Source organism: Actinoplanes rectilineatus (assembly GCF_000962825.1).
GTDB lineage: Bacteria > Actinomycetota > Actinomycetes > Mycobacteriales > Micromonosporaceae > Actinoplanes > Actinoplanes rectilineatus.
This window is the reverse complement of sequence record NZ_JZKF01000078.1, coordinates 1-42,529: the sequence shown is the minus strand read 5'-3', so window position 1 is coordinate 42,529 and position 42,529 is coordinate 1. Positions and strand designations below refer to the sequence as shown.

At 67.5% G+C, this 42,529-nt stretch carries 41 protein-coding genes; 18 read left to right on the top strand and 23 right to left on the bottom strand.

Annotated elements, in window-relative coordinates; all coding sequences use genetic code 11:
* Nucleotides 1-133: 133 nt before the first annotated feature.
* From WH85_RS36810 to WH85_RS36800, 3 genes are read right to left on the bottom strand one after another with little or no spacing between them, the layout of a single operon-like run.
* Nucleotides 134-928 carry a sugar phosphate isomerase/epimerase family protein gene (locus WH85_RS36810; RefSeq protein WP_045746747.1) on the bottom strand — a complete coding sequence of 265 codons (795 nt, stop codon included), beginning with the start codon at nucleotides 926-928 and terminating at the stop codon, nucleotides 134-136.
* Nucleotides 925-2,067 carry a dihydrodipicolinate synthase family protein gene (locus WH85_RS36805; RefSeq protein WP_045746746.1) on the bottom strand — a complete coding sequence of 381 codons (1,143 nt, stop codon included), beginning with the start codon at nucleotides 2,065-2,067 and terminating at the stop codon, nucleotides 925-927. The genes WH85_RS36810 and WH85_RS36805 overlap by 4 nt, the downstream gene beginning before the upstream one ends.
* Nucleotide 2,068: 1 nt before the next feature.
* Complete coding sequence (locus WH85_RS36800) at nucleotides 2,069-3,220, bottom strand: Gfo/Idh/MocA family protein (RefSeq protein WP_045746745.1); 1,152 nt, start codon at nucleotides 3,218-3,220, stop codon at nucleotides 2,069-2,071.
* Between the two features lie 221 nt (nucleotides 3,221-3,441).
* Between WH85_RS36800 and WH85_RS36795 the strand changes: the two genes are divergently transcribed.
* Nucleotides 3,442-5,109: a pectate lyase family protein gene (locus WH85_RS36795; protein WP_211275562.1), complete on the top strand. Its 1,668-nt coding sequence runs from the start codon at nucleotides 3,442-3,444 to the stop codon at nucleotides 5,107-5,109.
* Between the two features lie 8 nt (nucleotides 5,110-5,117).
* Here WH85_RS36795 and WH85_RS36790 read toward each other — a convergent pair whose 3' ends face one another.
* Nucleotides 5,118-6,215 carry a threonine aldolase family protein gene (locus WH85_RS36790; protein WP_045746744.1) on the bottom strand — a complete coding sequence of 366 codons (1,098 nt, stop codon included), beginning with the start codon at nucleotides 6,213-6,215 and terminating at the stop codon, nucleotides 5,118-5,120.
* Nucleotides 6,216-6,286: 71 nt separating this feature from the next.
* Here WH85_RS36790 and WH85_RS36785 point away from each other — a divergent pair, with 71 nt between their 5' ends.
* Nucleotides 6,287-9,631, top strand: coding sequence for a DUF4132 domain-containing protein (locus WH85_RS36785; protein ID WP_045746743.1), 3,345 nt, complete (start codon nucleotides 6,287-6,289; stop codon nucleotides 9,629-9,631).
* Between the two features lie 3 nt (nucleotides 9,632-9,634).
* On the opposite strand, the gene WH85_RS36780 is transcribed toward WH85_RS36785, so the two are convergent.
* Together WH85_RS36780 and WH85_RS36775 are read right to left on the bottom strand one after the other, a co-directional pair.
* Nucleotides 9,635-10,573 (bottom strand): sulfotransferase, encoded by a 939-nt coding sequence (locus WH85_RS36780; protein ID WP_045746742.1) that lies wholly within the window; start codon nucleotides 10,571-10,573, stop codon nucleotides 9,635-9,637.
* Nucleotides 10,574-10,643: 70 nt separating this feature from the next.
* The gene (locus WH85_RS36775) at nucleotides 10,644-10,976 is read right to left on the bottom strand and encodes an ArsR/SmtB family transcription factor (protein ID WP_045746741.1); all 333 of its coding nucleotides are present in this window, start codon (nucleotides 10,974-10,976) and stop codon (nucleotides 10,644-10,646) included.
* Nucleotides 10,977-11,249: 273 nt separating this feature from the next.
* On the opposite strand from WH85_RS36775, the gene WH85_RS36770 reads away from it, so the two are divergent.
* On the top strand, nucleotides 11,250-11,621 hold the full coding sequence (locus WH85_RS36770; RefSeq protein ID WP_045746740.1) for a hypothetical protein: 372 nt from the start codon (nucleotides 11,250-11,252) through the stop codon (nucleotides 11,619-11,621).
* A gap of 116 nt (nucleotides 11,622-11,737) precedes the next feature.
* Nucleotides 11,738-12,466, top strand: a complete 729-nt coding sequence (locus tag WH85_RS36765) for a YqjF family protein (RefSeq protein WP_045746739.1) — start codon at nucleotides 11,738-11,740, stop codon at nucleotides 12,464-12,466.
* On the opposite strand, the gene WH85_RS36760 is transcribed toward WH85_RS36765, so the two are convergent.
* The 4 genes from WH85_RS36760 to WH85_RS36745 all read right to left on the bottom strand — a co-directional run bounded on the left by WH85_RS36760 (nucleotide 12,456) and on the right by WH85_RS36745 (nucleotide 16,575).
* A complete protein-coding gene (locus WH85_RS36760; RefSeq protein WP_045746738.1) occupies nucleotides 12,456-13,016 on the bottom strand; it encodes a GNAT family N-acetyltransferase in 561 nt (186 codons plus the stop codon). The genes WH85_RS36765 and WH85_RS36760 overlap by 11 nt on opposite strands.
* 80 nt (nucleotides 13,017-13,096) lie before the next feature.
* Nucleotides 13,097-13,699 carry a biotin transporter BioY gene (locus WH85_RS36755; protein ID WP_045746737.1) on the bottom strand — a complete coding sequence of 201 codons (603 nt, stop codon included), beginning with the start codon at nucleotides 13,697-13,699 and terminating at the stop codon, nucleotides 13,097-13,099.
* A gap of 183 nt (nucleotides 13,700-13,882) precedes the next feature.
* The gene (locus WH85_RS36750; protein WP_052721061.1) at nucleotides 13,883-15,838 is read right to left on the bottom strand and encodes a M4 family metallopeptidase; all 1,956 of its coding nucleotides are present in this window, start codon (nucleotides 15,836-15,838) and stop codon (nucleotides 13,883-13,885) included.
* A gap of 155 nt (nucleotides 15,839-15,993) precedes the next feature.
* Entirely contained in the window at nucleotides 15,994-16,575 is a 582-nt protein-coding gene (locus WH85_RS36745; RefSeq protein ID WP_045746735.1) for a hypothetical protein, read from the bottom strand.
* A gap of 36 nt (nucleotides 16,576-16,611) precedes the next feature.
* Between WH85_RS36745 and WH85_RS36740 the strand changes: the two genes are divergently transcribed.
* The 5 genes from WH85_RS36740 to WH85_RS36720 all read left to right on the top strand — a co-directional run bounded on the left by WH85_RS36740 (nucleotide 16,612) and on the right by WH85_RS36720 (nucleotide 21,377).
* Nucleotides 16,612-17,298, top strand: coding sequence for a response regulator transcription factor (locus WH85_RS36740; RefSeq protein WP_045746734.1), 687 nt, complete (start codon nucleotides 16,612-16,614; stop codon nucleotides 17,296-17,298).
* The gene (locus WH85_RS36735; protein WP_045746733.1) at nucleotides 17,295-18,587 is read left to right on the top strand and encodes a HAMP domain-containing protein; all 1,293 of its coding nucleotides are present in this window, start codon (nucleotides 17,295-17,297) and stop codon (nucleotides 18,585-18,587) included. Before WH85_RS36740 ends, WH85_RS36735 begins: the two co-directional genes overlap by 4 nt.
* A 90-nt stretch (nucleotides 18,588-18,677) precedes the next feature.
* Nucleotides 18,678-19,496: a lytic polysaccharide monooxygenase gene (locus WH85_RS36730; RefSeq protein WP_045746732.1), complete on the top strand. Its 819-nt coding sequence runs from the start codon at nucleotides 18,678-18,680 to the stop codon at nucleotides 19,494-19,496.
* Nucleotides 19,481-20,092, top strand: a complete 612-nt coding sequence (locus tag WH85_RS36725; RefSeq protein ID WP_245674246.1) for a DUF305 domain-containing protein — start codon at nucleotides 19,481-19,483, stop codon at nucleotides 20,090-20,092. The genes WH85_RS36730 and WH85_RS36725 overlap by 16 nt, the downstream gene beginning before the upstream one ends.
* Nucleotides 20,093-20,336: 244 nt before the next feature.
* Nucleotides 20,337-21,377 carry a NaeI family type II restriction endonuclease gene (locus WH85_RS36720; RefSeq protein WP_052721059.1) on the top strand — a complete coding sequence of 347 codons (1,041 nt, stop codon included), beginning with the start codon at nucleotides 20,337-20,339 and terminating at the stop codon, nucleotides 21,375-21,377.
* A 61-nt stretch (nucleotides 21,378-21,438) separates the two neighbouring features.
* Here WH85_RS36720 and WH85_RS49345 read toward each other — a convergent pair whose 3' ends face one another.
* Entirely contained in the window at nucleotides 21,439-22,830 is a 1,392-nt protein-coding gene (locus WH85_RS49345) for a DNA cytosine methyltransferase (protein ID WP_245674245.1), read from the bottom strand.
* 681 nt (nucleotides 22,831-23,511) lie between these two features.
* Here WH85_RS49345 and WH85_RS36715 point away from each other — a divergent pair.
* A complete protein-coding gene (locus tag WH85_RS36715) occupies nucleotides 23,512-24,810 on the top strand; it encodes a DNA cytosine methyltransferase (RefSeq protein WP_045746731.1) in 1,299 nt (432 codons plus the stop codon).
* Between the two features lie 109 nt (nucleotides 24,811-24,919).
* Nucleotides 24,920-25,375 carry a very short patch repair endonuclease gene (locus WH85_RS36710; RefSeq protein WP_045746750.1) on the top strand — a complete coding sequence of 152 codons (456 nt, stop codon included), beginning with the start codon at nucleotides 24,920-24,922 and terminating at the stop codon, nucleotides 25,373-25,375.
* Here the strand turns inward: WH85_RS36710 and WH85_RS49340 are convergent.
* The gene (locus WH85_RS49340) at nucleotides 25,362-26,273 is read right to left on the bottom strand and encodes a NaeI family type II restriction endonuclease (protein ID WP_083449530.1); all 912 of its coding nucleotides are present in this window, start codon (nucleotides 26,271-26,273) and stop codon (nucleotides 25,362-25,364) included. The two genes, WH85_RS36710 and WH85_RS49340, sit on opposite strands and share 14 nt — an antisense overlap.
* On the bottom strand, nucleotides 26,270-26,962 hold the full coding sequence (locus tag WH85_RS36700) for a hypothetical protein (RefSeq protein WP_045746729.1): 693 nt from the start codon (nucleotides 26,960-26,962) through the stop codon (nucleotides 26,270-26,272). Before WH85_RS36700 ends, WH85_RS49340 begins: the two co-directional genes overlap by 4 nt.
* Before the next feature lie 339 nt (nucleotides 26,963-27,301).
* On the opposite strand from WH85_RS36700, the gene WH85_RS36695 reads away from it, so the two are divergent.
* The 4 genes from WH85_RS36695 (at nucleotide 27,302) to WH85_RS36680 (ending at nucleotide 32,187) form a co-directional block, all read left to right on the top strand.
* Complete coding sequence (locus tag WH85_RS36695) at nucleotides 27,302-27,976, top strand: hypothetical protein (RefSeq protein ID WP_045746728.1); 675 nt, start codon at nucleotides 27,302-27,304, stop codon at nucleotides 27,974-27,976.
* A gap of 76 nt (nucleotides 27,977-28,052) precedes the next feature.
* Nucleotides 28,053-29,456 carry a ParB/RepB/Spo0J family partition protein gene (locus tag WH85_RS36690; protein WP_045746749.1) on the top strand — a complete coding sequence of 468 codons (1,404 nt, stop codon included), beginning with the start codon at nucleotides 28,053-28,055 and terminating at the stop codon, nucleotides 29,454-29,456.
* The gene (locus WH85_RS36685; RefSeq protein WP_045746727.1) at nucleotides 29,453-31,282 is read left to right on the top strand and encodes a DEAD/DEAH box helicase; all 1,830 of its coding nucleotides are present in this window, start codon (nucleotides 29,453-29,455) and stop codon (nucleotides 31,280-31,282) included. Before WH85_RS36690 ends, WH85_RS36685 begins: the two co-directional genes overlap by 4 nt.
* 65 nt (nucleotides 31,283-31,347) lie before the next feature.
* Complete coding sequence (locus tag WH85_RS36680; protein WP_045746726.1) at nucleotides 31,348-32,187, top strand: phosphoribosylaminoimidazolesuccinocarboxamide synthase; 840 nt, start codon at nucleotides 31,348-31,350, stop codon at nucleotides 32,185-32,187.
* A gap of 6 nt (nucleotides 32,188-32,193) precedes the next feature.
* Here WH85_RS36680 and WH85_RS51035 read toward each other — a convergent pair whose 3' ends face one another.
* The 5 genes from WH85_RS51035 to WH85_RS36660 form a co-directional block, all read right to left on the bottom strand.
* A complete protein-coding gene (locus WH85_RS51035) occupies nucleotides 32,194-32,337 on the bottom strand; it encodes a hypothetical protein (protein WP_157411446.1) in 144 nt (47 codons plus the stop codon).
* Between the two features lie 62 nt (nucleotides 32,338-32,399).
* A complete protein-coding gene (locus WH85_RS36675) occupies nucleotides 32,400-33,020 on the bottom strand; it encodes a malonic semialdehyde reductase (RefSeq protein WP_211275561.1) in 621 nt (206 codons plus the stop codon).
* Between the two features lie 75 nt (nucleotides 33,021-33,095).
* Nucleotides 33,096-33,422, bottom strand: a complete 327-nt coding sequence (locus WH85_RS36670) for a winged helix-turn-helix transcriptional regulator (RefSeq protein ID WP_045746724.1) — start codon at nucleotides 33,420-33,422, stop codon at nucleotides 33,096-33,098.
* A gap of 179 nt (nucleotides 33,423-33,601) precedes the next feature.
* Nucleotides 33,602-33,787: a hypothetical protein gene (locus tag WH85_RS36665; protein WP_045746723.1), complete on the bottom strand. Its 186-nt coding sequence runs from the start codon at nucleotides 33,785-33,787 to the stop codon at nucleotides 33,602-33,604.
* Nucleotides 33,784-34,086, bottom strand: a complete 303-nt coding sequence (locus WH85_RS36660) for a hypothetical protein (protein ID WP_045746722.1) — start codon at nucleotides 34,084-34,086, stop codon at nucleotides 33,784-33,786. The genes WH85_RS36665 and WH85_RS36660 overlap by 4 nt, the downstream gene beginning before the upstream one ends.
* A gap of 289 nt (nucleotides 34,087-34,375) precedes the next feature.
* Here WH85_RS36660 and WH85_RS36655 point away from each other — a divergent pair, with 289 nt between their 5' ends.
* Nucleotides 34,376-35,266, top strand: coding sequence for a helix-turn-helix domain-containing protein (locus WH85_RS36655; protein ID WP_045746721.1), 891 nt, complete (start codon nucleotides 34,376-34,378; stop codon nucleotides 35,264-35,266).
* 58 nt (nucleotides 35,267-35,324) lie between these two features.
* Here the strand turns inward: WH85_RS36655 and WH85_RS36650 are convergent, their stop codons facing one another.
* Complete coding sequence (locus WH85_RS36650; RefSeq protein ID WP_045746720.1) at nucleotides 35,325-35,561, bottom strand: DUF397 domain-containing protein; 237 nt, start codon at nucleotides 35,559-35,561, stop codon at nucleotides 35,325-35,327.
* A gap of 572 nt (nucleotides 35,562-36,133) precedes the next feature.
* On the opposite strand from WH85_RS36650, the gene WH85_RS36640 reads away from it, so the two are divergent.
* Nucleotides 36,134-36,439, top strand: coding sequence for a hypothetical protein (locus WH85_RS36640; RefSeq protein WP_045746718.1), 306 nt, complete (start codon nucleotides 36,134-36,136; stop codon nucleotides 36,437-36,439).
* Between the two features lie 518 nt (nucleotides 36,440-36,957).
* On the opposite strand, the gene WH85_RS36635 is transcribed toward WH85_RS36640, so the two are convergent.
* The 4 genes from WH85_RS36635 to WH85_RS36620 all read right to left on the bottom strand — a co-directional run bounded on the left by WH85_RS36635 (nucleotide 36,958) and on the right by WH85_RS36620 (nucleotide 41,681).
* Nucleotides 36,958-37,764 (bottom strand): SAM-dependent methyltransferase, encoded by an 807-nt coding sequence (locus tag WH85_RS36635; RefSeq protein ID WP_045746717.1) that lies wholly within the window; start codon nucleotides 37,762-37,764, stop codon nucleotides 36,958-36,960.
* A 75-nt stretch (nucleotides 37,765-37,839) separates the two neighbouring features.
* A complete protein-coding gene (locus WH85_RS36630) occupies nucleotides 37,840-39,441 on the bottom strand; it encodes a tetratricopeptide repeat-containing diguanylate cyclase (protein WP_045746716.1) in 1,602 nt (533 codons plus the stop codon).
* A 207-nt stretch (nucleotides 39,442-39,648) separates the two neighbouring features.
* Nucleotides 39,649-41,226, bottom strand: a complete 1,578-nt coding sequence (locus WH85_RS36625) for an MDR family MFS transporter (protein WP_045746715.1) — start codon at nucleotides 41,224-41,226, stop codon at nucleotides 39,649-39,651.
* Entirely contained in the window at nucleotides 41,223-41,681 is a 459-nt protein-coding gene (locus WH85_RS36620) for a MarR family winged helix-turn-helix transcriptional regulator (RefSeq protein ID WP_052721058.1), read from the bottom strand. The genes WH85_RS36625 and WH85_RS36620 overlap by 4 nt, the downstream gene beginning before the upstream one ends.
* Before the next feature lie 104 nt (nucleotides 41,682-41,785).
* On the opposite strand from WH85_RS36620, the gene WH85_RS36615 reads away from it, so the two are divergent.
* Nucleotides 41,786-42,394: a TetR/AcrR family transcriptional regulator gene (locus tag WH85_RS36615; RefSeq protein WP_045746714.1), complete on the top strand. Its 609-nt coding sequence runs from the start codon at nucleotides 41,786-41,788 to the stop codon at nucleotides 42,392-42,394.
* Nucleotides 42,395-42,529: the final 135 nt, after the last annotated feature.

Sequence of the window (42,529 nt, the reverse complement as noted above, 5' to 3'; positions counted from 1 at the left end):
CCGGTTCACGGGCGCTGAGGGCCGGTTCACGGGCGCTGAGGGCCGGTTCACGGGCGCTGAGGGCCGGTTCACGGGCGCTGAGGGCCGGTTCACGGGCGCCGTTGACCGTGAACCGGAGTTCTGTGAGAACCGACTAGAAGCAGCCCTGGTAGCCGTCGATGGTGGCGGCCAGGACCTCGCGGCCGGGGCGCTCCCACAGGGCGTCGTTCATGACCTCGACCTCGATCGGGCCGGTGTAGCCGGCCTTCGCCACCGCGTCGTGGAACGGGCGCATGTCGATGACGCCGTCGCCGGGCAGGGCCCGGCCGGTCAGGACGCCGGCCGGCAGCGGGGTTGCCCAGTCGGCCAGCTGGTAGATCGCGATGCGGTCGCCGGCCCGGGCGATCTTGTCGAGGACGGTGTCGTCCCACCACAGGTGGTAGGTGTCGACGGTGACGCCGACCTGGCCGACGGGGTGCTGTTCGGCGATGGCCAGGGCCTGGTCCCAGGTGCTGATCACGCAGCGGTCGGCGGCGTACATCGGGTGCAGGGGTTCGACGGCCAGGGTGACGCCGGCGGCCGCCGCGTGCGGGACGAGCCGGCCGATCGCGTCGGCGACGTGCTGCCGGGCGCCGGCCAGGTCCTTCGAGCCTCCGGGCAGGCCGCCGGAGACCAGGACCAGGACTTTCGTGTCCAGGGCGTGTGCCTCGTCGATCGCCCGGCGGTTGTCGTCGAACCAGTCGGGGGCCTGGAAGAAGCCGCTGCGGCAGAGCGACGTGACGGTCAGGCCGGCGTCGCGGACCAGGCCGGCGGAGCGGTCCAGACCGTATTCGGCGACCGGTTCGCGCCACAGCGCCACCTTGTCGACGCCGGCTTCGACGCAGCCGGCGACCATGTCCTCGAGGTCCCAGAACTTCGCGGTGATCTGGTTGAAGGAGAAGCGTTTCATCCGGCCGTCACCTCGAAGAAGCGGTTCGCCCGGTGGGCCGCCAGGTCGGTGTCGGGCAGCAGGTTCGCGGCGTCCGCCAGCTCGATCAGTTCGGCGAAGTGCGGCACCGACCGGCCGGACTGCAGGCCGCCGACCATCGTGAAGTGGTTCTGGTGGCCGGCCAGCCAGGCCAGGAAGACGATGCCGGTCTTGTAGTAGAACGTCGGCTTGCTGAAGATGTGCCGGGACAGCGGCACCGTGGGCGCGAAGATCCGATCGTATTCGGCCAGATCACCGCGATCGAGGGCGTTCAGCGCGGCCGCGGCCGCCGGGGCGATCGCGGCGAAGATGCCGAGCAGCGCGTCCGAGTGGCCCTGGTCGTCGCCGCGGATCAGCGACGGATAGTTGAAGTCGTCGCCGGTGTAGAGGCGGACGCCGTCCGGCAGACGGCGGCGCAGACGGATCTCGTGGTCCGCGTCGAGCAGCGACACCTTGACGCCGTCGACCTTCGCCGGGTTGGCGGCGATCAGCTCCAGCAGCGTCTCGGTGGCCTTGTCCACATCGGGCGAACCCCAGTAGCCCTCGAGCGCCGGGTCGAAGGCGGTGCCCAGCCAGTGCAGCACGACCGGCTGATCCGATTCGGCCAGCAGGTCCTGGTAGATGTCGAGGTAGTCGGCCGCGTCCCGGGCGGTCGCCGCCAGGTGGCGGCTGCACATCAACACCGGCTTGGCGCCGGCTTCTGCCACGTCACTCAGCTGTTGCTTGTACGCTCCGCGAACCTGCTCCAGAGTCGCGGCCCCGACCGGCAGCTGGTCGGTGGCGACCCCGGCGACGATCAGTCCGCCGGCCGCTTTCGCCTCGGCGGCGCTGCGCCGGATCAGTTCCCGGGTCGCGGTGTAGTCCAGGCCCATCCCGCGCTGGGCGGTGTCCATCGCCTCGGCCACGCCCAGTCCGTGTGACCAGAGGTGGTGGCGGAACGCCAGAGTGGTCTCCCAGTCCAGCACCGCCGGCGCACCGGGCGCGTTCTCGGCCGTGGGGTCGGCGACGACGTGCGCGGCCGCGTACGCGATCCGGGTCTGTGCTCTGGTTGTGGGTTTCTCCCACGCGTTGTGCGAGGTGAGGGTGAGGGTCCGCCCGCCGGGCAGATCGACGGTCGCCATCTCAGGCGTTCTCGATCTCGATGCGACGGCCGTCGCGCGCCGACTGCAGGCCGGCTTCGGCCAGGCGCACGCCGCGGGCTCCGGAGGCGAAGTCCCAGTGGAACGGCTCGTCGGCGACCACGTGCCGCAGGAAGGCCTCCCACTGCACCTTGAAGCCGTTGTCGAACTCGTCGTTGTCCGGCACCTCGGACCATTCGTCGCGGAACGACTTGCCGGTGAGCGGCAGGTCCGGGTTCCACACCGGTTTCGGCGTGGTGGCCCGGTGCTGGATCTTGCAGCCACGCAGGCCGGCCACGGCGCTGCCATGGGTGCCGTCGACCTGGAACTCGACCAGTTCGTCGCGGTTGACCCGGACCGCCCAGGACGAGTTCAGCTGGGCGACGATGCCGCCCTCCAGCTCGAAGATCGCGTAGGCGGCGTCGTCGGCGTCGGCCGTGTACTTCTCGCCGCGCTCGTCGACCCGCTCGGTGATGTGTGTGGAGGTGGTCGCCTGCACGCTGCGGACCGCGCCGAACAGTTCCTCGAGCACGTAGTTCCAGTGCGGGAACATGTCCATCACGATGCCGCCGCCGTCGGCGAGCCGGTAGTTCCAGGACGGGCGCTGGGCGACCTGCCAGTCGCCCTCGAACACCCAGTAGCCGAACTCGCCGCGCACCGACAGGATCCGGCCGAAGAAGCCGCCGTCGATGAGGCGCTTGAGTTTGCGCAGGCCGGGCAGGAACAGCTTGTCCTGCACGACGCCGTTGCGCACGCCCGCGGAGGCGGCCAGCTCGGCCAGTTCCCGCGACGCGGCGGAGCTCTCGGCGAGCGGCTTCTCGGTGTAGACGTGCTTGCCGGCGGCGATCGCCTGACGGATCGCCTTCTCCCGCTGCGCGGTCACCTGCGAGTCGAAGTAGATCTCCACGTCCGGGCGGGCGAGCGCCTCGGCCAGGTCGGTGGTCCACTCGGTGAGGCCGTGCTGCGCCGCGATGGCGGCCAGCTTGTCGGGGTCGCGGCCGACCAGGATCGGCTCGGGCCAGATGTGCCCGCCGCCGGGCAGGGGGACACCGCCCTCCTCCCGGATGGCGAGCAGGGAACGGACCAGGTGCTGCCGGTATCCCATCCGACCGGTCACGCCGTTGATGACGATGCCGATCGATCTGCGTGCTGCCATGCGGACTCCTCCTCGCTGCCTGTCGCCTTACCGGGCAGTCACTCCGTACTGTCCTCGGGAAAGCGCTTTCCTGCTGCTGGCAGCGTAGGCATCCGACCCCCTGTCGGACAAGGGGGCGTTTGGCACTCCGCAGCAGGTGACCGGCGTCACAGCATACTGCGGGCAACCTCTCCGGCCTGGTGATCCACATGTGGGTGTCCGTTCCGGCGAAAGGAAACCCCATGGAAGACGCACCGAAGAAGAGCGGCCGTAAGAGGAAGGTCGTCCTCGCGACCGGAATGGCGGCCGTGGTCGCCGGCATGGGTGGCCTCGCGGCGACCTCGTTCGCCGACACCCCTGCGGTCCCCTCCTTCTCGGACGACTTCTCCGACGGCGACACCGCGGGCTGGGAGAAGTCCGGCGGCACCTGGTCGATCGCCGGCGACGGCGACAAGTCTCTCCAGCAGGCCAAGACCGGGGCCACCCTGTCCCGGCAGTTCGCCGGATCGGCCGACTGGACCGACTACACGGTCCAGGCCGCGATCGAGCCGCGGTCGATCGCCGCCGACGGGTACGCCGGAATCGTCGCCCGGGCCACCAGCTCCACCACCTTCTACCGGCTGGCGGTGACCGGTGCGAACAAGGTCCGCCTGGAGTCGGTCAAGTCCGGCACCGCGACCGTGCTGGGTGAGGCGGCGCTGACCGTCACGTCCGGCAAGGAGTACACGCTGGGCCTGACCGTCAAGGGCGACAAGCTCACCGGCTCGGTCAACGGGGCGTCGATCCTGAGCGGGACGGCCTCCACGTCCGCGAAGGGGCGGATCGGGCTCCAGACGTACAGCGGAACCGCGCAGTTCGACGACGTGGTGGTCTCGGCCTCATCGTCCGCCACGGCCTCTCCCACCGCCTCGGCCGCAGCCTCCGCCACTGCCACTGCCACTGCCTCGGCCCCTGCTTCGGCCTCCGCCTCCGCCTCCGCCTCGGCTTCTCCGTCCGCCTCGGCTTCCACGCCCGCCACCTCGGCCGGCACTTTCGAGAACAGCCCGATCGGATTCGGCGCGGGCACGACCGGCGGCGCCGGCGGCACCACCGTGAAGATCACCTCGCTGGACCAGCTGGTCACCGAGGCGGCGTCCGACGGCAAGAAGATCCTGCAGATCTCCACGGTCCTCAAGGGTGACGGCAGCGACCAGGTCGTCGTCTCCTCCGACAAGACCATCGTGGGTGTCGGCTCCAACGCCGGACTGACCGGAGCGGGCATCTTCATCAAGAAGGCCAGCAACGTCGTCGTCCGCAACCTGAAGATCTCGTTCGCGGTGGCGCCGGTCGACCTGATCGCCGTTCAGAAGTCGGACCACATCTGGATCGACCACAACGAGCTCTTCAACGACACCAGCCACGACAAGGACTTCTACGACGGCATGCTCGACCTGACGCACGCCACCGACCTCGTCACGGTCTCCTGGAACTACCTGCACGACCACTCGAAGGGCTCGCTGCTCGGCCACAGCGACAACAACGCCGCCGAGGACACCGGCAAGCTGCGGATCACCTACAGCCACAACTGGTTCGACAACGTGGCCTCCCGGCTGCCGCGCCTGCGCTTCGGCACCGTGCACCTGTACAACAACCTGTTCACCAACGCCAAGACCAGCGGCATCCACTGCCTGATGAACTCGCAGTGCCTGGTGGAGAACAACGTGTTCGTCGACGTGAAGCTGCCGGTCTGGACCACGCAGGACTCCGACGAGGACGGCGCCGCGGTCATCTCCGGCAACGACTTCGGCGGTGCGGAGCCGGTGATCACCAAGACCGGCACGTTCACCAAGGCGCCCTACACGGTGACCCTGGACGCGACCGGGACCGTCGCCGCCACCGTCAAGGCGGGCGCGGGCGCCGGCAAGCTCTGACCCGTCCCCTAGCGGGCGACCCTTTCCAGGAACAGGACGGCGGCCTCGGCGACATCGGCCGCCGTCCAGTCCAGGGAATGCTCGGTGACGGTGACCTCGGTCATCGCGTACCCCGGGACCTCGGTGTCCCGCCAGCCACCGGCGAACCAGATCCGCTCCTGCTCGGCCAGGGCCAGCACGGCATCGTCGAGAGCCCGGGCCGGGTACGGCAGGAAGAGCCGGAACTGGTGGGTGTGCGGCGGTGACGGGAACACCCGGGCGCCCGGCACCTCGGCGAGCGCCGCCGCCACGATCCGGGCGTGCCGCACGTAGTCCGGCAAACGGGGCAGCTCCCGGTCCAGCCCGGCCTGCGCGGCCAGGACGGCCGGCCACTGCTGGAAGACGTCCCCGCCGTACCGGTGCCGCCAGTCACGGGCGTAGGCGGCCAGCGCGGTGCTGCCGGCCAGCGCCGCGCCACTGATCCCGTCGACGCTCTTGTAGAACGACACGTACACGCTGTCGGCCAGCGCGGCGATCTCCGGCAGGGTGTGCCCCAGGTACGGCGCGGACTCCCAGAGCCGGGCGCCGTCGAAGTGCACCCGGGCACCGGCAGACCGGATCTCCGCGCACAACGCGACCAGCTCCGGCCAGGTCGGCAGCACGAAACCGGCGTCCCGCAACGGAAGCTCGACGACGACCGTCCCGACCGGCTCGCCCAGTTCGGCGATCTCGGCCGCGGTCGGGTTGCGGGGTTCGGTGGTCGGGTGGACGGCGCGCAGGCCGGAGAGGGTCGCGTACGCATGCCCCTCGTGCATCTCCTGATGCCCCAGCGGATGCAGGGCGATCGACGGAACCCCGCCGTGATCGGCCGCGTACCGGACCGCGACCTGCTGCGCCATCGTGCCGGTCGGGAAGAGGACCGCTGCCTCCATGCCGAGCAGCGCGGCGACCCGTTCCTCCAGGATGGACACCGGCCCGTTGCCGTAGCGGTCGGGCAGTCCGTCGAGGTCGCCGCCGCGGGCCAGATCGGTGAGGCGCTCACGCATCGTCGCCGGGCGTACCCCGGAGAGGATCCGCTCGCACGAACGCATGGCCAGCATGCGACGTTCACGGGGGTTCTCGGTCATCGCTCGATTCTGTCGTACCCTCCGGCTAATCTTCGCGCCACCTGATGACGCCGGACGACGAGGTGAGAGCAGTGCCGACTTTCCCCGACTTCGTGTTCCCGGCCGCCTGGCGGCGGTTCCGTTACGCACGTCGTGGCAGTGCCGGCGCCGGCTCGTTCACTCCCGACCCACAGGCCCGCTCGCTCGTCGACGCCGAGCTGGATCGGACGCCCGGGCGGGTCCGCGCGGTCCTGGAGTCCGGCACCACCCCCGAGGATCTGCGGGCGGCCGGGCTGGCGTGGCTCGCCGGCGATCCAGCCGCACCACCGACCGGCGCCGCCGCGGTCGCCGCGTCCCTCAACCGTCACTGGCACCGGCGCGGCGAGGCCGGCGTCTTCGCCGATCTGTGGATCGCCGAGCGGGGCACCCGGTTCGCCGCGGAGGCGGCCGTCCAGCTGATGGCGCTGATCCTCGACGACCGGGCCAACCGGTTCGTCCTGACCGGCAACGACAGCCCGGGGGTCCGCGGCATGCACCCCGGCGAGCGGCGGCCGAGCGGCTACCAGCTGGACCTGCCGGTGGAGGTTCTGCTGCGGGTCCGGTCGGCGCTCGCCGCCCTGCCCGAGGAGGAGTTCACCGCGATCGTTGCGGTCCTCGAGCCCTACCGCGCCGGCCACGCCTACCAGCGGGCCGGCACCTCGGTGCTGGTTCCCGGCCGCACCGACTGGGTCGAGCAGGACGTGCTGTCCACGGTCGGTGACACCGACGACTACCGCGCGTCCGCCCTGATCACCGCGGTGAGCACGGTCGACCATGCCCGGATGTTGGCGCCGCTGGCCGGCACCTGGGACGTCCTCGGTTCGATGCCCATGCTGACCACCCTGGTCGACGGAATCGGGCCGGCCGCGGCACCGGCCCTGTTCACCTGGTTCGACCAGCAGACCCACTACGTCGAGGTGCAGCGCCGGCTGCTCACCGTGCTGGTCCAGCTGCCCGGCGACGAGGTGCTGACCGGGCTGGCGGACCGCGTCGGCGTCCGGCACGTGGCACCCGCGCTGCTCGACGCGGCCGGCCGGTTCCCGGCCCCGGCCCTGCGTGTCCTCGCCGAGAAGGCCGGACACCGCCCGGTCGCCGACCTGCTCCACGGATTCGTCCGCACCCACGCTGCGCTGGCCGCCGAGGTGCTGCCGGAGCTGAGCGAGGCCGCCGCCGACCGGGTGCGCGGCATCCTCGACGACGCGGCGGGCATGCGGGTCGCGCCGGTCTCCGCGGTGCCGCCGCTGCTCGTCGACCCGCCCTGGCTACACCCCGGCAAACCCGCCAAACCAGTCGTGATCACCGGCCTGACCTGCGACGATCCGCCCACCGTGCGGTGGCTGCCGGGCGAGCGGGAGGCCTGGCTGCAGACGCCGGTCCGCCGGTTCGACCCGCCCGGCCGCAGCTGGAAGCAGGTCGCCGACCGTGTCGCCGCAGGCCGGGCCTCCTGGTTCGAGGCGTTCCAATTCTTCACCGAGGCCCCGGAGGAACTGGCCCGGCCACTGGTGTCGGGCTGGCGCTCCGAGGAGACCTGGTACACCGAGCCGTGGATGCGGGTGATCGCGGCCCGCCTCGGCGCCGACGCCCTGCCGCCGATCCTCGCCCTGGTCACCGGCGGGGCGACCGACGTGCCGCCGGTGCTGATGCCGTTCGCGTCGCCCGGGATCGCGGTGCTGGCCGCCGACTGGCTGGCCCGCCTGAAGACGTTGCGGCGCACCGCGCTGGAGTGGCTGCTGCGGCATCCGGCGGAGGCGGCCCGGGCGCTGGTGCCACCGGCGCTGGGCAAGGCCGGCACCGCCCGCCGCCAGGCCGAACAGGCACTGCTCGCCCTCCACACCAACGGGCAGACCGCTGCGGTTCGGGCGGCCGCCTCGTCATATGGGACAGCGGCCGCGGACGCCGTCGAAACACTGTTCGCCACCGATCCGCTGTCCGTCCTACCGGTGAAACCACCGGCCGTCCCGGCGTGGGCGCTGCCCGACCTGCTGCCACCGGTCCACCTGCGCGACGGATCCGGGGTGCTGCCCGCCGCATCGGTGGCGCACCTCGTCACGATCCTGTCGGTGTCGCGGCTCGACGACCCGTACCCCGGGGTGAAGATCGTCCGCGAAGCGTGCGAACCGGCGAGCCTCGCGGAATTCGCGTGGGGCGTGTTCCACCGCTGGACGTCGACCGGCGGCACCGCCAAGGAGAACTGGGCGCTCGACGCGCTCGGCCTGTTCGGCGACGACGAGACGGTCCGGCGCCTGACCCCGCTGATCCTGGCCTGGCCCGGTGAGGGCGGGCACGCCCGTGCGGTGGCCGGCGTCAACGTGCTGGCGGCCATCGGCACCGACGTGGCCCTCATGCACCTGCACGGCATCGCGCAGCGCGCCAAGTTCAAGGGGCTGCGCAGCGCCGCCGAGCAGCGGATGGCCGAGGTCGCAGCCGGGCTCGGCCTCAGCTCGGAGGAGCTCGCCGATCGTCTCGTCCCCGACCTGGGGCTCGACGCCGACGGCAGCCTGCGCCTCGACTACGGTCCGCGGCAGTTCGTGGTGGGCTTCGACGAGCAGCTCCGGCCGTTCGTGCTGGACAGCACCGGCAAGAGACTCAAGGCCCTGCCGAAACCGGGCGCCCGGGACGACGCGGAGCTGGCGCCGGCCGCCTACCAGGCGTTCAGCACGCTGAAGAAAGACGTGCGGACGATCGCCACCGACCTGGTCCGGCGGCTGGAGCAGGCGATGGTCGGCTCCCGGCGCTGGACCGGCGAGGACTTCCAGCGGCTCTTCGTCGGGCATCCGCTGGTCCGGCACGTCGTCCGGCGGCTCGTCTGGGGCGTCTTCGACGAGGCCGGCACGCCGGCGGGGTCCTTCCGGGTCGCGGAGGACTCCTCGTTCGCCACCGTCGAGGACGAGCCGGCGACGATCCCGGCGGGCACGCTCGTGGGGGTGCCACACCCGCTGCACCTGGGCGACAGCCTGGCGGCGTGGTCGGAGGTCTTCGCCGACTACGAGATCCTGCAGCCGTTCCCGCAGCTCGGGCGGCCGGTGTTCGCGCTGACCGCGGACGAGGCGGCCGGCACCGACCTGGTCCGGTTCGAGCAGCTCACCGTGCCGGCCACCAGCGTGCTGAGTCTGGAACGGCGCGGATGGCAGCGGGAGAGCCCTCAGGACGCGGGGATCCAGGGGCGGATCGAGCTGACCATCGCGCCGGGACTCGAGGTCGGCGTCGACCTGGAGCCGGGGATCGTGGTCGGCGATGTCACGCACTTCCCCGAACAGAAACTCACCGACGTCTACCTGCACGACGGCACCGGGTCGGGCCGGGGCGCCGACGGGCGCGGCCGGGTGCCGTTGTCGGCGCTGTCCGCGGTGGCGGCGTCCGAGCTGCTCCGGGATCTGACCGAGCTGACCACGGCCTGACCGTCATGCCGCCGTCTGTTCCCTGAGACGGCCGGTCACCGCCGGGTAGCCGTATCGGTGCAGCATCGGCCACGCCAGTGCGGTGACCGTCAGGCGCGGCCCGATCGGCTGGTCCCGGCGCCACCGGTCGTCGGGGCGCAGTTCCACCGGGCCGCTGCGGAAGCGGCCCGGGTTGCCGGAGACGGTGTGGTTGGCGGCCAGCAGCACCGTCGTGTCGTCGAGGAACGGGTCGGTGCCGCCGTGCACACCGGTGAAATCGAGCAGGCCCGCCACCGTCGCGCGCGGGGCGGCGGCGAAGTCCTCGTAGCGCAGCAGGCGGTAACGGCCCGGGTAGGTGCGGGCCAGCCGTCCCGCGTACGCGTTCCAGACCAGCCAGTGCAGGGTGCTGTCGGCCGGCCGGTGCCGGCTCATCGTGGTGGGTTTGCGCCGGTCCGGCTGCGGGGTGGTGCTCATCCACGAATACGTCACCGCCCGTGGATCGCGGACCATGTGCAGCAGGTACGGCTCGATGTCGCGCATCTGCGGCAGCAGCGCGGCACCGGACGGGACCTTGGACGAGTCGACGATCAGTTCGGCGCCGGTGACCTCGGCGATCGCGTGGTAGAGGCGGGTGAGCACGCGCCGGTACTCGTCGGCCTCGTCGGAGAGCGGGCCGCTCAGCAGGGCACCGGTGTGGCGTACCCGGGTGACCCGTTGCTGCAGGTCGGTCAGGTGCCGCGGGTCGGGCTGCCGGTCGCCCCATGCCACGTGCAGGATCTCCCGCCACAGGGCGCAGCGGGTGAACTGGTCGCCGCAGCCGCATTTGCGTTTCTGCATCAGCCCGCGCCGCCACAGGTAGAACAGTTCGCCGGTGGAGAAGACGGTCTGGTGCGAGTTGAGGATATTGTCGACGATGGTCGTCCCGCTGCGACCCCATCCGGCGATGTACAGGACCTTCACCATGATCGGGAGTCTTCTGCCGGATGCTGAGTGCCGCCTCGGCGAATGCTGTCCGCAGTATTAGAGACGGTTGTCAGCGTCGCTGCGCGCGGAGTTCCACCAGTAGTCCGTCGCGGTCGGTGAGGACCGCGCCGAGGATGCGCCGGCCCGCGGCGAGCAGGTCGGCGACGTCCGGGGTGCTGAGCGCGTACATCACCAGGGCGCCGTCGCGGAACGAGGCCACGATGCCGGCCCGGCGCAGGACGGCGAGCTGCTGCGACAGGTTCGACGCTTCGACGTCGATTTCGGCGAGGAGGTCGCGCACCGGTTTCGGGCCGTCCTGGAGCAGTTCCAGCACCCGGATGCGGACCGGATGGCCCAGGGTGCGGAACATCTCGGCCTTCGCCTGGTACAGCGGCACTGACACAGCGTTCCCTCCGCCTCGTACGCCGATGGACCGATGAACGGGTGGGTCCTCTACCAACCAACGGCGTCGGGTCGGTGCGGTTACGCGTACACCCACGGTCGGCTCTTGAAAGATCTCGCAGTTGCCGACTTGCAGAAGTCTGCAAGCTGAGCACCGCATGTAACGAAACTCCCACGGTCGGTTATCCGCAAGCCGGACATCGTGTGCGACCGCATCCCGGCCCGGTCGTCCACTCTCGGCGGTATCGGATCGATGGACGTGGGAGGAACCGGGATGCCGGACATGGATGTGGCCTTGAAGGACGCGATGCAGATCGACGGTGCGATCGGCGCCGCCCTGGTCGACCGGGGCAGCGGGATGGCGCTGGGGATCGCGGGCGGCAGCAAGATCTTCGACCTGACCGTGGCCGCCGCCGCGAACACCGAGGTGATCCGCGCGAAGATCCGCACGATGGAGATGCTCGGCCTGCGGGAGAGCGTCGAGGACATCCTGGTCACGCTCGATACGCAATATCACCTGCTGCGTCCCCTGACCGGGCGTTCCGGGCAGGGACTGTTCCTCTATCTGGCGCTGAACAAGGACCGGGCCAACCTGGCACTGGCCCGGCACCAGCTCAAGCGGATCGAGGAGAACCTCGACATCTGACCTTTGCCGCGGCATGGTGCGGAGGAACACCGGGGACGGGTCGTCCGGTTGGTGGGCATCGGGCGACCACCACGGCGGTGGTGCCGGGCTGCCAGAATGGGCTCGAGGTGATCACCATGCTCGCGCCGCCGATGCCCCGGGTCCGGACCGCCATGATGATCCAGCAGTGGCGGCAGCTGACGTTCCTGCACTGGCGTTATCCCGCCGAGGCGGTGCGCCGGCTGCTTCCGGCCGGCCTGACTCCGGACACGGCCGGCAGCGACGTCTGGGTGGGCCTGATCCCGTTCATGATGCGCGAGGTGCGACCGCCCTGGCTGCCCGAGCTGCCGTGGTTGTCGGCCTTCGCGGAGACGAATCTGCGCACGTACGTGCGGGGGCCGGACGGTGAACCCGGCATCTACTTCTTCTCGCTCGACGCGGCCCGGCTGCCGGCCGTGATCGCGGCCCGGGCCGGACTCAACCTGCCCTACCGCTGGAGTGCGATGTCGCTGCGCACCGACGGCGACGTGATCGACTATCGCGGTGTCCGGCGGGCCGAGCCGCGCGGTGCGTCGTATCGGATCCGGGTGCGCACCGGCGCGGAGTTCCCGGAGGCGGAACTCGGCGAGCTCGACCATTTCCTGACCACCCGCGGGCGTCTCTACACCACCGTCGGCGGCAGGCTGATCACCGTCGAGGTCTGGCATCCGGATTGGCCGCTGCACCGGGCCGAACTGCTCGAACTCCGGCAGGATCTCACCGCGGCGGCCGGCCTGCCGGATCCGGCAGGTGCGCCGCTGGTCCATTACTCACCCGGGGTGCGCACCCGCATCGGCCTGCCGCGCCGGGCCCGCGTCAGCCGGTGAACTCGCGGGACAGCATCGCGAACTGCAGTTCGGTGGTCCACTCGCCCTTGAACATCTCGTTCTCCACCAGGCGGGCCTCCTGGCGCATGCCGAGCCGCCGGGCCACCGCCGCCGAGGGGCCGTTGCGTTCGTCGAGCCGGGCCGTGATGCGCCGTAGGCCCATCTGCTCGAACCCGAGCCGGAGCATCGCCCGGGTTGCCTCGGTCGCATAGCCGTGCCCGGCGAACCGGGGGTGCAGCAGGTAGCCGATCTCGCCGCTCAGGTGTTCCCGGCTGGTGTAGAAGAGCACCACGTCGCCGACCAGCTCACCGGTCTGCCGCAGCTCGATGCCGAGGCAGAGGCCCTGCCCCTCGCCGGTCAGCGCGGTGGCCCGCCAGGTCGAGGCGAGACGGTCCGCGATCACGTCCGGGGTCATCGGCTCGAAGGGGACGAACCGGCAGACGTCCGGCATGCTGCGGTAGGCGTGCAGTGCCGGGGCATCCGCGGCGGTCAACGGGCGCAGGGCGAGCCGCTCGGTGTGGACGGGATAGGCGGGACGCAGCTCGGGCATGCGGTGATCCTGCCATCCCGAGCCGCGTTCGCACAGGTGTTCGAGTTATCCACAGGCTGTGTCCCCAGCCTGTGCACAACTCAGCGGCGCTCGGCCTCGCCGCCGCGCCGGCTCACCAACATCCAGGCACCGGGCAGCAGGGCCGCCGCCAGCGCCGTCTTCAGAACATCACCGATGAGGTACGGGGTGAGCCCCTTCATCACGGCCGTCGGCAGGTCCATGCCCGTTGCGAAGGCGAGCCACGGCACCCCGATCAGATAGATCAGCGCGCTGCCCGCCGTCATCAAGCCGATCGTGTGCCAGGGCCGACGGTCCGCCCCGAGTGCGGCGAGTTGCCCGGTCAACGCCGCGGCCAGCACGAACGCGACAAGGTAACCACCCGTCGCGGCGGGCCATCCGGCCTCGGCACCGGCGAACCAGGGGACACCGAGGACGCCGGCCACGGCGTACAGCAGCATCCCCGCCGCACCGCGGGTCGCGCCGAGCGTGGCCCCGGCCAGCAGCACCGCGAAGGTCTGCCCGGTGATCGGCACCGGCGAACCCGGAACCGGGATGACGATCTGGGCGGCGACGCCGACCATCACTGCCGCACCGGCGGTCAGGACCACGTCCCGCACCACCGACCGGCCCCACACGTCGGCCAGAACTCCGGGCGCTGTCGCCCCGTAGACGCCGTATGCCACCGTGAACCTCCTCTGTGCACTGTTTTCCCTGTATGCGTGCACGTGCACGAACCTTATGGCCGAGCGGCCCCGGACGGCAGAGTCCATGATCGAACCGTGATGTGTCGGTCGTCGCAATGCGGCCGGGGGCGCCGCGCGAGCCCGCGCGACGCCCCCGCTCTCCACCTGATCAGAGCTTTTCGATCAGAGCGTGAGGGTCCAGCTGTTGATCGTTCCGGTGTCGCCCGAGTAGACGTCCTGCACCTTGAGGCGCCACGTGCCGTTGGCGGCCTCGCTGGACAGGTTGGCCGTGTAGGTCGCGACCACGTTGTCGGTGCTGTCGCTGCTCGACGAGGCCTTCAGGGCGTACGTCGAACCGTCCGGCGCGACCAGGTCGATCTTCACGTCACCGCGGTAGGTGTGGGTGATGTTGACCGCGACCGTCGAGGTCGACGACGCGCTGCGGGCACAGCCGCTGATCACGATGTCGCTGTACACCGCCGAGCCGGCGTCCGGGATGGACACCGCGGTGCCGTTGGTGACCGCCGCGCAGGTGCTCGGCGAGGTGGTGGTCGACGGCGAGGTCGACGCGGTCGGCGAGCTGGTCGACGCGGTGCAGGTCGGGTCGGCGGTCTGGGCCGGCACGCTCACCGCGTCCCAGGCGGCCTTGACCGTGTTGAAGACCGTGCAGTCGCTCGGGTACAGGTTCTTCGCCGCGGTCAGCGTCCAGGTGCGGTACTTCAGGTACGACGAGCTGGACGTCTTGATCAGCATCGCGTTGTACATGACCTTGATGGCGGTCTGGATGCCGACGCCGGTGATCGCGCCGGAGCCGGTGCACCGGGTGCTGGCCGGCTGCCCGTTCGTCGGGTTGGTGCCCTCGGCGAGCAGGTAGAACCAGTGGTTGCCGGGACCGGCCGCCGCGTGCACCTCGTCGCTCGGCGTGCTGCTGGAGTAGCAGTTGTCGTCGCCGGCCAGTGACGGGTTGTACATGTACCGGATCGGGCCGCTGCCGACCAGGTTGACCTCCTCGCCGACCTGGTAGTCGGGGGCGTCGTTGGGGTTGTTCGCGTACCACTCGGTGGCCGCGCCGATGGTGTCGGCGACGAACTCCTGGGTGTTGCCGTTCGAGATGCCGCCCGGCGTGGTGTCGTCGATGCCGTGACCCAGTTCGTGACCCACCACGTCGGCGGAGGCGATCCACTGCGACGAGGTGTTGTAGCCGATCTGGATCTGGGTGCCGTCGTAGTACGCGTTCTGGTCGGCCAGCCCGACTCGAATCGGCCAGCCACCACCGCTGCCGTTGAAGCCGTTACGCCCGAGCCAGCTGCTCAGCATCGCCTTCTGCTTCTGGGCGACGTAGAACGCGTCGACACAGCCGGTCTCCCGGTTGGTGCCGGTGCCGTTGCCCCACACGTTGTCGGTACCGCTGAAGATCGCGTTGCCGGTCGCGTTCTGGCAGCTCAGCGTGGTCATCGACGGGTCGCGCATGGTGTAGGTCGAACCGGAGAGCGTGGTGTCCAGGCTGACCGCGCCGTTGATCCACCCGGTTCCGGTGCCGGCCACGTCGGTGACGTGCTCGTACGTGCGCAGCACCGAACCGTCGGCCGCGTCCACGTCGACGGTCAGCCGGCTGACGCCCTCGGCGCCGGTGCCGTTGATGGTCGACTCCCAGGCCAGCGTCGGGTCACCGGTCGTGGTGACCACGACAAGTTTGGTGCCCTCGACGTTCTTGACCGTCTTGAGCTCGGCCTTGGCGATCGCGACCGAGTCGGCGGCGGACAGCTTCGGGGTGACCGAGAGGGCGCCGATCGGCTCGTCCTGGGCCACCGACGTGTACTTCGCCTGGCCGTAGTTGTCGGTGACCACGACGAAGTCGCCACCGATGACCGGCAGACCCTTGTAGGTACGGTCGAAGGGCACGTACTGCAGGTTCTCCGAGGTGATCACCTGGTGCTGGACGAACGCCTCGCCGTCACTGGCCTGCAGCGCCGCCGGGCGGTCGGCCACGAGCGCCGACGCCGCGTCGGCGGCCGCGACACGTGCTGCGGCCGGGTCGAGCGGCTTCTTGGCGGTCGCCGGTCCGGCGATCGCCACCATCGCCGAAGCCACCGCGGTTGCGGCGGTCACAGCGATGACGACTGGGGTACGGGATTTCACACGTGCTCCTCTCCTGCCCGCGGGGGTGACGGGCAGGTGCTCAACCGTCCGTGGACGGCGGGTCACACCTGGTGACTTGAGCAGAGACGTTAAGCATCGACGGGCATCACCGAATCGGGGAAAACCCTTGTGCGGCTTTCTCCCGGGTACGCGGGTCAGGCCCCGATCTGGCTGATCTCCACGAACGGGGCGTTGTTGAACCACTGAGCGTGAACGATGAAGTTCTTGTCGGACGAGGTGAAATAGATCGCCATGTTCACGTCGGAACCGGTCTTCTGCACCGTGTAGCCATCCGCCGGCGTGGCCGTGACCAGGAAGACCTTGCCCTCACTGGTCATCTTGATGACGACCTGACCGCCGTCGCACTTGAACGACCGGACGTACGTCTTCACGCCGTCTTCACCGGTAGTGACGGTCCAGCCGTCCTCGATGATGGCCTCGGGCGCTTTGCTGCTCTTCGACGGGGATGGCTTCGGGCTTGTCCGGGACGGCTTCGCGGCCGGGCTCTTCGACGGCTCCTCCGCGGGGGGCGTCGTCTTCTCCGGCGACCGCACCGGTGCGGCACTCGTGGTCGTCACCGCCACCTCGGCGGCCGGCAGCGCACCCAGATCGGGAAGCGCGCCCTCCTCCGCCCGGGCCGCACCGAGCACCGGCGACAACGCCACCGACGACAGCACGATGCTGGTCGCGGTGGCCACACACCAGCCCGCCACCGGGAGCCACCTCGAAGATCGCACGAGGCCATCCTCTCACCACCGCCTATCCTGTGCGCCATGGCGATGATCCTGTTGGTCGAGGACGACCGCATCATCACGGCCGCGTTGACGCGGGCGCTGACCGATGCGGGACATGTCGTACGCCCGGTCGGCCAAGCCGCCGCCGCCCTGCGGATCGTCACCCAGGAACGGCCCGACCTGGTGATCCTCGACCTCGGGCTGCCCGACATCGACGGCACCGACGCGCTGCGGATGATGCGGACCGTCTCCGACGTGCCGGTGATCGTGGCGACCGCCCGCCGATCGGAGTCGGACATCATCGCCCTGCTCAGCGCCGGCGCCGACGACTACGTGACCAAGCCGTTCTCCGGCGGGCACATCCTCGCCAGGATCTCGGCGGTGCTGCGCCGGGCGCGTACCGTCACCGAACAGCAGCCGAACGCGATCACGGTGGGCGAGCTGGTGATCCGCCCCCGGCAGCGCCGCGTCGAACTCAACGGCGAACCGCTGCAACTCACCCGCCGCGAATTCGACGTGCTGGCGTACCTCGCCGAACGCGTCGGCCAGGTGATCAGCCGGCGGGAACTGATGAACCAGGTCTGGCAGCAGGCCCGCATCGGCGAAGAACAGACCATCGACGTGCACATCTCCTGGCTGCGCCGCAAGCTCGGGGAGACCGCCGCCAAACCCCGCTTCCTGCACACCGTCCGAGGAGTCGGCGTCATGATGGTCGATCCGCAGTGAGGTGGGCGCTGAACCGGCTGGCGCTGGCGATCACCTCGATGGTGGCACTCGCCTTCCTGGTGCCGCTCGCCGTCGCCACCCGGCAGATCGCCCACGACCGGGCCATCTCCGACGCGCGCCAGCAGGCCACCGCCATGGTGACCGTGCTCGGCGTCAACAGCGACATGCTCGCCCTCACCGAAGCGGTGGCCAGCACCTCCGCGGGCAGCGCCGGCCGGCTCGCCGTGCACCTGCCCGGCATCGTCCCGATCGGCACATCCCACCTGGCCACCTCCTCCTCGGGGACCGAGATGATCGCCCGGGCCGCGCGGGAAGGCCGGTCCGGCACCGCGGACACCACGGGCGGGATCGCCTACCTCCAGCCGACGGTGCTCACGGACGGGCGTACCGTCATCGTCGAGGTCTTCGTGCCCACCGACGATCTCCACCGCGGGGTCTGGACCGCCTGGCTCGCCCTCGGCGGCCTGGCGATCGTGCTGGTCGCCGGCTCGACCCTCTTCGCCGACCGGCTCGGCAGCCAACTGGTGCGCTCCACCCGGCAACTCGCCGAGGCCAGCCGCCGACTCGGCGGCGGCGACCTGAGCGGACGCCTCACCCCGACCGGCCCGCGCGAACTCCGCGACGCGGCGACCGCCTTCAACACCATGGCCGAGGACATGCGCCGGCTCCTGGACCGGGAACGCGAACTCGCCGCGGACCTCTCCCACCGATTGCGTACGCCGCTGACAGGTCTGCGCCTGGACGCCGAGGCGATCCCGCCCGGCCCGATCGCCGACCGGATGCGTCAGGCCTGCGACCTGCTCGACGAGGAGCTGGAGGCGATCATCACGGGCGCCCGGCTGGGCACCGAGGCCCGCAGCGCCGAGAAGTCCGACCTGGTCGAGGTGCTCGCCGACCGGCTGGCCTTCTGGTCGGTGCTCGCCGAGGATCAGGAACGGCCGTGGGAGGTGATCGGTGGCAACGAGCCGGTGATGCTCCCGATGTCCCGCAGCGACCTGATCCTGGTGGTCGACGCGATGCTCGGCAACGTCTTCTCCCACACCGACGAAGGCGTGGCGTTCCGGGTGATGGTCTCCGCCAGCGGACTGCTCGTGGACGACGCCGGCCCCGGCATCCCCGACCCTGACGCTGCCGTGACCAGGGGTTTCAGTGGCGCCGGCTCGACCGGTCTGGGCCTGGACATCGTCCGCCGCGCCGCCGACACTCTGCACGGGCAACTCGTCGTCGCCCGCAGCCCGCTCGGCGGTGCCCGGGTCGGGTTCCTGCTGCACGCGGCCCCGGTTTCATAGGCTTTTCCGGTCTCTTTAAGGCTCCCTTATGGCAGCCCTCCCTAATGTTCTGCCTGGTAATCGCAAGGCCGAACAGTTTGGAGAGCAGACATGCGCAGGAAGATCGCCTATCCGCTGGCAACCCTGGGAATGGTCGCCTCCAGCCTGGCCGTGGCCGCGTCGCCCGCCTCGGCCCACGGTTACGTCTCGACCCCGCCGAGCAGGCAGGCCCTCTGCGCCGCCGGCACGGTCACCGACTGCGGCGGCATCCAGTTCGAGCCGCAGAGCGTCGAAGCGCCCAAGGGCTCCAAGGAGTGCAACGGCGGCAACGGCGCCTTCCCGGTCCTCAACGACGAGTCACGCAACTGGCCGGCCACCACGGTCGGCAGCTCCGTCACCTTCAACTGGGTGCTGACCGCCCGCCACCGCACCGCCACCTGGGTGTACTACGTGGACGGCAAAGAGGTGGCCTCGTTCGACGACAAGAACCAGATCCCCGAGGCGACGGTCTCGCACAAGGTCGACCTGAGCGCCTTCTCCGGCAAGAAGACGGTGCTGGCAGTCTGGAACATCGGCGACACGGTGAACGCCTTCTACAACTGCGTGGACGTCAACATCGGCGGTACGGGCGGCGGCTCCACGCCCACGTCCGCGCCCACCACCTCGGCGCCGGCTGCCTCGTCCGCGCCGGCTGCTTCGTCCGCGCCGGCCACCAGGGCTCCGACCACGGCGCCGACGACGGTTGCTCCGACGGCCACCGCTACTGCTCCTCCTGCTTCCGGGGGTTCGGAATGGGCGCCCGGCGTGTCCTACAAAACAGGCGATGTAGTGACTTATGAGGGTGTTTCTTACCAGTGCCGGCAGGGCCACTCGTCGATCCGCAGCTGGGAGCCGTCGATCTGGACCCTCGCGCTGTGGCTGCCGCTGTGAACCGCCACCTGGTAGCCCTGGCCCTGACAGTGCCGCTGTTCCTGGGCGCCTGCGGCACGGCCGTGGAGAAGTCGTCCACCCCGGTGCAGACCCAGAACGTCAAGGCCGCCGCCGACATCACCGCCGGCGACACGTACAACGACACCGACGTGATGTTCCTGCAGATGCTGATCGACAACCAGGATCAGGCCCTGCAGATGGTCGACATCGCCATCGACCGAGCCTCCCGCCAGGAGGTAGTCGACTTGGCGAAGGCGGTCCAGGCCACCCAGTCCGACGAGACAGCCATGATGAAGAACTGGCTGACGTCCTGGGACAAGCCCACGACCCTGGACGAGCGGGTGAGCCTGCACGCCGATCACGGAGGCATGCCCAGCACCGGCGATGAAGAGATCGCATCCCTGAAGACGGTGAAGAAGGCGAACTTCGAGACCGCGTTCCTCAACCTGTTCCTGGCCCACCAGCACAACGCCGTCGAGTTCGCCGACCTCGAACTCGACAAGGGCGCCAACGACCAGGCCAAGGCATACGCCGAACGCGTGAAGCAGTCCCGAGCCGACCAGGTCCAGCAGATGCTCAAGCTCCTGAACAGCTGACCCGCACCTCAAGACGGCCTATCTCTGAGAGGTGGGCCGTCTTGCTTTGTCGTTTCACTCCTTGCATGTGCCATCCGCACTGAACTGGCGCACACTCGTGACCGTGAAGCGGGGCAGAACATCAAGATTCGAGCGGCTGACAGCGATCGTGCCGCCTGAGGTCGCTACGAGAGTGGTGCAGCGTGAAGAAGCTTCGAGCACCTCACGCCATCCGTTCCAGCAGCATGCCGCGCCTGATGGGCCGATGGCGGAGACGCGGGCCCGGCCACCACATGCCGTTTCTGGAGAGCCGCCAGCGGAGGTAAAGGTCTTCGCCGACTGGTTCGAGAACAGCCCGGACGCGAGGAACAAATTTCGGTGGGTCCTGCGCGACTCCTTGGACCAGGTGCTAGATGGCGGGCGTACCGGCCGCTGGCACTACCGCCAGATGAGCAAGAACGAGAAGTCACATCTCGGGAGCACGGTCGAGGTCAACCTGACCAAGAGGTTCGCGATCATGGATGGGGCGATCCTCGACTGGCGAATTGCAGGCCAGGAGCTGGATTGCAAGTTCTCCAAGGATGTCGGTGGCTGGGAGATCCCGATGGAGATGTACACCTGCCCCGATCATGGCGAGCAGAGCGGCCAAGCGGACCATCCGGCGCTGCTTGTGTGGATGAACGATGACGAGAGCCAGCGGGGAGCCGGTCTGCTCAGGATTACCGACGAGCGACTGCGGTGGCGGCAGGACAAGCAGACCGGGGCTCGTGTACGTGGCTACAACCGGGACAACAAAAGGCGAATCCGGAAGGAGTCGCTTTCTGAAGTCCACTGGTTGTGGGGAGGTCTTCAGACGGACCTGCCCGAGAACATCCTGCTCCAACTCGACCCAGCCGACCGGGCGACAATCTTGTCAGCATCGACCGGGCAACAGCGTATGAACGCGTTGTTCCGTACCGTGCGTGGAAGGCTCGTCAACCGTGCCACCGTCCTGACAGTGGGGCAGCAGGATGATTCTCCCAAGCGTGCTCGGGACTCCCGTATCTCCCTTCGTGCGGACGGAGTCGTGGTGCTGGGTCATCAGAAATCCGATCCAGTGGTGGCTGCGGTTCTAGGGCTGGATGTCCCGGCCAAGGGAACTTGGATCTCGGCCAGGTTGGCTGAGGTCGATCGGTATGACCCGAGGCCCCGCGTGCTTATCGACGGCAGATTCTGGGCGGTTGCCGAAGAGTCCGACCCGCCGGTTGAAGTGCCTCTCGTCCCCGAAGAACTTGTACGGCAGGATCACCTCGGAGAATGGGACTGACTTGCCGAACTGGTCGGCTGCCAGCGCCTACTGCCTGCCGGTCATTTTGGGAGAAATTCGTTCAACTGATTCGAGCTCGTTGTTTGAGGAATGCGGAATGCCTTGCATGGTCAACCTGGCCTCTGAAGGCGCGAAATTTTCCCAAGCTGTAAACGGGCTGCGGGCCAGACGTGTCGACCTCCAGATCGAAATCTTTGCTTATCATGCTTAGCTTTCGTTCCAGCTCGGCGTCATCTGATATGCCAGATAGTTTCATGAGCTGAGATTTTGTTGCGCTCTGCCCGCTTCTTTGAAGCGCCATATAAAGTGAATCGTGACTGGCGATTTGCAGCTCCCGTGGCGGCAGAGTTCTAAGGAAGGCATTCATGATAGATTTGCCGACTGCCTGGGCAAACGGCGGCGGAAATGCGTTTCCGATTTGCCGGTACTGGGCGGTTTTACGTCCCGTAAATTGCCATGTATATTGGCTCGACCATCCCTGAATGATGGCAGTCATCTCGATGGTCAGTTTTGGTCCTATGGCGAATACTTCGCCGATTTCCGGCGGTTTGTCTGCAAGCCCCTTAGCATTAACGCCCAGCGCTGCCCAGGCGTTTCTGGCGCGAGTCGGTCCGAGGTCGGCCCCTCCGTGTTTCTTCGACCCTCCCACTATCGTGGGAGCTATCTTGTTGGCCCGGGCGGCCCACTCGTTAGTGCCTTCCCAGCCCTGTGAGCCCATAGGTTTTTCGAGAACCTCGCCAACCGTCGGAGCAGGTGCGTGCGGCGCAGGCCAGTAAAAGTATGGCGCATCTTCCTCACGGAGGGCCACGAGGATGAATCTCGGGCGGAGCTGCGGCACGCTGTAATCGGATGCGTGAAGCAGCCGCCACTCGGCAAGGTATCCCTGCTCGGCTAGTCGGTCGAGTACGTGCTGTCGATAGCCAGCAAAGCGTGCCATGCTCAGGCCCCGGACGTTCTCGAGCAGAAGCGCCCGCGGCTTGATCAAGCAGGTTTGTTCTACGGCCCAGGCAAAGAGGTCTCGCTCGTCGCCGGATCCGAGCTGCTTCCCGGCTATGGAGAAGGGCGGGCAAGGGACGCCGCCGGCCAGCAGCGGGATGTTGGTGTAGGCGGAGGGGTTCCAGACCGAGGGATCAACAACGTCACCTTCTCTTACTTTCCATTTTGGTCGGTTTTCCCGCAATGTGTTGCATGCGTTGTCGTCGAGTTCTACGGCTAGCGAGTGCTGGAATCCTGCTGTTTCCAGCCCAAGTGCCTGCCCGCCTGCTCCTGCGCATATCTCAACAACTTCAAAATTCCTGTGCATTCCTTCATTTCCTCTCCCTGTGGCAATGGGTGACGATTGCCTGCTCGTGGCGTAAAGCGACCAAGTTTTATTGCTTAATGTGTAGCTATTTTTGGACAGGCGAGGGTGTGGTGGCGTATCTAGAATTTGCCCATTCGTGCTTGTGGGCACAATGTGACTATTGCTGGCTTCTGCGATACGTTCGGTGACGTGTCACCACGCTAGACCGAAAAATCTCGGAACTGTAAGTACCTGGAGTGTGCCAATCAGAATTTCCATGATCGATGTGTGTTTGCCCTGGTCCGGGCCGGACGCGGCCCATCCATCGTGGGCGCCGCCGTGGAGTGAGGGACGCGCCGGGCCTGTCGTCGGTTCAGCCCGGGTGAGTCCCTTCAGTGCCTGCGCATACGCCTCTGGCTGGGATGCTCCGTGACCGGCCTGGGCTGCTCGTGCGAATGAAATACGTTCGCGCTCTGGGGTGAACACGAACGGTTACGCAACGGGGAAGGCGGCAGCGTTGAACTTTCGGTACGTTCGTCCGACGTTTGGTGACGGGTGCGCCACTCTCGATTGCAGGAAAGGTTGGTATGGCCTTCTTGTGTAGAACGGCTAAATTTGGCACACTCCGCCTAGCTGTCCTTGATTCACTTGTCCCGGCGGCCCGAGTGCGACGGCTGCATCGTGGGAGCCGTGTGCAGGCGGTCACCGGCAGTCGCTCAGGAATCGCGGATCTGCGTCTCTGCGACATGCATCATCCGTGCCGAACCCGCCTTGGGTCGCGCGCGCGGGTGTTGTGAGGATGCGCCAGTGCCGGGTACTGCTGGGCATGCAGCGAGACAACCGAGGAGAGCAGTGACTGAGCTGAGTGTCGTTGAGATCTGTGCCGGCGCTGGCGGCCAGTCGCTGGGTTTGCATCTAGCGGGCTTCCAGCACCGCCTCGCGGTGGAGCTGGACAGGACGGCCGCAGCTACCTTGAAGACGAACCTGCGTCGGCTCCAGCCCGATGACAACGTCGATGACATCGTTCGAGTGGGTGACGTTGCCGATGAGGAAGTCTGGAAGCCAGAAGACTTCCGGAACGTCGATCTGCTCGCTGGTGGCGTTCCGTGCCCCCCGTTCTCCGTCGCGGGCAAGCAGCTCGGCTCTGCTGACGAACGTGACCTCTTCGCCTGGGCGGTGGAGGCGGCAGGCCGGATGGAGCCTAAGGCAGTCTTGCTGGAGAACGTCCGAGGGCTCAACGACGCACGCTTCGCCGGCTACCGGCAGGCCGTCATCGATCGCTTTGCGGCTCTGGGATATACGGCTTTCTGGGACCTGCTCGAGGCCAAGGATTACGGAGTGGCCCAGTTGCGGCCCCGGATGGTGCTAGTCGCTTTGCGCCCTGAGTACGTCGAGTACTTTGGCTGGCCGAAGAAGCAGCCGAAGGCCCGGAAAGTCAAGGACGTCATTGGCGATCTCATAGGTTCCAACGGCTGGCGCGACGAGTACCTCCAGCGGTGGCTCAAAGAGGCTGATCGGATTGCGCCCACTATCGTGGGCGGGAGCAAGAAGCATGGTGGGGCGGATCTCGGTCCGACCCGGGCAAAGCGGGCCTGGCAAGAACTCTGGACCGACGCCCACGGGCTGGCGAACGAAGCTCCGGGTCCAGATTGGAATGAAGTAGACCATCCGCGCGGCCCTAAGCTGACGGTGGAGATGGTGGCCCGGATTCAGGGCTGGTACGGGCCGGACTACGACCACTGGGTGTTCGAGGGTCTTAAGACCAGTCGCTATCGCCAGGTCGGCAACGCGTTCCCGCCGCCGGTAGCCCGTGCGGTCGGCGAGTCTATTGCTAGTGCGCTGAGGAAAACAAACAAGCCGGAGGACATTCCGGCCCCTCTCAAGGTGCATGATGAGGTTTACCGTCTGCTTCGTGATCATGATGGCCCGCTCACTGCTGACCGGATCCAGAAGCTGCTGGGCGATTCGTTGTCGGTGGAGGAGGTTGTTGCCCGCATCGATGTTCTCCGCCGGGACTTCATCGTCGAGGAGCAGCAACGAGGTGGCCGGAAGTCGTACGTCCTTGGCGACTGGAAGGCATTCCGGGGCCAAGAGGACCACGGCCGGCATGCCGTCTTTGCGCAAGCACGGTCCCGCGCAAAGGTGAGCTGAGCCTAGGAGCAGTCGGCCGTTCTCTGCCGCACCCCAGATTGATAGTGCGGCAGAGAACGGCCGGTGCCGTGGACACTCGTCAAGTGGTGCGGTCGGGCACAGTGTGGGCATGGCACCACAGGAGGATTCCGAATCGGCTGGCCAACCAGCCCGCTACCCGGCGCCCCTCAACGAGGGACGATCGCGCAATATGCGAGCTATCCGTCGGACGGACACCAAACCTGAGATTCGGTTGAGGGCCATGCTGCACAGCCGTGGCTTCCGGTTCCGTAAGGACTTCCGGATCGACCTTGCCGGCGTCCGGGTGCGTCCTGACATCGTCTTCACGCGCAGGCGGCTCGCGGTATTCGTCGACGGATGTTTCTGGCATCTCTGCCCGGAGCACGGCCGTCAACCCAAGGTCAACGACTGGTACTGGGGACCGAAGCTGCAGCGGACGGTGGAACGTGACCGTCAGGCAACCACGGCTCTGGAAGCTGGTGGCTGGACTGTCATGCGCTTTTGGGAACACGTTCCCGTCAACGAGGCAGCAGAACGCATCGGAGCCATCCTCACGGATCAATAAGCTCGCCTGGGGAGGGCGAGTGACGTCGATCCAGTGGCACAGCGACCCACCCGTCCTTGGGAAGATTGAAGCCAGCAAGACTCGCCCGCTTGCGGTCCTGGACCCACTGCCCCACGAGAAGCTCGAGCCCCGCGCTCTTTACTCGCTCTTTGGCTTGGCGCGCACGCCGCAGCGGGTCGTCGAGCTGGAAGCCTACTGTCGCGATGACATCTCGGGCGAATACCGTATTTGGCAGACGAGTGAAGAGTTCCGCGAGGCGAGTGACGAGGCCGGCGTGAGGATCGAAAACCGCGGCTACCCCCGCCGCGTCCAGGAGGCGCAGGGGGTTTCGGGTCAGTGATGCCTCCGGATACAACGGCACGGCGTACTGCTTCAACGCCTCGGTGATGATTCCCCGCTTCTGATCGCGGTTGCCCTGACCGCCGTAGAGCCAGACGCGATGTGTCCGCATCAGCCATGCGCTGTGTGTATCCCGCTGTGCGTCAATCTTGACGAGGATGCACAGCTCACACTGGGCTTCACGCGGGATGCTCCAGTTCTTGCCGACGGTGCCCTTGACGTCTACCGGAACGCCGGCGATACACGTGTCTGGGCTTCTGAGTTTCGGCAAACCCAGAGCATCAAGAAGGTGGTACTGCAGTTTGGTGCCCACGGTTCGCCGTTCGTCACTGTCGACCAGCGGTGATGACAGGTCGAAACGTCCAGTCCGGGCGCCATCGAGAACGTAGTCCACAGAAGACTGCACTGCTGCGCCGAAGATCCTCCGGATCTCCCGTTTCCGGCGTAGCTCCTCGAGGACAGTTCGTAGTTCGATGTCAGATCCCGGCAGTTCAAGGGCATGTGGCTCGCCCTTGACGTTCGTGCATGGGCTTCCTGGTCCTGGCGCCGAACCTCTCACTGCCTCTCCAGTCTGTACGCGATGAGCTCTTCAGCGGCGGTCTTGCCGCCGTTCTTCAGCAACACGTGGGCCACGGACAGAATCTCCGCGTCCGGACGCCGTGCCGCGTAGAGGATCAGGTCGGATGACACATCACTCAGTCCCTCGTCAGAAGAGACGATGATGGCCGACGCGGCATCCGCCGGCGGCGCGTAGCGCCCGGTGTGAAGCGTGATGCCGGCGGCGGCAGGTAGCCGGTTTCGCCGAAGGTGCCGCTGTAGATCGTGCATGCCGTCCCAGACGAGTTGCCGGTCCACCACCGCAGGGGGGACCGGCAACTCGTCGTCTTGTGCCGCTGGCGCGGCTACGGTCAGCGCTGCCGACGGCGGTTCTCCAGCGCCAGGAGTCGTGTCCGGTTCTGTCCAGGGCCTTTTGCAGGTTTCACAGGTGCCTTTGCGGATTAGCTCGTGTAAGCGCTCAAGCTCGTCAACCGAGGGAAACCGGGGCAATTCCTCTGCGCCTACATGCTCGGCAGCCATGTCGTGCAGACCTTTTGCGATGGCGAGGTTGGGGACCTTCCGCTGGCCATTGAGGGTGGCCGTGATGGTTTGCCGGTGATACGTCAGCCGCTTCCCGATCGCCTCAGCCGAGATTCCGTGCGTGGTTAGGACGGCGTAGTAGAGGCGCAGCGCCGCTGTGAAGTCGTACATGGCTCCCGTGAGATGGCTGATGTCGGCAAGGCATCCCAATCTTCCCAATTTGACCCCCTGTGGGTGCACGCGGAAGCGGCGGTTTGCAGCTGAAGGCGCCGGGGCATCGGCGCCAGTTAGAACATTGTGCAGTCTGTTGGAGGTTTTGCCGGTCCCCCTCCTGTCACTTCTATGAAGTGACAGCGAAGGTCTTCTCATCGCGGCGCTAGTTGGCATGATTGATGGCAACGCCACGGCAGCCCGGCCGGGTGTTCTCATCATTCTCAGTGCTAGGCACCCTTGCCCGGGTGCTGGGCCTGAGCGGCTCATTGAGCCGTATCTGTGAAAAGAGGAAACGCTATGGCCGTGCCGGACTGGGCGGATGAGAGCCTGGGAACGATGAAGCGTGGCGCGCTCTGGCTTGTCCAGGTTGTGGGTGAAGGGAACATCTTTACCAAAAGCCAGCTCCGGGATGCGTTCCCAAACATTGCGCAGATCGATCGCCGTATGCGTGACCTGCGGGATTTCGGCTGGAAAATCGACACGAGCCGCGAAGATGTGGGCCTGGACATCAACGAACAAAGGTTCGTTGAGCAGGGGATCCCGGTCTGGGAGCCCGGTAAGGCCACCCGCACCGGTGCGCCCACCATCACCGCGAACAAACGTCGTGAGCTCCTGGCCCGTGACGGGTACAAGTGCCGGGCCTGCGGTATCGGTCCCGGCGAGAAGTACTCGGACACCGAGCTGGCCGCACAGCTTGATGTCGCGCGGCGCCCTGTCGTTTTGCCGGATGGCCGGCGGGAGGTTCAGCCGGTCATCGAGTGCAATCGGTGCCGGATCGGCGGGCGCGAGCTGGTTGCTGATCTGCCGGATGTGCTGTCGCGTGTGGCTGAGCTGACGATGATCGAGAGGAAGATGCTCGTCTCCTGGATCCAGGAAGGTTCCCGGCGTTTCAGCGATGCAGAGCAGCTGTGGGCCGACTACCTCACGCTGCCGGCTGACGCTCGCGAGGCTGTTCGCGAAGCGCTCCCCTGACAAAGCCCCTGCGATTGATCTCCGGGATGGGACGGCAGCAACGGCCGGCCATCCGGAGCGCTGAATAAGGATGAAGATGACTACTGATTTTGGTATCCCGCCAGGTTCTAGTGGGCTTCGGGAGCTGGTGGAACAGCGGCTTGCTGAGGCGAGCGGGGCGTCTGGGGTTCCCGAGACGCTCAAGGTTGAATTCCGGGGGGCGCTGACTAACGTCCAAGTGATCGATATGCCGGTGGGCAAGCTGTTCTATAACCCGGGGACGCACCGGATCCGAGCGCAGCGGAGCCATGACCTCGCCAAGGACGAGGCGCTCAGCAGTGATCCGTGGAGTGACGAGAGCCAGGACTACCTGCACTACTTGCTGACGACGCTGCCGGCTGACCCGTCGCGGCGTGACCCGAAGTTCGAAGAGCTCCAGGAGAGTCTCCGCGACCATAGCCAGCTCGAGCCCGGACTGATTACCCGGGACGGCATCCTGGTCAATGGCAACACCCGTCGTGCCGCGCTGAAAGAAATCGCGGCACCCACGATCCGTGTAGGTGTTCTGCCGGCCTCCTGCACGTGGGATGACATTCATGCTGCGGAGCTTGCCCTGCAGCTGAGGCCGGACCACCGCCGGGACTACTCCTACATCAACCATCTTCTGGCGGTTGAGGAACAGCTGGCGCTTGGCCGCCAGCCGGCTGACATTGCCCGGATGTTTCGCACAACCTCGCCGGTGGTTGACCGGGACCTTTGGGTTCTCAACAATCTTCGTGATCTGGTCCGGCGCAGCGAAAGCGGAGGATTTTCGCTGCGTATGATGGACTTCGAGGACGCAAAAGAGAAACTCGCCGAGCTTTACCGGACGGTTCAGAACGAGCGTAGCAAGGAAAAGGCGGATCTCCTCAAAGAGGCGCGCCTCGCTGCTATTGTCCTCGATTTCGCCAAGACGGATGTTCGAAATATTGGCGCTGACTTTCAGGCTAGATTCCTTGACCAGAGGCTTCCTGAGGAGTTCAAGACTAAGGCACCAGCTCCTGCGGTAAAGGTAATTCCTGGGCTCAACCGGGCAGCTCCCGCTACGGTTCCCCAGGTCGATACCGCTAGAGCGCTGACCGATACTGTTCTGAAGCTTAAGGCCATAGAAATTGCTGGAGAGAAAGCCGAACCTAAGCGGCTCGCCGAGGCGGCGAAAGCCAAGGAAGACCTGAAGAAAACCTTCGATGAGGCGATTGAGTTTGCCGGCAAAGACTTCCGGATGCGCAAGAAGCGCCAGGCGGCACCGGACAGGGTTGCTGACGCTTGCAAGGACCTCGATCAGTGCGTCACCGACTTGGCGATCGCCCGGGGGAACGGCAGCCTGGACCAGGAGACCTTTGACGAGAAGCTGGTTGAGCTGCGGGAAGCGCTGACGAAGCTGGCGGTCGCGGCGGGCAAAACCATCGACCTCCCGGGGGACGGCCTGACGTGGCTCACCGCTGCGGTGGCTACCGAATGACCTCGTCACCACCGGCGGCCGACGTCTCGCTCCGGCTGTCGTTCGACGTCACCCGTACCCGGGTTGTGCTTCGCAGTCACGACGGCTTCCGGGACGAGTTCGCGTCGCTGACGGGGCGGATCGCTGCGGGCAGCCAGACCAGTCCGTTGAGTGCGGAGGTCGATCTCGACGATTTTCTCGCTGCGATCGGTGAGTTGACCTCCTGGCCCGATGACCAGGTGCAGTGGGAAGACGCGCTAGCCAACCTGGTGACCGGTGTCCTTGATGACGCCGATGTCGCCCAGGAGCGCCTGGAGCATGCCGATCCGCTGGCTGGTTCGGGTTTGCCGGAGTCCGACGATGTAGGGGCGGCACTCGGTCCCGAGTGGGTAGCAGATCTGACCACCTTCCAGCGCCGCGATATTGCCCGGCTGTTGGGGCTGCGTCACGGTGCAAACTTCAGCGTTCCCGGTGCAGGTAAGACCCGGGTGGCGCTGGCTGTGTTCGGGGCTATGCGGCAGGCCGGTGAGGCTCAGCGCTTACTTGTCATCTGCCCCAAGTCGGCGTACGAGTCGTGGGGCTTCGAGAGCAGCGTCTGCTTTGCCAAACCGCTGCGCACGTCGGTGATGGGCAGTAACCCTGACCGGGGTGCCGAGGTCCTGATCGTCAACTACGAGCGACTGGGCCGTGCTGTTGTGGCGCTGTCCGCATGGCTTCGGGCCGCGCCAGCGATGGTAGTGCTTGATGAGGCCCACCGGATGAAGCTCGGATCAAGCGGAGCCTACGGTGCGGCCTGCCTTGCCCTGGGCCCGCTCGCCAAGCGGCGGCTCATTCTCACTGGTACGCCAGCCCCCAACGGGGCCCGGGACCTGGAGAGTTTGCTGTCTTTCGTCTGGCCGGGGCACGGCAAGCGTGTTGTTGCTGACGCGGTAGGGGGTGGCAACCTGGCCTACGCAAGCTCGGTGCTCCGTCCGCTCTTCACCCGTACGACCAAGGGCGAACTGGGCTTGCCGCCGGTTACTACGAAGATTCGGTATGTAGAACTTCCGCCGTTGCACCGAGAGATCTATGACGCACTGAAGGGGAACCCGTCGGCGCGGTCGGGGGATCTCGAAGCTTTGGGCAAGGCAATGCTGCGGATGCTCATGGCGGCTACCAGTCCCGCGCTTCTGGCCGAAGGGAGCAGTAAGCACGAGCCTCTCTCCTACCGCGTTCCGGCCCTCGAGGCGTCCAGCAATGACTCGCTCGGGTCGCTCCTCCGAAGTCTCCCGCAGCACGAGTTGTCTCCCAAGTACGAGGAGGCGGTCAAGATTGTCGCGGAGAATGCTCGCCTGAAGCGGAAGACTTTGGTGTGGAGCACCTTCGTGCGCAGCATCACGACGCTGGAGAAGTTGCTGGAGCCCTTCCGCCCGGCGGTTGTTCACGGGGGGACAGTCGACCGTGATGAGCAGATCATGCGGTTCCGGGAGGATCCAGAATGTTTTGTTCTAATTTCGAACCCGGCAACCCTTGGTGAGGGAATCAGCCTGCATCACGACTGCCACGATGCGCTGTATGTGGACCGGGACTTCATGGCTGGACGATTCCTGCAGAGTCTCGACCGTATCCACCGCCTTGGCTTGGCAGCGGATGTAGAGACCCGGGTGACGGTTCTGGCCGCACGTAACACCGTCGATGCGGTGGTGGCGCACCGGTTGGAGGAGAAGCTGGAATTCATGGGAAGCATCCTGGACGACCCGGCGGTCCGTCAGCTTGGCGATCTCCAAGAGGACGACGTTATGGCTGCCGGAGGTATGGATGCGGCGGATATCCGGGCTCTGCTGGCCCACCTGGATGATGGCCGCTGAGGTCCTCACTCCGCCGTTCGATAGCGTTGAAATTGCACGCTACCTGCCATGACCTAGGGGAACACGTGGAGCTTCTGCACTCCGGCAAGGTTCGGGACGTCTACGCCGACGGCGATGACCTTCTCCTGGTCGCCTCCGACCGGATCTCGATCTATGACGTCATCCTGCCCACGCCGATCCCGGACAAGGGCAAGATTCTCACCCAGCTGTCGCTCTGGTGGTTCGAGCAGCTCGCTGACATCGTCCCCAACCACGTCATCTCGGCTACCGACGTGCCGGCCGAGTTCCAGGGGCGGGGCATCCGGGTCGAACGGCTCGAGATGGTCATGGTCGAGTGCATCGCTCGGGGTTACCTGGCAGGGTCGGGGCTCAAGGACTACAACCGGGAGGGCGAGGTCTCCGGGGTCGCGCTGCCGCCGGGGCTGGTCGAGTCGTCGAAGCTGCCCGAGCCGATCTTCACGCCGTCGACCAAGGAGCCGGTCGGGGGTGGGCACGACGAGCCGCTGACGTTCGAGCAGACCGTCGAGCGGGTCGGCAAGGAGCTGGCCGAGGAGCTGCGCCGGGTCACGCTCGAGGTGTACCGGCGTGGGTCGGAGATCGCCGCGGACAAGGGCATCATCGTCGCGGACACGAAGATCGAGGTCGGGTTCAACGCGGACAAGCGGTTGACCCTCGGCGACGAGATTCTCACGCCGGACTCGTCACGGTTCTGGGACGCCGCGGAGTGGGCGCCGGGCAGCGTGCCGCGGTACCTGGACAAGCAGTTCCTGCGGGACTGGTCGTCGCAGCTCAGCGACTGGGACCGGACCGCGCCCGGACCGGAGATCCCGGACGAGGTGGTCGAAGCCACCCGTAACCGGTACGTCGAGGTCTACGAGCGGCTCACCGGGGAGCGCTGGAGTTGATGCGGGTCAAGAGCTGAAGGCGAAGGACGAGCGCCGCACCGCCAGCAGGTGGGCGCCGTAGAGGGCGATCAGGGCTCCGCCCAGCACCCCGATCCAGCCGCCGTACAGGAGCATCAGGGGTGCGGCCGTCCACACAAGCGCGATTCGCATGCTGTGCGGCGTACCCCGAAAGGGCCCGGTGGAAAACCGCCGGGCCCGGGGAAATCAATAGATCAGGCCCATTGGACCGTGGTGTCGGCGGAGAGGCGCGGCAGGCGGTCCTTCCACGGGTTGTCGCCGGGGTGGCCGAGGTTGACCACCGCGAGGGACTTGTAGCGTCCGTCGGGGAAGAAGTCGGCGTCCACCGCGTCCTTGTCGAATCCGGTCATCGGGCCGGCGACGAGGCCGATGGAGCGGGCCGCGATGATGAAGTATCCGGCCTGCAGGGCCGCGCTGAACGTGCCGGCCTGCAGGCGCATGGCCAGGTCGCCTTCGAAGACGTCCTTGAGGCCGGGGGCGTGTGGGAAGACCTCCGGGACGAACTCGTGGAACCGGGTGTCCAGGGCGAGGACCGCGACGACGGGGGCGCTCTCCGACTTGGCCCGGTTGCCTTCGTTGAGGTGCGGGATCAGGCGGGCTTTTCCTTCGGCGGTACGCACGTAGAGCACCCGGAGCGGCTGCAGGTTCGCCTGGGTGGGCGGCCATTTCGCCAGGTCCCAGATTTCGGCGAGTTCCGCGTCGCTGACCGGCGTCGACGCGAAGTGGGAGGTCGTCCGGGCCTCGGTGAAGAGGAGGGCGCGGGCGGCGGCGTCGAGCTGCGGCCGGGTCAGGCCCGCTTCAGAAAGAGTATCCACTTCTAAAAAGCTAGCGACTTTCGCGCAGAAAGCCATGACCCGGGCGCGTGAACACGATCACGGTCGGGACGGGAATCAGGGAAGGTGCTCGTCGGCCCAGACGGCGATGTGCCCGAGGGCCGGCATCAGGGCACGGCCCGCCTCGGTCAGCTGGTAGGAAACGGACACCGGTGGGCCCTCGTCGACGGATCGGACGATCAGGCCGGCGCTTGTCAGCGAGGACAGCCGGTTGGAGAGCACCGAGTCGCTGATGCCGTCGATGGCCCGTGACAGCTCACGGAAGCCGGCCGGGCGGTCCTGGAGTTTGCCGAGCACCGCGGCGTTCCAGCGGCGGCCGAGGAACTCGAAGGCCCGCAGGAGCGCGGCGTCGCGCTCCTTGCAGGTCAGAGGGGCCGCTGTCATGGATGTAAAGCTACACAACGTCGCGCATGAGCTCGTCACATGAATGAGCGCCCCGGTGGCATCCTCAGCCGGTGGGCCCATGACCCGATCCGGGATCTTCCCCCGGTGTTGCGCTGGGTGGTCGTCTCCGCACTGTTCCTGCGTGCCGTCGCGGGCACGGTGCGGGAGTGGATCCGGCGTCAGCGTCCGGAGCCGGAGGTCGAGTGCTCCCGCCAGTCCACACTCACCGTGCACGCCCCGCAGGTGAGCTGCTCGCCGCACGTCGGGCACCAGTCGTTGGTGCGACGGAGATACCACCCGAGGGCGACTCCGGCGAAGAGGCTGAGCAGGCCCACGATCGCCGAGACCGTGACGGCGCCGGTCATGCCAGCGGGCTCCGCTGCACCAGGTAGAGGCCCCGGTGGTCGAGCGTGGGGTCCATGTCGCCGCGTGAGGTCACGTAGGGGGCGGTGAAGGTGTCCACGCCCGTCCCACGGTGGCGGCGGGGAAGGTAGGTGACAGTCACCGCGCGGGGGGATGCCGCCTCGATGACGCCGGCCCGCCAGCCGTCCCGGTAGACCCACACCGGGTCGGCGGGGCGGTAGCTCTCCGGCGGGGCGACGTCGTCCGAGTCGCGCTGTGCCGGGGTGAGGGACGGGAAGGTGGTTTCCACCAGTTTCGACATGCGTTTGCCTCCAGGGGGCTTCGAGGCGGGCGTCGGGCAACACCAGCTGGAACGCATCGGCCGAGCGGCCGAACTTTTCGACACTCTGCGTTATCAGTTGGTACGTGTCTGTCAGCTATCATGCTCGTCATCCAGTGCGTTCGCAAGGCCGGATGCACGTGCATTTGCGTCGCGCAAACGCGCGTCGACACTGGGCCGGTAAGCTTGAGCTGGTTTCCTGGCGGACGATCTCCGCTCTAGGATGCGTGAGGCTGCAAGTTGCAGTCACGAGGCAGCGACGAGGAGTCAGGTGAGCGCGGGTACGCAGGAGGAGGCGCCGGGCGGCGGCCCCACCGTGCTTCGTATCCTGCTCGGCTCTCAGCTTCGGAAGCTGCGGGAGTCGAGAGGGATCACCCGGGAGGCCGCGGGATACGAGATCCGTGCTTCCGGGTCGAAGATCAGCCGGATGGAGCTCGGTCGCGTCAGCTTCAAGGAACGCGACGTCTCCGATCTCTTGACCATGTACGGCGTGGCCGACAGCGCCGAACGCGACGCGCTGATCGCGCTCGCCCGCCAGGCGAACAATCCTGGCTGGTGGCAGCACTTCGGTGACGTCCTGCCCAACTGGTTCCAGGCCTACTTGGGGCTCGAGGCGGCCAGCTCGCTGATCCGCACGTACGAGATCCAGTTTGTTCCCGGTCTTCTGCAGACGCCGGAGTATGCCCGGGCCGTCATCATGCTGGGACACGCCGGCGCGAGCTCCGACGAGATCAACCGGCGGGTCGACGTGCGCCGTCAGCGGCAGCAGATACTCACCCGAGCGGGTGGTCCGCAGCTCTGGGCGGTGATCGACGAGGCCGTGCTACGCCGCCCGATCGGCGGCGTCGAGGTGATGCGGGCGCAGATCGAGGCCCTGATCGAGGCGGCCAAGCTGCCGAGCGTCCGCCTGCAGATCATCCCGTTCCAGGCGGGCGGCCATGCCGCGGCCGGCGGGCCGTTCGCGATTCTGCGTTTCCCTGAGCCCGAGCTCCCGGACGTGGTCTACGTGGAGCAGCTCACCAGTGCCATCTACCTGGACAAGCGCGAGGACGTCGACCACTACGCGATGGCGATGGAGCGCGTCTGCATCGACGCCGAGCCGCCGAACCACACGACGGAGATCCTCGGCAAGTTGCTGCTGGAAGTGGGAAATCCCAGCTAGCGGGCCTTGCGGACGATCCGGCCCCGGAAGGCCGGATCGTCGTGGTCGGTGATGCGTGTCAGGCGACGAGGTTGTCGAAGTCCCCGTCGCGGACACCGCCGAGGAACGCCACGATCTCGGCACGCGTGTAGATCAGTGCAGCACCCTCGGGGTCCCGGGAGTTTCGGACCGCGACGTCACCGTCTGGCAGGACGGCGCACTCGACGCAGTTGCCGCTCGGGTTGCTGCGACCGCTCTTCTGCCAGGTAACGCCCTGAAGTTGGCCGGCAGGCATGCCGTTGACCACGTAGGCCATTCCAAGCTCCCTTGCTATGCCCCGGATCGCCGATCGATCCAGGGTTCGATGGTTCCCCACGTGCCTTCTTAGGGGCGAAGATGCAAATGCACGTGCATCTGGCCTTGCGTAGTCACGTGATTCTGAGCATGATAACGCACGTACTACCCCAAAGAAGGTCACGGAGGGTGACATCTTTGGGTGATGGGTCGGTCGCGGAGCGACGTCTGCGGCCTCGGCGCGAGGTTCCCTGGCGGGGGCGACAGAGCGAGAGGTGACGAGTATGTCGATGTCCAACATCGGCCCGGAACATTCCGATCCGAGTGCCTCCGACGCGTTCGAAGGCCTGTGCCGGGGCAACCCGGCGCTGGTCTTCCGGGACGAGCCGATAGCGGACGACGTGTTCGCGGCATCCACCCGAGCCAGCGCGATCTCGCACCGTTTCGGTGGGGTCAGGTATGCGCTGAGCCGGCCGCGAGGGTTTCACGCCCCCCGGCCGACTGCCGAGGAGGGTGAGTCCGACGCGCGTGATTGAGCTCGTTCGCTGCCAGGGGCAGCGACCTGCCGAACATCCGGCGACCCGCGCCAGATGGATGACGTCCGCACCGCGTGTTCGCAGCGAGCGGTTGCGCCCCAGCGGCCACCGCTTCCCGATATTCGAGTTCGCGGAGTCCGACTACTGCTACGGCATCGGACCGGTCCGCCTGCGCCTCCTCGAGGTCAACTGGGCAAAACCGGTCCCCCACGACGGCGATACCTGGCTGGGCGTGCGCGGCGTAGTGATCGATCCGTCCGGTCGCGAGGGTGCGATCCGGGAGATGCTGATCCGCGCCGGCTGCGTGCCGGTCCCCCCAGCGTGCAAAAGGCCGCGTCTCCGGGCGCTGCACACGCACGTGTGACGCCGGGTGGGCGGCTTGGTTCCCCGTGCTGAGCCGCCCACCCGGTCACACCGTCAGACCTTCCCGGGGGCACACGGACCGGTTCCGCCGACACCCAGGCGGAGCCGGTCCGTCCCGCGTGTGGTCCGGGTGAGTGATCTCTTTCAGCTCTTTCAGCGGTACGAGTCAACGGCCGTCACCTGGCAAATTTCGGCCGTCTCCGACTGGCCGGTGCCGCGAGGTTCGTGCGATCTCCCTGGCCGTAGCGCGGTTCGGGCCTTGAGTCGTCCCTTAGGGCAGGGTCCATGCTGGACGCATGATGAACGGCGGGCACCCGGCCGGAGCGAGTCGAGTCGAGGCGACACAGCGTGCGCCGGCGAGCCGGGCAAGGGGCGAGCCGGGCAAGGGGTGAGCCGGAGCGGTCCGTGAGACGGGGCCGCCGAGCACGTCACTGAATGGCCTGTCCATCATGGGCGCCGCCGGGCAGACCGGCCCGCGAAGGGCCGCCGGAGTCACCGACGACAGTGCTGAGCAGGTGCTCAGGGCTTTCGGGCGACGCCTGCCCAGTAATAGGCGGCCTTCGGGTCGACCGACGGGTCCTCGGGGCGCCACGCCGAGACCGGGACCAGCCCGGGGTCGAGCATCTCCCAGTCGCCGAAGAAACGAGCGACGTCGTCCTTGCCGCGGTCGACCAGGGTGAGGCCGCCGGCGTTCGCCGCGGTGACCGCCGCGTCCATCTCGGCGCGGTTGAAATCGCCGGTCGGGTGGGTGATCGCCAGGCAACTGCCGGACGGCAGGGCGTCGCGCAGGGCGTCGACCTTGCCCCACGGGTCGTCCTCGTCGGCGAGCAGCATCAGGATGGCGATCAGGGTGAGGCCGACCGGCTTGGTCAGGTCGAGCGTGTCGAGGAGGGCCGGCTCGTTCAGGATCGAACTGACGTCGCGGATGTCCGCCGAGATGTACTCGCTGCGGCCCTCGGCGGTGCTGCGCATCAGGGCGCGGGCGTGGACCAGCACGATCGGGTCGTTGTCCACATAGACCACACGGGTGCTCGGGTCGACGCCCTGGGCGATCTCGTGCAGGTTGGGCCGGGTGGGGATGCCGGTGCCGATGTCGAGGAACTGGGTGATTCCCTCTTTGGCGACGATGTCGCGGGCGGCCCGGTGGACGAACTTCCGGTTCTCCCCGGCCATGTAACGCAGGCTCGGGATCGCCTGGATCATGGCTTCGCCGACCTGGCGGTCGATGTTGAAGTTGTCCTTGCCGCCGAGCCAGTAGTCGTAGATGCGAGCCGAATGCGGAACGTTGATGTTGACCCCGGGTGGGGGAGTCTCCGAACCTGCCACGTCGGCCTCCTCGCGTCTCGACCTGACCCAGACTAGCGGCCGCGTTCGACCGGTCTGTGCCTCGACGTCCGGATGTCAGGCTGCCGAGGCGTGCCCGGCGTAACCTCGGGGGCCGCCGTGGTGGTCGGCGGCCGACACGACGCGGTCCCGCCCGGCATGCTTCGCAGCGTACAGATAACTGTCCGCTGTGGACAGAAGGGCGGACTGGGTGCGGCTGGGAACCTCACCGGACCCGGCGACGCCGATGCTGACGGTCACCGGAAGGTTCCGGGTGATGCCCCGCCAGTCGTGGCCGCCGATTGCGCGCCTGATGTCGTCGAGCAGCACCGTCGCCCGGGCCACCGACGTCCCCGGGAGCACCAGCAGGAACTCCTCGCCACCCATCCGGGCGGCGAACCCGTCCGGGCACACCTCGTCGAGGCCGCTCTCCAGCAACTCCGCCACCCGGACCAGCACCTGGTCGCCGGTGTCGTGCGAGAGGCGGTCGTTGATCTGCTTGAAGTGGTCCAGGTCGACGAGCGCGACGGTGAGCGGCGACTCCCCGTCGATCATGCCGGGGAGGCGTTCGTCGACGTAGCGGCGGTTGTGCAGGCCGGTCAGCGGGTCGCGGCGGGCCTGCTCGCGGAAGAGCTCCGCCTCCTGCCGGGCCTCGGTCGTCTCGAACATCGCCTGCCGGGTGCGGGCGCGGGCCTCCCGCTGCAGCGAGTGCAGATTCTGGTACGCCGCGAAGAACTCCTTGTGCATGGCGAACGCCTCGGCGTACATGCCGCGGGCGCCGTACAGTTCGGCCTGCTCCTGGTGGACGCGGACCAGCAGCTCGCCGAGTTCCCGTTCGAGGCACAGTTCGCGGGACGAGTCGAGGCTCTGCTGTGCCCGCTCGTACGCGCCCATGCCGCGCTGTGCCTGGGCGAGGGTGAGCAGGTAGCCGCCGAGGGCGTCGGCGTCGTCGTACTTGCCGGAGGCGTGCCGCTGGATGCAGAGCCGCATCGTCTCCTCGGCTGCCTCGAACCGTCCGTTGCCGATCTGGATGGCGCCGATGGTGTCGAGGTATTCCGGTTCGAGTTCGATGTCGAAGTCGACCGCCAGGCATTGCAGGCGTTCGGCGACCTCTTCGGCGAAGTGCTGGTTGCCGGTGTCGTATTCGGTGTAGGCGCGGTTGTTCAGCAGGCAGAGCAGCACCGGCGAGCCGGCCTGGACCGCGAGTTCCTCGGCCTGTTCGTAGCGAATCCGGGCGGCGTCCATCGAGCCGGCCGCCCACAGACAGTCGGCGAGTTTGGTGCGGTGCCAGATCTGCATGTGCGTGGTGGCGTCGTCGTCGAGGAGTTCGACCGCGAGGACCGCGTGTTCCAGTGCTTGTTCGGCGTCGCCGAGGTGCTGGTGGATGTAGGACCAGACCAGGTGGGTGCGCGACAGCAGGGTCCGGGCGCCGTGGTCGGTGGCCCACTCGTACACCTGCCAGATCTGTTCGGCGGCGCCGGCGATGTCGCCGGAGCGCATCCGCATGTTGGCCTGGTGCAGCCGCGCCCGCGCGACGAGCAGGTCGTCGCCGAGCCGTTGGGCTTCCCGCTCGAAGTCGAGGGCGCGGGCGATCTCGGCCCGGGCGTCCCAGGATCGCTGGTCCTCGACGTCGAGGAGGGCAGCGGCGAGTGCCTCGGCGGCGATCACACACCCATCCAACGGTTCTCCCCCACCCTGCGCACAAGCCCTACGAAGGCGACCATCGGTAGTGCCGATGTCACCCTGAGGGAAACCAGAGATCAGCGCTCAGTTTCCTGAGGTTAGCTCTGGGTGACCGGCCTGTCCCAGTCGTAGCGGAGTGAGAGAAGCGACATGCACGGCGGCGCCCGGGTCCCCCCGGACCCGGGCGCCGCTTTTCACCTGCGATTACTTGCTGAGGGCCGGTTCCTTGCCGTCGGCTTTCGCCGGGGCGAGGTCGACGGTCGAGCGGAGCATCGTCGGCTTCATCGCGAAGGCCGCGATCACGCCGATCACCGCGACGCCCACCGAGATCAGGAAGATGTGGCCGGTGGCGTCGCCGTACGCGACCCGCACCATGTGCTGCACCGCCTCGGGCAGGCTGCTCAGGTTGAGGCTGCTGGTGCCGCCGGTGCTGCCGGCCGGGTAGCCGGCCGCGGTGAGCTGTTCGGTCATCGAGTCGGAGACCCGGCGGGCGAGGACCGCGCCGAGGACCGAGACGCCGATGGTGCCGCCGAGGGAGCGGAAGAAGGCGACCGTCGAGCTGGCCGCGCCGATGTCCTTGAGCGAGACGGTGTTCTGCACCGCGAGGACCAGGTTCTGCATCGACATGCCGACGCCCACGCCGACGACGGCCATCGCCGCCCCGATGTACCAGAGCGAGGTGTCGTGGTCGAGGAGGGAGAGCCCGGCGAATCCGATGACCAGGACGATCGTGCCGATCACTACGTGCGGCTTGATCTTGCCGGTCTTGGTGATCATGCGACCGGAGATGGTCGACGAGACCAGGATGCCGAACATCATCGGGATCATCAGCAGGCCGGCCTGGGTCGGGCTGTATCCGCGGCCGATCTGGAAGTACTGGCCGAGGAAGACCGCGCCGCCGAACATGGCCATGCCGACCGCGAGGCTGGCGATGATGGCCAGGGCGGTGGTGCGCTGACGGACGATCGGCAGGGGCACCACCGGCTCGTCGACCCGGGACTCGACCCAGACGGCGAGGGCGAGCAGCACCAGGCCGCCGCCGACCATGGCGAGGGTCTGCCAGGAGATCCAGGCGAACGAGTCGTCGACGAAGGAGATCCAGATCAGGATCACGCTGACGCCGGCGGCGATCAGGGCGGCACCGAGGTAGTCGATCTTCACGTTCTCGCGGCGCATCACCGGCAGGTGCAGGGTCTTCTGCAGCAGAGCCAGGGCGATCACGGCGAACGGCGCGCCGATGAAGAAGCACCACCGCCAGCCGAGCCACGAGGTGTCCACGATCAGGCCGCCGAGCAGCGGGCCGGCGACGGTGGAGAGGGCCATCACGCCACCGAGGTAGCCGTTGTAGCGTCCGCGTTCCCGCGGCGGGATCATCGCGGCGATGGCGACCTGGACGAGCGCCTGCACGCCGCCCATGCCGAGGCCCTGGAACGCGCGGGCGGCGATCAGCTGCTCGGTGTTCTGGGTGAAGCCGGCGATCAGCGAGCCGATCACGAAGACCACGATGGCGATCTGGACCAGCAGCTTCTTGCTGTAGAGGTCGGAGAGCTTGCCCCAGATCGGGGTGGTGGCGGTGGCCGTGAGCAGGGTCGCGGTCACCACCCAGGTGTACTGGGTCTGGCTGCCGTTCAGGTCACCGATGATCTTCGGCAGTGCGGTGGAGACGATCGTCGAGCTGGCCATCGCGACGAACAACACGAGCAGGAGGCCGGAGAGGGCTTCCAGAATCTCGCGGTGTGTCATCGGCGCGGGCCCGGCGCTGGTCGTGGTTGGGGCGCTCATCGCGCGGCCTCCAAGCTGGGCGTGGGGTTTTCCTGGGCGATCAAGTCGTGGGCGAAGCGGTTCAGCGAGGCGGTGAAGGCGGCGATCTCGTCCGGCGTCCAGTCGTGCAGCGCTGCGGCCAGCCGTTGTTCGTAGTGGGCGTGGGTGCCGTCGAGCACGGTGTTGCCCTGCTCGGTGAGGTGCAGCGTGCTGGCGCGACCGTCGGCGGGGTCGGCGACCCGGGCCACCAGGCCGGCGCGGACCAGGCCGGCGACGGCTCGGCTGATCGTGGACGGGTCGAGCGCGTGTTCGACGGCCAGCTCCTTCATGTGGCAGTGCTCCCGTTTGCGTATCGCGGCGAGCACGCCGAGGGATCCGACCGGAAGTCCGTCGGCGATCGGTGCCGGGCGTTGCTTGACCAGTCGGAACGCTTTGAGTACCTCGTGCATTGCGCCCATCAGCTCCTGGTCGGACACCGGTTCCTCCTCGCGATGCTTGCTGCATACAACTATCTGCCTGGCTTGCCCATTGCGCAAGTTTTCTCATTGGGAACTGAATCACACGCCGGTAGTCTCATGTCATGAGCGCGCCGACCACCGAGACCGGCCTCCGCGAGCGCAAGAAGGCCGCGACCCGCCAGGCACTGCACGACGCGTCGTTACGCCTGGCACTGGAGCACGGCCCGGAGAAGGTCACCGTCGAAGCCATCGCCGACGAGGCGGGTGTCTCCCGCCGGACGTTCTCGAACTACTTCGCGAACAAGGAGGAGGCGCTCTTCTACGGCGACTACCAGCGGATGCGGCTGCTCGCCGGGATGCTGCACGCCCGTCCGGCGGACGAGGCGCCGTGGACCGCGCTGACCGCGGCCGCGAAGGAGTTCTACGACCAGCTCGGTGACCTCGACCCGGAGTGGATCTCGCGGCGCCGCCTGATCCGCCGGCACCCGTCGCTGGCCTCGCCCCAGATGCAGGTCTTCGCCGTCCTGGAACAGGAGATCTCCGCCGAGGTCACGCTCCGGGTGGGTCAGACCGCAGATCCTTTGGGGGTACGCGCGAAGCTGCTGACCGCGACCTTCCTGGCCGCGCTGCGGATCGCCCTGAACGCCTGGCTGGAGCATCCGGCCGGCACCCACCACTGGACCCTGGCGGCCGACCTGCTCGCTCAGGCCGGCAGAGGCTTCGCCGACTAACCTCCCCAACCACCGTGGTGACTTCGGGCGTCCACAGCGCCCCAATTCAACACACCCCGATGGGTGTGGTGATTTCGGGCGTCTACGGCGCCCCAGTTCAACACGCCCTGATGGGTGTGGTGATTTTGGGCGTCT

Coding starts and splice junctions, on each gene's coding strand:
- WH85_RS36810 (WP_045746747.1), bottom strand. CDS start 928: ATGAAACGCTTCTCCTTCAACCAGATCACCGCGAAGTTCTGGGACCTC.
- WH85_RS36805 (WP_045746746.1), bottom strand. CDS start 2,067: ATGGCGACCGTCGATCTGCCCGGCGGGCGGACCCTCACCCTCACCTCG.
- WH85_RS36800 (WP_045746745.1), bottom strand. CDS start 3,220: ATGGCAGCACGCAGATCGATCGGCATCGTCATCAACGGCGTGACCGGT.
- WH85_RS36795 (WP_211275562.1), top strand. CDS start 3,442: ATGGAAGACGCACCGAAGAAGAGCGGCCGTAAGAGGAAGGTCGTCCTC.
- WH85_RS36790 (WP_045746744.1), bottom strand. CDS start 6,215: ATGACCGAGAACCCCCGTGAACGTCGCATGCTGGCCATGCGTTCGTGC.
- WH85_RS36780 (WP_045746742.1), bottom strand. CDS start 10,573: ATGGTGAAGGTCCTGTACATCGCCGGATGGGGTCGCAGCGGGACGACC.
- WH85_RS36770 (WP_045746740.1), top strand. CDS start 11,250: ATGCCGGACATGGATGTGGCCTTGAAGGACGCGATGCAGATCGACGGT.
- WH85_RS36765 (WP_045746739.1), top strand. CDS start 11,738: ATGCTCGCGCCGCCGATGCCCCGGGTCCGGACCGCCATGATGATCCAG.
- WH85_RS36760 (WP_045746738.1), bottom strand. CDS start 13,016: ATGCCCGAGCTGCGTCCCGCCTATCCCGTCCACACCGAGCGGCTCGCC.
- WH85_RS36740 (WP_045746734.1), top strand. CDS start 16,612: ATGGCGATGATCCTGTTGGTCGAGGACGACCGCATCATCACGGCCGCG.
- WH85_RS36730 (WP_045746732.1), top strand. CDS start 18,678: ATGCGCAGGAAGATCGCCTATCCGCTGGCAACCCTGGGAATGGTCGCC.
- WH85_RS36720 (WP_052721059.1), top strand. CDS start 20,337: ATGGCGGAGACGCGGGCCCGGCCACCACATGCCGTTTCTGGAGAGCCG.
- WH85_RS36710 (WP_045746750.1), top strand. CDS start 24,920: ATGGCACCACAGGAGGATTCCGAATCGGCTGGCCAACCAGCCCGCTAC.
- WH85_RS36700 (WP_045746729.1), bottom strand. CDS start 26,962: ATGTACGACTTCACAGCGGCGCTGCGCCTCTACTACGCCGTCCTAACC.
- WH85_RS36695 (WP_045746728.1), top strand. CDS start 27,302: ATGGCCGTGCCGGACTGGGCGGATGAGAGCCTGGGAACGATGAAGCGT.
- WH85_RS36690 (WP_045746749.1), top strand. CDS start 28,053: ATGACTACTGATTTTGGTATCCCGCCAGGTTCTAGTGGGCTTCGGGAG.
- WH85_RS36685 (WP_045746727.1), top strand. CDS start 29,453: ATGACCTCGTCACCACCGGCGGCCGACGTCTCGCTCCGGCTGTCGTTC.
- WH85_RS51035 (WP_157411446.1), bottom strand. CDS start 32,337: ATGCGAATCGCGCTTGTGTGGACGGCCGCACCCCTGATGCTCCTGTAC.
- WH85_RS36670 (WP_045746724.1), bottom strand. CDS start 33,422: ATGACAGCGGCCCCTCTGACCTGCAAGGAGCGCGACGCCGCGCTCCTG.
- WH85_RS36665 (WP_045746723.1), bottom strand. CDS start 33,787: ATGACCGGCGCCGTCACGGTCTCGGCGATCGTGGGCCTGCTCAGCCTC.
- WH85_RS36660 (WP_045746722.1), bottom strand. CDS start 34,086: ATGTCGAAACTGGTGGAAACCACCTTCCCGTCCCTCACCCCGGCACAG.
- WH85_RS36650 (WP_045746720.1), bottom strand. CDS start 35,561: ATGGCCTACGTGGTCAACGGCATGCCTGCCGGCCAACTTCAGGGCGTT.
- WH85_RS36640 (WP_045746718.1), top strand. CDS start 36,134: ATGACGTCCGCACCGCGTGTTCGCAGCGAGCGGTTGCGCCCCAGCGGC.
- WH85_RS36625 (WP_045746715.1), bottom strand. CDS start 41,226: ATGAGCGCCCCAACCACGACCAGCGCCGGGCCCGCGCCGATGACACAC.
- WH85_RS36615 (WP_045746714.1), top strand. CDS start 41,786: ATGAGCGCGCCGACCACCGAGACCGGCCTCCGCGAGCGCAAGAAGGCC.